The sequence below is a fragment of the Mesorhizobium norvegicum genome, assembly GCF_004919685.1.
Taxonomy (GTDB): Bacteria; Pseudomonadota; Alphaproteobacteria; order Rhizobiales; family Rhizobiaceae; genus Mesorhizobium; species Mesorhizobium norvegicum.
The window spans coordinates 1-56,546 of sequence record NZ_SMYZ01000025.1 but is presented as its reverse complement, the minus strand read 5'-3'; the positions used below and the strand labels follow the sequence as shown (position 1 = coordinate 56,546).

The window sequence follows — 56,546 nt, the reverse complement described above, 5'->3', positions numbered from 1 at the left end:
GCGGCAATGATCGCGCCGTCGATGAGGATATCTCCGGCAGATGGGACGGTCCCTTCAGGTCCGTCCATGGTCAGAAGCGTAGCGTTGCGGATCAGCGTTTGCATATGCGTGTCCTAGTAATCGCGCAGTTCAGCGAAGCCCGTCGCGGCCTTGCGCCCGCCGCGCAGCTTGCCGCTGAGCCAGACGCCGAACACCGTCGCGATGTAAGGCAGGGCCAAAAGCAGGTCATGCGGAACGGCATCGCCGAACAGCAACTGGGCGCGAATGCCGAGGGCGCCGACCACGGAGAAGAACAGCGCGGCAAATGCGGAACCGATCGGATGCGCTGCCCCGAAAATAACCGCAGCGAAAGCCATGAAGCCGCGTCCCGCCGTCATGTTCTGGGCGTAGATCTGCAAACTGCCAGCCGCCAGTTCGGCGCCACCAATGGCGCAAAGCACCCCGCCAATGATCAACGCTGCAAGTCGCATGCGCGAGGGATTGGCGCCGACGCTGCGGGCTGCAAAGGGGTGCTCGCCCGAAGCCGCCAGCCGCAAACCGAAGCGCGTGCGCCGCAACAGAACCCACATGGCGAAAACCGCGAAGGGCATCGCCAGCACGAAGATCGACAGCACCCCGAAAGGTCCAAAAGCCGGGCCAAGCTTGGGCACTCCGAAGGGGGCCGTGACGGCGGCCTGGCTGCCGAAGATGGCCTGGACGGCAAGCGACGTGCCGCCGAGGCCGAGGCCGGTCAATCCAAGGCCTGCGATGATCGGATTGGCCTTGAGCTTTTCAATGACGAACCACAGCAGCACCGAGGCCAGCACGCACAGGATGATGGCAATCAGCATCGCCAACGCGAACGAGCCGGTCAGCACGATGCCGACAATCGCCGCGCATGCGCCGATGATCATCAGTCCCTCGAGGCCGAGATTCCATATGCCGGCGCGCTGGGCCACGACGCCCGCCATGGTGACATAGATGAGCGGCGTGCCGGAACGCAGGATGGCGACTATGATGTCGTTCATGCCGATCTCCTCCCGAACGCCAGGAGGCGGTCGACGAAGCCGGATTTGGCAGTAATAAAAAGCGCAATCGCGGCGTTGATGATTTCGATGGCCGCCGAGGGCAGCCCTGCCATGATCGGCAGATAAAGCGCGGCCGAGGCAAGCCCGCCGAAGAACACCGAGACGAAGGCCGTGCCCACCACCGACAGATTGGCCACCAGCGCGATCAGGATAGCGGTGAAGCCATGGGTCGGCAGGAACCCGCCGGCCAGACGGCCGTTGGGGCCCATGAACTCGATGGTGCCGGCGAGGCCCGCCAGGGCACCGGAGATCAGAAAGCTCGAAAGCCCCAAACGCCAGACCGTTGCGCCCTGCCACTGCACCATGGTCGGGTTGCGCCCGGCAAGGCTGGCCAGAACGCCGAAGGCGGTGCGATTGACCAGCAGCCACATCGCCAGCGCGACCAGTGCGGCGATCACGATAATGGTCGGCGACAGGCCTAGCGAATCCGAAATGCGATAGGCAGCCGCGAGCGGCCGGCTGGAGGCCTGCTGACCCGAACCCGACGGGTCCTTGAGCGGGCCGGCGGTGACATAGACCAGCAACAGCCCAGCGAGGAAATTGCCCATCAGAGTGGTGATCACTTCGTCGGTGCCGGACTGCAGGCGCAGCAGTCCCGGCCACAGGGCCCAGAGCGCCCCACCTGTCATGCCGGCTGCAAAGCAGGCCGGAATGACGACGAAGGCGGGCGCGCCGTTGAGCCACTCGGCCATGAAGGCGGCACAGATGGCGCCGAGGTAGAACTGGCCCTGCGCGCCGATGTTGAAATAGCCGGCGCGGAAGGAAATGCCGACACCGGCGGCGGTGATGAACAGCGGCAGCGCCCAACGCAGGCTCTGCTGCCATGCGCCCGGGCGGAAGAACGCGCCTTCGGCGACACTGTGGAACATGCCGAGCGCCGAATAGCCGGCGAACTGGAAAATGACGCCGCACAGCGCCAGGGCGATAACGATGAAGATCAGCCCACGCAAGACCGAAACGAATTTGCCCGTCATTGGGAAACCCCTGTCATGGCCGCGCCGACGGCGCCGATCCGGTAGGGCGCCGAAAATGTGCCGGCAACCTCTCCCGACAGCATGACGACGACCCGGTCGCTGATGTCGAAGAGCTCGTCGAGGTCCGAGGAGATCAAGAGCACGCCGCAGCCGCGGTCGCGTGCCTCTCGCAGCGATTGCCAGACAAAGGCTGTCGCGCCGATGTCGAGACCTCTCGTCGGCTGCGCGGCGATGATCAGCTTGGCGTCGGCATCGACCTCGCGCGCCAGGATCACCTTCTGAGCGTTGCCGCCCGACAGTGAACCCGCTTGCTGGCCGGTGGTCGCATAGTGCACGCCCCATGCTTGAAGCGCCTCGTCACAGCGCTTTTTCAGCCGCGCCGGATTGATGGCGCTCAGCAAGCGCGATTGCAGCAATTCGCGCGCCGACCAGTTTTCCCACAGGCTGCTCGAGAGGCTCAAGCCCTCAGTGTTGCGCTCGAATGGAATGACGCGCAGGCCGGCGGCGCGGCGGCGCGCCAGCGGTGCGGCCGTGACATCGACCCCGCCCACGGCGAGCGTGCCGTGTGTCGCGTCGACAAGATCAGCGATGGCGCGCACCAGCGTTCGCTGGCCGTTGCCCTCGACCCCTGCAATGCCGACGATCTCGCCGGCCTTGATTGTGAGCGAAAGATCGCGCAGGGCAGGCCCTTCGGCGTCGCTCAGCGTGGAGACGCCGCGCATGTCGAGGACCAGCCCAGCATCGGCCGGAGTGTGGTGGTTCGCCGTGTGCGCGGCTGGTGCGCCTCGGCCGGTCGCCGCGTCGGCATCACCCGACGCCAGGGTCCTGGCGACGGCCGGGCCGACGATCATCTCGGCAAGACGCTTGGCGCCGATCTCGGCGCAGGCCACCGGCCCGTCGACAAGCCTGCCGCCGCGCAGCACGCTGACCGTATCGGCAATCGCCAGCACCTCGCGGATCTTGTGCAGGATGAGGATCACGGTGACGCCGCGATCCCTGAGCTTGCGCACCCGCTCGAACAGCATCTCGATTCCGGAAGGCGAAAGCACCGCCGTCGGCTCGTCGAGGATCAGAACCCTAGCGTCGGCGACCAACGCGCGGGCGATCTCGATGCCTTGCTGCGTCTCGACCGGCAGGTCGCGCACCCGGCGCTTCGGATCGACATTGACGTCGAGGCTTTTGAGATGCGGCGCCCAGCGCTTCTGCAATGCCGAGCGGGTGAAGATAGCGGCGCCTCTGTCCGACCCGAACTCCATGGCTTCGGCCACCGTGAAGGACGGCGGCAAGGCAAAGCTCTGATGCACGAGTTCGACGCCGGCGGCGCGCGCATCCTTGACCTTGCCTGTCTTGACCTGCTGGCCGTTGATCCTGAGTTCGCCCACGGCCGGCCGGACAAGTCCGGCCGCGACGCGAGCGAACGTGGTTTTGCCGGCGCCGTTCTGGCCGACCACGGCGTGGATCTTGCCCCGTTCGAATGCAATGCCCACACCCGAAAGGGCCATGACGCTGCCATAGGCCACGGTAACGTCACGGCATTCGAGTGCGGGATTGTCCATCGGGGTCATCGGTCCAGGTTCGCCCTGTCAGCCAACAGGCTCAAAGCGTGGTGTTGAAGGGCACGACGATGGAACCGTCGAGAATGCCGGCCTTGGTCTTCTCGATCTCAGCCCAGATTTCCTTGGATTTGGCAACCCGATCCGCCGGGCCCTGCTCGGCATAGAGCGGCGACAGCTCGAATTCGACCACGCCGGTGCCCAGACCGGTTGCGACATGCTTGCCGCCAGCCCATTCCGCGCCAAGCGCCTTGCCGACCTCGATGTAGAGCGACTGGCCGAAGTCGAGGCTGACGATGCCGACGATCGACTTCGGACCGAGTGGATACTGCGCCCGCGCAAGGGTGGAGAGCATGCGCCCCGCGCCCTCGTTGGCGGCGGCAATGATGCCGCCATCGGTGGCCGCCGAGTCGGTCTGGATGTAGTCGATGCCGTCGTTGAACATCTGGGTGGCGATTTCCTGGCCCTTGGCGGGGTCCTGGAACGAACCGGCAAAGGCGGCAGTCACGGTCAGGTCCGGATTGACCGAAAGAGCGCCGGCCTTCAGCGCATTGAAATCGGCGTTGAGCGGGGGAATGGAGATGCCGCCGATATAGCCGATCTTGCCGCTCTTGGTCATGCGCGCGGCGAACACACCCGATAGATAGCACCCGAGATAATAGTCATAGGATACGGTCACAACATTGGGCAGCGGCGGCTCGATAGCGTCGCCGAACAGCTGGATCCATTTGGTTTTGGGATAGGACGGCGCCAGCGCCTTGAACGGCTCGCCAACCTCGTTGAAGGTCGAGACGATGACCGATGCGCCGGCATCGGCCAGCGTGCGGAAGATGGTTTCGTAGGTCGCAGGGTCCTGGGCGTAGACGACGCGCGCCTGAAGGCCCTTTTCCTGCGCCAGCTGGTTGATCTTGGCGATCATGGAATCAACCGCGCTCTGGTCGCCCGCTGCCTGGGTGTGCACCAGCGCGATGAATCCGTCAGCCGCATACGCCACCTTGGACAGCGCACCGCTTACGGCGGCAAGCGCTGCCGCGCTGGCGCCGGCCTTGATGAAGCTGCGGCGGTTCAATCCCGCGGCGAGGATCGCACGGTCGTCAAAATTGCTCGTCATGATAGTCATCCCTTTTTTGGCGTCCGCGTTTCCGGCTCGCCGTTCCCTTGAAAGTTCTGGTGCCACCTTCTTGAGGCGGCATCCGATGCCTCATCCGTCCCCGGTCACGCTCGTGTTCGCCATCAGACACCGGGGGAAAACGGTGCCGGATTCATGATCATCACGTCCTGGGACTGGATGGCGTTCAGCGCCCAGACTTCGCCGATGAATTTCTGCCAGTCGGGGTCTGCATACATGGCGGCGCGACGCGCCTCGCGATCGGCGAGGCTGTCGTAGCCCCACATCAGAACCGTCGTATGAAGATGCCCGATCTCGGAAACGTAGAGCCCGAGGAAACGGTTGAGGTGCTTCTTTTGCACAGGGAGGCCCTCGGCCTCGTATTTCTGCATCCAGGAATCGACCGTGCCGGGCCGGAATGTGTAGGTGCGGTGTTCGACAATCATGACGTTCCTTGTCCTGTCAGGCAGCGTTCAGGATGAACTCGGCACATTTTTCACCGATCATGATCGCTGGCGCATTGGTGTTGCCGCTGGAAATGATCGGCATGATCGAAGCGTCGGCGACGCGCAGGCCGTCGATGCCATGGACCTTGAGACGCGCGTCGACGACGGCGCGCTCATCGTTGCCCATCTTACATGTGCCGACCGGATGGAATGTTGTCATGGCGGTCGCCTTCAACCATTCGACAAGATCGGCGTCGGTCTCGACCTGAGGACCGGGCGCGAGCTCGCGTCCGCGATAGGCGTCGAAGGCGGGCTGGTTGATGATCTCTCGCGTCAGCCGAATGCCGGCGATCATGGTCTGACGATCAAACTCGGTTTCGAGATAATTGGCCTGGATTCTGGGCGGCATCTTGGGATCGGCGGATGCCAGCGTGATGGCGCCCCGGCTATCCGGGTTGACAGGCCCTACCCGCAGCGTGAAGCCGTGATTGGCTTCGACAGCCGCGCGCTTGAACGGATTGGGAAAGTGCAGGTTGGCGGTCTTTTCCAGAGCTGGCATGAAATGCAGCTGGATGTCGGGCGCAACCAGATCCGACCGCGATTTGATGAACGCGCCTGCCTCATAGGGGAATGTCGTGGTGATGCCGCGGCCGAACAACATGCCTTCGACCAGCGACCAGGTCAGCCTGTCGACACGCAGGTCGCTGAACAGCGTGATTGGTTGGGTGCATTCGTAGGACAACACGCAATCGACATGATCCTGCAGGTTCTTGCCGACGCCGGGCAGATTGTGAATGGCCTTGATGCCATGCTCTGCGAGCTCGTCGGCAGGCCCGATACCCGACAGCAAAAGGATTTGCGGTGAGTTCACCGCGCCGGCGCTGACCACGACTTCGCGTTCGGCATGAGCGGTACGTAGCGTACCGTTATGGGAGAACTCGACACCGGCGGCTCTGCCGTTGGCGAGGACGATCCGCTGGGTCAGCGCTTTGGTCAGGACGGTCAGGTTCTTGCGTCCGGCGATCGGGCGCAGGAACGCATACGAGGTCGACCAGCGCTTGCCGTCCTTGATGGTGAAGTCGAATTTGCCGAAGCCTTCCTGTTCGTCGCCGTTGAAGTCGTCGTTCATCGGATAGCCGGCTTCCGCGCCCGCTGCCGAGAACACGTCGAGCAGCGGGTTCCAGCCGCGCGCCCGGCAGACGGTCAGCTCACCCCCGGTGCCATGCGGGGCATCCTTGCGCTGAATGTGTCCTTCCGACCTGCGGAAGGCCGGCAGCACATCTTCGTAGGACCAACCGGGCAGCCCCATTTGCGCCCAGCGGTCGTAGTCGTGGCGGTTGCCGCGCACATAGATCATGCCGTTGATGGTGGACGAGCCGCCCAATGCCTTGCCGCGCGGCCAATAGAGCGAGCGGTTGTTGAGAAAGGGTTCCGGCTCGGTGTGATAATGCCAGTTGTAGATGCCAGACTGGAATAGCTTGCCCATCAGCATGGGCAGTCGGAACAGTGGATTGGAATCCCGACCGCCCGCTTCCAGCAACAGCACCTTGTGATCGGGGTTGGCGGACAGCCGGTTGGCCAGAACGCAACCGGCCGAGCCGGCGCCGACGATGACGAAATCGTAGGTCTTGGTTGCAGACATATGTCACCACGCGACGGGCTTGGCGCCCATCGTCTCCAGATATCGGTTGCAAAGCAGGAATGGATTTTCGAGCGCCAGAATCGCGTCGGCGCGCGCCGGATGGTCGCGCAGAATGCAGCCGTTCAGCGCGCCCTGGCCTTCGATGATGCCCGCCAAAGCAAGCGTCTGCGCGGCAGCGTCGCCAAAACCGATGAAGACGACGGGAGCGCCACGGCCAGCGAGCTGGTGCAGCACCGCGAGTATCAGCGGACGCCACAAGGGCAGATGACCGCTCGACTGGTGCGGGTCGATCTCGACTTTGAAGCGAGACAGCGTCAGCGACGCGTTGAGAAGCAAAACGCCGTCGTCGACCCATCGCTGCACAAGCACGTCGGCGCTCTCGAGATCGACCTGGCCGTCTTCAATGGCGGCCAGCGTCGCCGGCCAATCGGCGAAGGACCGGGCATAGGTGAGATCGCCAGTGCGCGCCGCGACAATCTGCTGGGTGAAGGCGCGAATGCTCTTGGAGAACATCTTGTCGAGTTCGCGCCAGGCCGCGACATTGCCGGCCTCGAAGGCGCGGCCGGTGGAAAAGCCAGGCTCCGGATAAGGGTCCTGCCCGAGAATGACGCAACGCACATCCTCCGGCGCGATGCCGTCGAAGGCGCGCAGCATATGCGCACCCTTGGGCGCGCCGGGAAAAGTCTTGTCGCGCCGCGGCGGGAAGATCGGCTCCCAAGGCTCAAGCTCAAGCATCGGGTCGATGGCATCGAAATCCAGCGACACGGCACCAAGGGCGGCCCGCCAGGCCGGTGCGATGTCGCCGTGCCAATCCGCCAAGGTTTCGATCATCGCAGACCTGAGTTGAATCGGCATTGCGGCGACGCTCTCCCTTTAGCTTCCCAATGATCGGGACGTTACGAAGAACCTGACCAAAATGTCAACTTCCAAAATTACTAAACCTGACCATATCGTCAGTTTTTTTGAAAACCACGCCACTATGGCTTGGGCCGATTTTCGAAGGGTGCTATAGAGCCCGGACACGTATAGGCAGGGGGCGGAGCGGATATGGCGGGACAGAAGGCGGCACGCCCGAGCGGCAAAAATCCCGAAGACCGGGTTGGCGCCAGGAACCGGGAGAAGATTCTGCGCGCGGCGGTCGACGTGTTCGCGCGAAAGGGCCTCGACGGGACGCGCATCCAGGAAATAGCTGACCAGTGCGGGCTGCCCAAGGCCAATGTCTACTACTACTTTTCGACCAAGCAGGAAATCTACACCCACGTGATCGAGCATCTGCTGACTGGGTGGGACAAGGCCTTCGAGCACATCACGCCTGATCGCGACCCGCGCGAGGCGATTGCCGTCTATGTCCGCGCCAAGCTCGACTATTCACGCAAGCATGCAGCCGAGTCGCGTTTCTTCGCCAACGAAATGCTGCGAGGTGCCCACTTCCTGAGCAAGCAGCAAAAGCTGCACATGCAGCGGGTCACGCGCGAGCGGTCTGCCGTCGTCGAGGGCTGGGTGCGCGACGGCAAGATGGCGCCCGTCGATGCCCGGCATTTTTTCATCATGCTGTGGGCGGCGACGCAGTTCTACGGCGATTTCGAACCGTTGGCAGCCAATGCGCTCGAAAAGAGCAAACTGGCCAAGGCCGACTACGACGCAGCGGCCGCCGCCATCACGACTATCGTCCTCGACGGGTGCGGCGTCTCAGCTTGATGGCATCGAAAGTCCCGACGTGTTCGGAAGATCTACGACTTCCGCCGATCACTTCGAGGGCCCGAACGGGTAGATTCGCCATTCATTCGGGTGGCGCCCGCACTGCAAGACGGCTCGGGGGCGCGGCTCGCTCAAGGCACGATCCAGCACAAGATCGGCTGTTGACAACGCAAAGCTCTAGAACAAATTCTTGCCGCCAACCGGACCGAGATGTCTCTAACCCGTGACCATCGACGCGACTACCGTCTACTCTTCCCTGAAGGCCCGCTGGATCTGATCGGCCAGCGGCTTTACGAGATAGGAAAGCGCATGGTGCGGCTGCCGGTCGAGAAGAACGCTTCGACGGGCATGCCCGGCGCCAGGGTCAGGCCTTTCAGTTTTTTCAGCTCCGAGCGCGGCAGGCTGACGCGAACCGTGTAAAAAGCCGCGCCGCTGCGTTCGTCGACGCTGAGATCGGCGGAGATTTCGCTGACGCTGCCATTCAGTTCCGGTGTCACGCGCTGATTGAACGCCGAGAGCTTCAGCGCCACGTCCTGACCGAGCGAAAGCTGATCGATGTCCTGCGGCGCGATGCGGGCCTCGACGGTCAGATCGTCGGCCACCGGCACCACGAGCATGATCACCTCACCCGGCGAAATGACGCCGCCGACCGTATGAACGGCAAGCTGGTGAACCACGCCATCCTGCGGACTGCGAATATCGATGCGTTTGAGCTGGTCTTCGGCTGACACCTTGCGTTCGACGAATTCGGATATTTTCCCCTGGAAAGCGAGATTCCGTCCCGCCCATACCTGCCTAGATAGACGGTCTCGCGGCGTCCGTTGAGCCTGTAATCCAGCCGAAACGAGATCGTGCCGCTAGGCATGACGCGGACATACATGCCGTCACGGTCAGCGATTTTGTAAATTTCTCTTTTGGTTTCAGCGCCTTAAGGGCGGCATCCGTCAACATGCCTACTACCTCCTGAAAAGTACCGTCAGTACAATTTTGAGGTCTCTCGACAGGAAATCTCTTATACTTTCAATACTTTAAGGCAAAAAAGTACCGTCATCAGCCTCGTTGTTCACGGCGGTACTTTGAAAATTCGAAGCGGGCAATATGCCGGAGGCCCGTCAAGCGGTCCGCCACCGCCAATCTCTGCGTACCGATTGTCGCTGATTGTCCCTGAAAGGATTTATTTTTGTTTTCAGTACGTTACGTCGCAGATTGGCGTAATTTCGGCGGCGATCGGATGGACCAAAATCATTCCCACTCGATTGTTCAAACAGCATATAACCCATTGAAATCACAGTCAAATATTTATCGACGTTGCGCAAACTCCGACATCAAGGCCGTCAAAAAGTTACGCTTTTGATTTTAAAGGGAAAATCGCCGCAAAAAATATTTTGAGGTTTCACCAACTATCGGGACCAATCGGGCAATTTTTGCTTTGTGACGTTCGACGGCGTGGCTTAGCCAGTCTCGAAAAGTACCGTCACTGCTTCAAATAGGTGCAGTTTTTCGTTGCGAAATCAACGGTCATGGTGGACCCAGGGATGTGCCGCAACCATTGATTTCATCGGGCTTTCCGTGGGCCATATTCGGAAATCTTCCCGTATCGTTCCGTCCGGTTCAGCGACAAGCCATGATCTCAAATTCGATTGTCACCTGGCGTGGCGGTGTCCTCGATATGCCCTACCGATCCCATGCCTACAGCGACGCCGATGGTTCCTAAGGCATCGCCAGCTCTTACATCGAGGCTGCGGTCGAGACAAAGCACGGCATTCAACAAGGTTTGCGCTCCAGCCAGGCACTGCTCTTTGGTAGTCGACTCCGCTTCATTGTGGCTGAGCCCGCCCAGGCACGGCACGAAGATCATCGATGTGGGCGCGACGCGGGCGATGTATGCGGAGTCGTGGCCCGCCCCCGAATGGATCCGGACGCTGCTGTAGCCACAAGCAGCCGCGCCTTCGGCAACGGCGTCGACGCATAGCGAATCGAATTTGACGGCCGGGCTCCTCCAGTGTTCCGACAAGGTGATGGCGAACCCGTCCTTGAGCCGAGCACCGATCTCGTGCCGCAGTTCTGCCTCCATGACATCAAGCTGGTCATCCTCCGGGTGACGCAAATCGACGGACAGCGCGACACGGCCGGGAACAACATTGCGGGAATTGGGGTGCACCTCGACACAGCCAACGGTGCCGACGCCCGGAGCGTGTGAGTTCGCGATGCGCTCGACCAGAAGGATTAATTCGGCCGCAGCAAGGAGTGCATCCTTCCGCAAGGCCATAGGGGTTGGACCGGCATGCGCTTCAACGCCCTCGATGACAAGATCGTACCACCGCATGCTCTGGACGCCTTCGACGATGCCGATGTCCTTGCCTTGCGCTTCGAGGACAGGACCTTGCTCGATGTGCAATTCGAGCATGGCGGCCATTCCGGTCGAGCCGGCAGGAGTGTCTCCGCGGAAGCCGATCGCCTCCAGCGCGTCGCCAAATGTCTGTCCGTCGCGCGCGACACGGGTATCGGCATAGAGGCGATCGAAAACGCCGGCATGGACGCCGGAACCAAGCATGGCGGGGCTAAACCGCGCGCCCTCTTCATTCGTCCAATTGACCAGCATCAGCGGATGCCGAGTCTCGTAGCCGCTCTCGTTCAGCGTCCGTAGAATCTCGAGGCCGGCGAGCACGCCAAGGATGCCATCGAATTTTCCACCGGTCGGCTGAGTGTCCAGATGGCTGCCAATTGCGATCGGCGCTAGGGTGGGATCGGTGCCGGCTCGGGTGAAAAACATGTTGCCGACTTCATCGACGCTCATGCGGCAATCCAGAGCCAGGCATTGCTCGGTCAGCCAGTCACGAACCGCGCGATCCTCTTCAGTCAGCGTCAGTCTTTTGATGCCCCCTTTTGGCGTACCGCCGAAGACTGCCGTTTCCATCAGGCTCCGCCACAGACGGTCGCCATTCACTGTCAGATTTTGCATGATCGCCTCCGCCATGCGTCCATTGTGTCCATCAGCCCTACGCCCCGATACCGCCGAGGCACGCGTATTTGAGCTCGATGAATTCAAGGATGCCGTGATGCGAGCCTTCGCGGGAATTGCCGCTCTCCTTGACGCCGCCGAACGGCGCCAGTTCGGTGGAGATGAGGCCCGTGTTGACGCCGATCATGCCGCATTCGAGCTTCTCCATCACGCGAAAGACCCGCGCTACGTCGCGTGTGTAGAAATAGGCGGCAAGCCCGGTGTCGGTGGCGTTCGCCGCCGACACTGCTTCGCCCTCGGTCTCGAACCGGAACACCGGCGCAAGGGGCCCGAACGTTTCCTCCTTCGCCAGAAGCATGTCTGATGAGGCACCCGTCAGGACGGTTGGCTCGAAGAAGGTCCCGCCCAGCGCATGGCGCCGGCCGCCGGTCGTGATGCGAGCCCCCTTCGAAAGCGCATCCTCGAGATGCGCCTCGACCTTGGCGACTGCCCGCTCCGAAATCAGCGGCCCCTGCAGCACGCCCTCATCAAAGCCATTGCCGACACGCAGCCCGGCCACGCGTGTCGTCAGTTTCTCGACAAAGGCATCATGGACCGCGGACTGCACATAGATGCGATTGGTGCATACGCATGTCTGACCGGAATTCCTGAACTTCGAGCTGATTGCGCCGTCGACGGCGGCATCGATGTCGGTATCGTCGAAGACGATGAAGGGTGCGTTGCCGCCGAGTTCCAGGGCGACGCGCTTCACCGTGGTGGCCGCCTGCTGCATCAGGAGTTTTCCGACCGGCGTCGAACCGGTGAAGCCGACCAGCCGCACGGCCGGATGCGACGTCAGCACGCCGCCTATGGCCACGGCATTGCCGGTGACGACGTTGACAGCTCCATCGGAAAAGCCAGCGCGTCGCGCCAGTTCGGCAAGCGCCAGTGCGGTCAACGGCGTTTCGGGCGCGGGCTTGACGACGACGGTGCAGCCGGCGGCGAGTGCCGGCGCGATCTTGCGCGTGATCATGGCGGCCGGGAAGTTCCACGGCGTGATTGCGGCAACCACGCCGATCGGCTGACGCTGGACGAGAATGCGTGCGTCGGCGCGATGCGAGGGCAGGATTTCGCCTGCAATGCGCTTGGCTTCTTCCGCGTAGAATTCGACATAGGATGCGGCGTAGTCGATCTCGCCGAGCGCTTCCGAATAGGGCTTGCCCTGCTCGCTGGTAAGGATGGTCGCGAGATCCCGGCGCGCGGCTGTGATGAGGTCGAACCAGCGCCTGAGTATCGCCGACCGCTCCTTTGCCGGCTTCGCGGCCCACGGCCTGAAAGCACGTGCCGCCGCTTCGACCGCCGCGTTGGCTTCCGCTTCGCCAAGATCCGGCACACGGGCAATCAGCGCGCCGGTAGCAGGATCGTGAACGGGCGTTTCGCCAGTGCCGACAAATGCACCATCGATGAACGCCTGCGACTTGAGAAGCGTTTCGTCGTCAAGAGCGCGCGTGCCGGTCTTGTTCGAAGACACGAGCGGGCCTGGCTCTGAGTTCGCCAAAACGGTGTTTCGACGCGCTGGCAAGGTGTGATTGTCGATCATGGCATGCTCCTGAGAATTCGGCCGGAGGATAGCGACAATCTTTACAGGCAGTGCGCGATTGATTTATGCCCAGTGGTGCGTTCAGTGCACCACTCCAGCTTCGAAGGGACCAGCGCAAGCGATGGCTGCGAAAGGGAAGGCCGCACCGGCTGAGGCGAGTGGCAGGCGGCAGGTGATGCCGCCGCTGGCGATGATCCGCGCCTTCGAAGCTGCGGGCCGGATGGGCTCGATGCGCAAGGCCGCGGAGGATCTTGGAGTCAGTCACTCCGTCATAAGCCGTCATGTGAAGAATCTCGAGCTCTGGATGGCGGTGAAGCTCGTCACGTCGACCCCTCGCGGTCTTCGCCTGACGAGGGAGGGAGAATTGCTCCATGCCTCCGTGTCGAAGGCTTTCGAGCTGATCACGGCCACGGCGGCGGAACTTCGCCCTCCATCCCACCGGCGTACATTGCGATTGTGGTGCATGCCCGGGCTGGCGACACGCTGGCTGGGGCCAAGACTGCCCCTGTTGCAGGATATGCTGAAAGGCACGGAATTCATTCTGCGCGCCATAGATCGCCTTCCGGATTTCTCCATTGGCGAGGCGGATGTCATGATCGGATTCGCGAATTTGGACGACCTGCCGCTAGGGGCAAGCCCGCTCATCCATCCCAGGATGTTCCCGGTGGCAAACCGGGATTGGCTTTCAAGGTCCGCTTTACCGGACAGCGTGGCTGAGTTGACGCGTGCGCCGCTGATCCACGAAGAGAACCGCCAGCAATGGGCCGACTGGTTTCGCGCCGCCGGCGTCGATCACGACAACGCTTTGCGCGGCCCCCGTCTTTGGGACGCCAGCCTCGGCTTCGACGCTGCCCTGGGTGGACAAGGTGTCGCTCTTGCGACGCGGCTAACCGCCGCCGACGAGATGGCGCAAGGCCGCCTGGTCGAACTGTTCGCCACCGATATCCGCCTGGGCGCCTACTACTTCCTCGCTGCACCTTCGCGGCGAAAGGACCAGGCCATTCGCCGGCTGCGCGACTGGCTGGTTGCCGAATTGACCTTGACGGAGTCAGGCCAGCGCTAGGGTCTACTTGCCATACCCTCCACGCCATCCAGTACCCCTTAAAGGTGATTTGCGAACGCCGGAGTGTTCGACAGATTCCCATCGGAATTCGGCTCGGCCGAATTCATTGGGCAACTCGGGAAGAACGAAGGCGGGCGTGCCTTTTCCGTTCAGACAAGGCATCAAGATGACTGTTCTCAAAAGCGCCTGGGAGATGGACCGTGCGCATGTACTCCACCCCTATTCCGACTTCTCGACCTTCGCGAGGGAAGGCAGCCAGATCATCGAAAAGGCCAAGGGCATGTATGTCACGGATGGGCAAGGCCGCCGCATTCTCGATGGCATTGCCGGCCTCTGGTGCGTCAACATCGGCCATGGGCGCGAGGAGATGGCCGACGCGATCGCACGTCAGGTCATCGACATGGAATACTACAATCCGTTCGGCCACAGTTCGAACGTGCCGGCTGCCAGGCTGGCTCATTGGCTTGCGGAGAATTCACCGGGCACGTTGAACCACGTCTATTTCAGCTGCGGCGGCTCGACGGCGAACGACGCTGCCGTTCGTCTCGTTCACTACTATTTCGGCATGAAGGGACTGCACCGCAAGAAGAAGATCATCTCGCGGCTAAACGGCTATCACGGCGCAACCTATGTCGCCGCGAGCCTCACCGGCATCCACGGAACCAAGGTCGGTTTCGACCGGATCGGCGAGGATTTCATCCACCACGTTTCGGCCGCCGACCTCTATTCCAGGCCGCGCGACATGAGCGAGGAAGATTACTGCGACTTTCTCGTCAATGAGTTCGAGAACCGCATCCAGCAGCTTGGTCCCGACAACGTCGCGGCCTTCATCGCCGAGCCGATCATGGGAGCCGGCGGGGTGCTGGTCGCGCCCGAAGGCTACCATCGTCGCATGTACGAGGTCTGCAAGCGCTATGGCATGCTCTACATCGCCGACGAGGTCGTGACCGCCTTCGGCCGCCTTGGCGAGTGGTTCGCGTCGGAAAAGCTGTTCGGCTACACGCCCGACATCCTCGTTTGTGCCAAGGGCATCACCTCCGGCTATATCCCATTGGGAGCAACGCTTATCTCGTCCGAGATCCACGAGGTGATCAGCCGCCCGCAATGCGAAGGTGGCGTGTTCTCGATGGGGCTGACCTATTTCGGCCATCCTGTCGCCTGCGCCGCAGCCTTGAAGAACATCGAGATCATCGAACGCGAGGATTTGCTCGGCAATGCCCGCAGCGTCGGCGCGCATCTTCAGGCGACCGCCGCTGCCCTCATCAACCTGCCGATCGTCGGCGACGTTCGCGGTAGCCATTTGATGCTGGGGGTCGACCTTGTCGAGGACAAGCGCACCAAGGCACCGCTACCAGCAGCCGAAAAAGCCGCCGACAAGATTGCCCGGCTGTGCATCAAGCGGGGCGTCATGGTGCGACCGGTCGGCAGCCGCATCGTCGTTTCGCCGCCTGTCATCATCGACAAGGACGAGTGCGACACCATCGTTTCGGCCATCAACGACAGCATTCTCGAATTTGTCGCCAGCCGCTGAATCAGGAGCAGGCCATGAGGAAACTGACCGTATCCGCCACGCAAATGGCGTGCAGCTGGGACCTGGATGAAAACATCCAGAAGGCCGAGGAGCTGATCCAGCTCGCGGCCGAGGACGGCGCGCAGATCATTCTCCTACAGGAGCTGTTCCAGACGCCCTATTTCTGCCTGGAGCAGAAGAGCACGCACTACGCCCTGGCGCGCCCGTTGGAGAATGACCGCGCCGTCCAGCATTTTCGGGCGATGGCAGCCAAGCTCGAGGTCGTCCTGCCGATCTCCTATTTCGAGCAGGCGGGCGCTGCCCACTATAATTCATTGGCTATCATCGATGCCGATGGCAGCATCCTGACCAACTATCGCAAGACTCACATTCCGCAGGCGCCTGGATACGAGGAGAAGTTCTACTTCTCCCCCGGCGATACCGGCTTCAAGGTTGTACAGACGCGCTATGGCCGGCTCGGCTGCGGCATCTGCTGGGACCAATGGTTCCCGGAAACCGCGCGGGCGCTGTCACTGCTGGGTGCCGAGCTCCTGATGTTTCCGACGGCGATCGGTGCCGAGCAGGCAAACCCGGGTCTCGATTCCAGCGGCCACTGGCGACGCACAATGCAAGGTCATGCGGCGGCCAACATCGTCCCTGTCGTCGCCTCCAACAGGGTCGGCAACGAGACTGAAGGTACGACCAGTTCTACCTTCTATGGGACGTCGTTCATCGCGGATCACACCGGGGCAATCGTCGCCGAGGCCAACCGCATCGACGAGACCTATCTCCTGGCGTCCTTCGATCTCGACGAGATCGGGAGCTACCGGCACGCGTGGGGCGTCTATCGCGATCGTCGACCCGAAATGTATGGCGCTTTGCGGACACTGGACGGCCGCACCGTCATCGCAGGCTGAGCCTAAGAGCCCTCACCCTCCCAAGGGCGGCGTGACCACGCTGCGGTCACGCCCGATCTTTCTTTGAGGCCTGTCCCCCAGACCCATCCTGGTGAATCGTGCCCGGATCGGAGCCCTTCTCGCCCCACAAACCCCGCGCTAGATTCCAGCCTCGCTTGCGCCCAACGAAGGGTCGAGATAGTCGCGCAAACTGTCGCCGAGGAGGTTGAAGCCGATCGCCACCGTCGCGATTGCCGCTCCCGGGAAAACCCCCAGCCACCACGCGCGCGGCTGCTGCGCCAGCGAGTCGAAGATCATGGCGCCCCATTCCGGCGCCGGCGGTTGCGCGCCGAGGCCAAGGAAGGAAAGGCCCGACGACGCCAGCATGACAAAGCCCACATCGCTGGTCAGCTGCACCAGCACCAGCGGCCAAACCATCGGCAGCAGCGTGACGACCAGAAGATAGGAGCGGGAGGCGCCTAGCGCCCGCGCGGCGGAAACGAACTCCTGCTCCTTCAGCGACAGAACCCGGCTGCGGATCACCCGCGCATACCACGGCCAAAAAACCGCTGCCAAGGCAACTGTCGTCGGCCCCATGCCGCCGCCGAAGGTCGCGGCGATGGCGGCGGCGAGGATCAGGGCCGGAAATGCCAGGAAGAGATCCGTGACGCGCATCAATATCTCGTCGACCAGACCGCCAAAGAACCCCGCTACAATGCCGACCCCGGTGCCTATCACGGCGGCGACCGCTAGAACCGCGAACGAGACGGACATTGTGATCCAGGCGCCGCCAACCACGCGGGCCAGCGTGTCCCGGCCGATCTTGTCGGTGCCCATCCAATGATCGAAGGTCGGCGGCTTCAATGAGGCGGTGATGTTCATCTTGATCGGATCATATGTGGTGAGGCTGAAGCCAGACACATGCGCAACGAAGGACAGGATCGACACCAGCACCACGGCGCCGACGATGACGACCGCGACCATGCTTTGTGGCGAGGACCTTGTGAACGCGATGACGGAATTGAAGACTGCCCCGATGGAGCGGGACGTTCGAAACCCGTGCAGTGATCGGTGCTTGTCATGACGGTCATTTCAGTTCGACCCGGGGATCGAGGAGCACGTAGCTGAGGTCGACGACCAGGTTGATGACGATGTAAGCCGCGGACACGACCAGGGTGATCGCCATGATCGCATTGTAGTCGGATCCGGAGATGGCATCGGCGGTGTAGCGGCCGAGGCCAGGCAGGTTGAAGATCAGCTCGACGAGCACAGCCCCCGATATCAGCAGCCCCATATTGAGGCCGAAGACCGTGACGATCGGCAGGAGACTGTTGGCGAGCGCATGGCGAAGATAGACCTTGAACGGCGTGATGCCTTTTGCCCTGGCGGTGCGGATGTAGTCGGCGGACAGTACGTCCAGCATCGTCGTTCGCACGACGCGGATGATGACGGCCATCGATGGAATGGCGAGCACCGTGACCGGCAAGATCATGTGCCGCAGCGCGTCGGCAAACAGATCCAGACGGCCCGCCAGCAAGCTATCGACACTCAGGAAGCCGGTGACGTATGGCGGCATGGCAACTCCGGTCGCCAGGCGCCCGCCGAAGGGCAGAATGCCAAGAACGGAAAAGAAGATAAGCTGGGCGATCAACGCCATCCAGAAATCGGGCACCGACAGGCCAAACACGGAGATGACACGCACTGCCGCATCGGTCTTGCCCGAAGAATTGACGGCGGAGGCGGCGCCCAGCGCCACGCCGCCGACGAGACTGATGAGCGAGGCCAGGATCACCAACTCGCAGGTCGCCGGAAAGAACGTCAGGATATCCTGGGAGATCGGCCGTCGCGTGATGATCGAGCGGCCGAAATCGCCGTGAAATATCCCCGAGACGTAGTGAACAAACTGCTGGGCAAGCGGCAGGTCCAACCCGAGCTGCGCCCGAACGGCCGCCACGGCTCCAGGCCCGGCCCTTGCGCCGGCGATGAGCCGCGCCGGGTCCCCGGGCAGGATCCGGGCCAACGCAAAGGTCATCACCATGACGCCGGCGAGCAGGAACAGTGTGGAAACGAGACGCCGAAGAATGAAGCGCAGCACCGGTCCGGTTCCAGATCAGGCGGAGCGTGACAGATTGTAGATGTCGAGCGTGGCAACGTAGATCGGATTGTTGACCATACCCTTGATATCGCGGCGCGCCACGAACTGCATCCGTTCTTGTTGGATCGGCAGCCAGGCGGGATTCTCAACGGTCAGGATCTGGGCCAGCCTCTTGACCTTCTGTGCCTGCTCGGTGTCGATCAGCTTCTGCCGCAATTCGTCGATCAGCTTCGTCACCTCGTCGTTGGCGTATCGGCCTGCATTGCCGCTCGCCGCTGTCGCCGCGCCGCTGAACAGGCTCCAGGCATAGTTGTAGGGGTGGTCGACGTTCGGCCACCAGGAGAAGTAGAAAAGGTCGGCGCGCTGGTCCGCCGGAGCGTCGCCGAAAAACTCGTCGAGGAAAGCGCTGAAGGATTTCTCCTGAAGGTGCAAGGTGATGCCGAGCTCGCTCAGCCAGCCCTGCAGCAGTTGACATTCGGTGTCGCCAAAGCCGGAGTAATAGGTAACCGTCAACTCGCTGCCGGCCGGAAAATTGGCCTCTGCCAGCAGGGCCTTGGCCTTTTCGAGATCGAACGGCAAAACGTAGGACTCATCACCAACGCCTTGCATCTGGGAGGGGAATACGGAGCGGGGCTTGTCCGCGGTGCCCAGGACGACGTCACGCAAATAGGAATCATGGTCGAATGCGTGGCAAATCGCTTGCCGAACGCGCGGATCGGCCAGCTTGCCGTCGGTCGCGAACACCACATACTGAACGGTCGCCGTCGATGTATCCTGGATGACAAAACGTGGATCGTTCCTCAATTCCACCGTATCCTGTGGTTCCATCCTCAACGCTATGTCGACCTCGCCCGCTTCGAGCAGCTGACGCCGGGTCGCCGAAACGGGAATTGTCTTGGTGATCACCCGTTCGAAATGCGGGTGGTCCCAGCCACCGTGGAATTCGTCGAAGCGGACATAGGTGATGTCCTGGCCAGGATTGAAGGATTCCATCTTGTAGGGTCCACAGCCGACCGGATGCGACTGGAGGAATTCCGAGCCCATATCGTTCGCACCCTTGGAGTTCTTCTGCGCGGCGGTCGGGCTCGCGATCCAGAAGCCGTATTGCGACGAGACTTCGAGATCGAAGAACGGCCGCGCTTCGGTCAAATGGAATTCCAGCGTGGTGGCGTTCTTCACGACGATCTGCTTTTCCGGATCGTCGATTTGCCACGATGTGGCAAACGTACCGCCTGGGCGCGTTATCGTGCGCGTTATGGCAGCTTTCACCGCATTGGCATCGCAATCCGTGCCGTCATGGAACTTGACCCCTGCCGGCAACTCGAACGTCCAAATCATCTTGTCATCAGACGATGTGAAGGCCTTCGCCAATGAGGGCTTGACCTTGAGGGCTTCGGCGCCATCCAGCACGGTCAAGGTCTCGTAAATGGGGCTGAGGCCATAGGCCCATTCGACATTGGTTGCCGGATCGAGATTTTCCACCGTGGCATCGACGACGACGACGAGGGTCTTGGGATCGCGGTTGCCGATTGGGAGGTCCGGCGTCGCCGCATGGGACATCGGAACGCGTCCGATCGCGGCCGCACCGAATGCCGCCGTACCGGCCAGGAAGTGCCGCCTTGTCAGGTGCCAGGCTTGATTGAAGGCATGGCTCCGCTTGCTGTCGTCCCCGGTCATGGTCACGAGCTCCCATTGTTGTCTTTTGATGGGGCGCCGCATGTGGGGCGCCGTTTGTTCCCACCGCATCCTTTTTGGAATGCGGCTCGCTGTCGATACCCCGAAAGGGGCACTTACAGGGTCTACTCAACTGTACGAACATCGGGCCAACCTTGCCCAAGCGGTTCCGGATCGGCCCTGGAGCGGCGCGGGCCAGGGATCGGGAACCAGGACCGGGAGGAAGCCGTTCGTTGAATCTGCTCGATGTGCAAAACCTGTCGGTTGGCTTGCGCAATGCCACCGCGACAGCGCCGATTGTCGAAGGCTTGACGCTTTCGCTCAACCGTGGCCATTCGCTCGGCATCGTCGGCGAAAGCGGCTCGGGCAAGAGCACCGCCGCCCTGTCGATCATGGGTCTCCTGCGCCAAAATCGGCAGATCGAGACCACGGGCGACATAAGCTTCCAAGGCCGCAATCTTCTGGAGATGAGCAACCGCGACCTGCGTTCGGTGCAAGGCTCCAAGATCGCCATGATCTTCCAGGATCCGGCGAGCAGCCTCAATCCGGTCATGCGCGTCGGCGACCAGATCGCCGAATGCATCCGCACGCACAGCCGGCTTTCGGCCAAGGAGATCGACCAGCAGGTGATCGATGCGCTGCGCCGGGTCGGCATGCCCGATCCGCCGGTCACGATGCGGCGCTACCCGCATCAGCTGAGCGGCGGCCAGCGCCAGCGCATCCTCATTGCGATGGCGATCGCGCTGCGCCCGCAACTCATCATCGCCGACGAGCCGACCACCGCGCTTGACCTGACGATCCAGGCACAGATCCTGCGGCTGCTGAAGGAGCTGACGGCGGAGATGGGGATGTCCCTGCTGCTGATCACCCACGATTTCGGTGTTGTTTCGGAAATGACTGAAAGCCTGATCGTTCTCTACGCCGGCCGGATCGTTGAAAGCGGCGAGACGAGAACTGTCCTCGGGCGGCCGGCCCACCCCTACACGCGCGCTCTGCTGAAAGCGCATCCCTCGCTCGACGAAAAGGTGGCCGATCTCGAACCCATCCCCGGGTCGCCACCCAGCATCAGACAGCGGCCATCCGGTTGCGCGTTCAGGCTTCGCTGTACGCAGGCAAAAGAAATTTGCTCAACCGTCCAACCGGAACTGGCGATGGTGGACAGCGACACGCACCGCGCGGCCTGTCATGTCGTGAACTCAGACGGCCGGAGGGATCGGCTTTGAACAGCGCGGCTTTCACGCGTGGGGCGCATACGACCGCTGTCGCCGAGACCCCTCTTCTCAACATTGATGGACTGTGCGTCGATTTCAAAAGTTCCGCGCCGCGAAAGCTGTTCGCCAGGCCGCCGACGTTTCGCGCGCTCGACAACATTGACCTGACGTTGCGCCGGGGCGAAACGCTGGGGCTGATCGGCGAGTCCGGCAGCGGCAAGACGACGCTTGGCCGCGCCATCATGGGATTGACGCGCAGCGCCTCAGGCAAGATCAGCTTTCGCGGTGATGACATTGCATCACTGTCACCGGCGGCACGAAAGCCCTATCTGCGGCACCTGCAGATGGTGTTCCAGGACCCCTATTCATCTCTTCATCCGCGCCAGACAATCGGACGTTCGCTTGAAGAGCCGCTTCGCATCCAGGGAACCGTCGAAAGGTCCGAACGGCGGCAACGGGTGTTCGACCTGTTGCAAAGGGTCGGCCTCGATCGCTCCCACGCCGGTCTCTATCCATTGCATCTCAGCGGCGGGCAGCGCCAGCGCGTTGCGATTGCCCGCGCCATCGCCAATGAGCCCGACCTGATCATCGCCGATGAGCCGGTCAGCGCCCTCGATGTCTCGATCCAGGCGCAGATCCTCAACCTGCTGCGTGACCTGCAACGCGAAACCGGGATGGCGATGCTGTTCATCTCACACGATTTGTCGGTCGTGCGGCATCTCTGCGACCGGATCGCGGTGATGTATCTTGGCCGGGTCGTCGAGATCGGACCGACCGAAGACATCATCGCCCGGCCACGCCATCCCTATACGGCCGCCTTGCTGTCCGCCGCACCGCGCATTCATCGCCTTGAGGACAGTTCGCCGGCAACAACGCCGATCCAGCTCGAAGGCGACATTCCAAGCCACGCCCATGTCCCGTCGGGCTGCGCCTTCCACACGCGCTGCTGGCTCTACAACCAGCTTGGCCGCCCCGAAGCCTGCCGTGAAACGATGCCGGCGCTGCATGGCGCAGCACACGAACACCAAGTGCGCTGCCTCTACCCGGACATGGTCGCGGAGAGACTGGCCGGAGCCTGATCGCCTGGCTTCGGGGTATCGCGATCGGCCTCGGCCACCAGCCAGTCCCAGAGCGCGATCACCACGGCCTGCCGCAGATTACGTGGATGGGCGACCAGCATGAAGGGTTTCGCAGACGCCATGCCCCGGTCACCGACCAGCACCAATTCGCCGCGCGCCAGCCGCTCCGAAGCGAGGTTGATGCTGCCGAGGCAAACGCCGAACCCCCTCGCGGCGGCGTCGAGCATGACGCCTGAATCCGAAAAATTCAGGCCCCTGACGAGTTCGCCGCCATCAAGCCCTCCGGCCAGGAACCATTTCTGCCAGTCATCCTCTGTCTCGTCATGCAGCATGGGAAAGTCGAGGAACGTCCGCCCACCTGGAGCAGCGGGCATCATGGACCGGATGGCAGGCGAGCACATTGGCCACACCGTGTCGGTGAACAGGGTGACCGACACCATGCCGTCCCAGTTGCCGCGTCCGTGCGTCACCATGATGTCGACTTCGGATTCGGCCAGGTTCACTTCTTCCCCGGTCGTCACCAGCCATGGCTCCATGTCCGGATGGTCGGCCTTGAGCCTTGCCAGCCGCGGCATGTACCAGCCCGAGGCGAAGGATGGCGGCATCGCCAGCACGACCGAGCCGGGCTTGGTGTAGAAACCCAGCCTGCGAACGCCCAGCCGGAGCGTTTCCAATGTGGCGGCCACGGTGTTGTGGAAATCCCGCCCGGCATCGGTCAGCTCGACGCGCCGGTTGAGGCGCATGAAGAGCGGTTGCCCGAGATGTTCCTCCAGCGCCCGGACCTGATGGCTGACCGCCGATTGCGTCATGTTCAACTCTTGCGCCGCCAGCGAGAAGCTGGATAGCCGCGCGGCTGCCTCAAACCCCACCATTGCCGCCATCGGCGGTAGATTTCGATAGGGATTCACATGAGGCTTTTTCATCAAATGCCTGAAAGATTCGCGTTTGCGGCCGGATATTGCAGTCTCTAACATCATATTTGGCTCAAGATGGTCGCTGCGGTGACATCTATTGATGAGCAATTTTAATCCTGGGGTCAATAATGCGAAATGCCAACATGGTTACACCGAAACAGTCCGGATTCCGGATGCCTGCGGAATGGGAGCATCACGAGCGCAGCTGGATGATGTGGCCGGCAAGAGTTGGATATTGGGACGACATCGCCGCCACCAAGCGCGATTATGTCGGGGTCGCCCATGCCATCCGTGAGTTCGAGCCGGTGACCATGGCTGTGCGCCCGGAAGACGCCGACGAGGCCCGTTCGATGCTCGGCGACGATGTCCAGCTGGCGATCACGCCAATTGATGATTCCTGGGCCCGCGACGCCGGTCCCTGCTTTGTTGTGAACGATCTCGGCATGCGTGCCGGCGTGAATTTCAGGTTCAATGCCTGGGGTGGCAAGTATCACCCGCACGACAAGGACAACGCGTTCGCCAGCTATGTGCTGGGCCAAGCAAACGCCAGGACGTTCGACTCGCGCCTGATCGCGGAAGGCGGCGGCGTCTCCGTGGACGGCGAAGGCACGATCCTCACCACTGAAAGCTGCTTTCCGAACATCAATCGCAATCCGGACTGGTCACGAGACGAGATCGAACGTGAACTCAAGGAAATGCTCGGCGGCGACAAGGTGATCTGGCTGCCGGGCAATCCCGAAGAGACGGAGACGGACGGCCATGTCGACGGCATTGCCACCTTCGTCGCTCCCGGTGTTGTGCTGATCGAGGGTGCCAACGACATGGAATCCCCGTGGCGTGACATCAATCTGGCCAACATCCGCGCGCTCGAAGGCCAGACGGATGCCAAGGGCCGACGCATCAAGCTCGTCACCATTCCGGAGGCGCTCGAAGCTGAGGCGGTCGGCGACCGGTTCTGCCGATCCTATGTCAATTCGTATCTGGTGAATGGCGGCGTGATCATGCCGCACTACGGCATCCGCAGCGACGATCTGGTGCGCGAAACGTTCGAGGCGCTTTTTCCTGACCGCACGGTGCGCCAGGTTCCCATCGCAAATATCGCCGTCGGCGGCGGCGGCATCCATTGCATCACGCAGCAGGAACCGGCCGTATGACCGCAAGAGCAAACGTCGGGACCCTGTCGGACCTCGACGCCCTGTTCGCCAAGGGCAAGACGCCGGGTGAACTCGGCTTCGTCATGCCGATCGAGACGGCCTCGCACGCCTGCTGCTGGATGGCCTGGCCGCACAGCGATCACCCCGAGGCGTGGGGAAGCTCCCTGCGAGCGGCGCAGCAGGCCTTCGTCCGCGTCGCCACTGCAATCAGCCAATTCGAGCCGGTCAGGGTCGTTGCCCACCCGGAAGTGGTATCGGATGCCCGCAAGGCTCTGCCCCGGACAATCGACGTCGTCGCGCTTGCGCAAGGCGATATCTGGTTTCGCGACACCGGCCCGCTTTTCCTAGAGAACCCGGACAACCAGATCGTCGCGTCCAGGCTCATTTTCAACAATTGGGGCGGCAAGTTCGCCGACTATGACGACGATGCAGGCGTCGGCGAAGCTCTGGTTCGCCGGCTGTCAATGCCAGTCTATGTCTCACCGCTCTGCGGTGAGGGCGGCGGCATTCTTGTCGACGGCATGGGCACGGCGATCACAACCGAGACCTGCCTTCTCAATGCCAATCGCAACGCGGGCATGTCGCGACAGGATGTCGAAAGAGAACTCTTTCATTGCCTGGGTGCTCGCAAAATCATCTGGTTGCCCGGCGACGACGACGAGTGGATCACGGACGGCCATGTCGACGGCATGCTGACCTATTGCGCGCCGGGCAAAGTCATCTTCGAGAACAATCCCGATCCGGCAAATCCACGCCACAAGGTCTGCCAGGAAAATCTGCGGGCGCTACGCGCCCAGACCGATGTCAACGGCAACGAAATCGAGGTCGGGCTGATCGACGAGGCCCATATGGTCGAAGCCGCCAACGATCACACAGCACTTTCCTACGTCAACGCCTACATTGCCAATGGCGGCGTCGTCATGCCAAGCTTCAACACACCGACGGATGAAGCCGCGCGGCGCGTGTTCGAAAAGGGCTTTCCGGGCCGCCGAATAACCCAGGTCGATATCCTCGATATTTGTCCTGCCGGCGGCGGCATTCACTGCATCACGCAGCAACAGCCCGCGTGACGGACCGATGACCGTCTACCGGCCGCTGGAAGGAGAAAGATCCAAGGTCGAACGACCCTCGGACGTCTCCATCGACGGTCTCTTCGGCACTGCGTGTGTCGATAAAGACGTTTTGGGCCTGATCGCCGGCGCGATTGCGGTGGTCGGGTCCAACGCATTCCCGTCGGCACTCGCCAGACTGTGTCTGCATGTGACGCATTTCGACAGCGCTTTCATGTGCGCGTTTTTCACCGGCCACAAGCCGCTGCCGATCTACAGCGACCTGTGCGAGGAACAAAACCGACGAACCGTCGTGCCCTATCTCGGCTTCGCCTATCTGCTCGATCCCTTCTACGATTTGAGCAGTCGGTTGGCGGGCGACCGTGTGCTCGGTCTCAACGATTGCGCGCCCGACGATTTCCGCTCGTCCGACTATTACCGGATGTTCTATGCCGATACCGGCTTGAGTGACGAGCTGGTCGTGCTTGTCAGTTTCGGGCCTGATGCCAGCGTCATGATTTCGCTTGGCTGCCGCGACGAGCGTATCCATTTGTCGTCGCGTGGGAGGGCAACATTGGAAGCGCTGACCAGCGTCATTGCCAATCTGTGCCGACAGCACTGGCCACGCCTGGCGCCAGGATCGCAGAATGGCGTGGCGCGTCGCGACAATCATCTGGAAAAGGCTTTTGAAATGTTCGGGACGTCGGTGCTCAGCAATCGCGAGAGCGAGATCGTGCGCCTGATCCTGAAAGGCCATTCCAGCAAATCGACAGCCCGGATCCTCGGCAACAGCCCGGAGACCGTCAAGGTTCATAGAAAGCGCATCTACGCCAAGATGCGGATCGCCTCGCAAGGTGAGCTGTTTTCGATCTTCCTTCGGGCGCTGTCATGCATGCCGCCCGACGGCCAGGACGATCCCCTGGTCTACCTCGACGATTTTTCCGCCCCACCTAAATGACTTTCGTGCTGCTCGCGAAGAAACTGCTATCCTGAAGGCGAGAGACGGTGCCTTGCCAGCGCGCGCGTGATGATCACCACGGTTGTGAGGACCACCATCACGACCGAGATAGCGGCGATGACCGGATCGACATTCAGGCGAAGATTGTCCCAGATCCGCTTCGGCAGCGTTATGACTTCGACGCCGCTGGTAAACAGGGTCACCGTGGTTTCTTCCCATGACAGCATGAACGTCAGGAACCAGGCTGACAGGGTGCCGGTTTTCAAATTGGGCAACACGACAAGAAATATGCTCTGTCCCGTCGAGGCGCCAAGGTTTCGCGCCGCCATGTCCAGACCTCGATCGAGCTTGGCGAAAGCGCTGAGCATGGCCACGACCGCAAATGGCATTGTCATGATGGCATGGCCGATGACAAGCCCTGGAATCGTATCCAGCAAGCCGAGCCTGGCCAGCAGGAAATAGAGGATGATGGCCGACGTTACCGGCGGCACTACCATCGGCAGCAATGCAAACCCGACCAGAAACGCGCCCACGCGCGGCCGACCCAGCCAGAGGCCGAGGCCGAACATGATTGCAAGTGCCGTTGCCAGCACGCTCGACATCAGCGCGATGGAAACGCTGGTGCCGATGCTCGACAGCCATGCGCCGTCTTCAAAAAGCGAGCGGTAGTGACGTAACGACCATTCGCCATTAGGCATCGACAGGAAGCGCTTGGCGGTGAAGGAAACCGGGATCACCGCGGCGAGCGGTAAAAGCAGGAAGGCGGCGGCGAGATAGGCTAAAACGCCGCCAAGCCTGGAACGTCCGAACATCATGCTTTCTCCTTCAGCCGACAAAGCTTCTCAATCCGAGGAGCCTGTAGGCCAGGCCGACAATGGCTCCGATCAGAACCAGCAGGACAACGCTCATCGCCGCGCCCAAACCCCAATTGGTTGTCTGGAACATCTGCACGAAGACGGCCTCGGCGACCATGACGACGCGCCCGCCGCCGAGGATGGCGGGGGTGACGAAGAAACCGACAGAGAACACCAGCACCATGACAAAGGCGGCAAAAACGCCGGGCATCGACAGAGGCAGGAATATCTTTCGGAACACCGTCGCCGGATCGGCGCCCAACCCATGCGCCGCAAGCAGGATCCGTCGGTCGATCTTGCGCATCACCGTCGCCATCGGGAACACCGAGAACGGCACCATGAAATGCACCATCCCGACGATCACGGCGAACTCGTTGCGTCCGGTGCCAAGCGGCTCCGAGATCAGGCGCGTGGCCATCAGAAAGCCATTGGCCAGGCCGTTGTCGCGCAGGATGATCAGCCAGCCAAAGGCGCGCACCAGCACCGAAATCCAGAACGGAATGAAGATGCAGACTTCCAGGATGGTCTGCCGCAGCCGCGAGCCCATCACCCAGTAGTAGCTCAGGCAGAAGCCGACCAGGATCGTGATCGCCGTCGAGACGACGGCGATACGTAAGGTGCGCAGGAACACGTTCGTCATGTCGCCGCCGGACAGGATCCTCCAGTATTGGCCGAACCCAACCTCTGGCTGCGTCACGCTCCAACTGATGACGCCGGCAAACGGCACGACATAGAGCGTGAGCAACAGCACCGGGAGCGTCCACAACAAGGCCCGCGTGCCAAGGCCGCCATTTCCGTTACGCGACGCCCCCGCCATTTTCAGCCCGCCACCATGGCGAGGTATCGCTCAAGCGCCTTGTTCGAATTGGCGGCATACCAATCCATGTCCATGGCGACCTGAAGGGCGCGGTTTTCCGGCGAGCTACAATCGAGCCGCTTAGACTTGGCGGGAACCAATGCGTGCGCGGCGGGGTTGGCCGGCCCGCTGCCGAGCGTTTCGAGCAAGACGACCTGCCGCGCCGGATCCTGGCAGTAAGCAATGAACTTCATCGCTGCATCCTTGCCCGCCGGATTGCCCTTGATCACCGTCCAGCCGGATGGCGCCATGATGCCTTGTGCATAGGTCCATGAAACAGCGCCATTGGTGTCGGTTTCGACCAGATTGGCACGCGTGTGCCAAACAAGGCCCATCGAGACTTCACCGTCGCGCAGCAATTGCTGGCTCTCGGCACCCGAGTCCCAGTAGCTGACGATGTGAGGCTTGAGTTCCTCCAGCTTGGCGAAAGCGCGATCCATGTCGAGCGGATAGAGCTTGTCCATCGGCACGCCATCCGCCATCAGCGCGGCTTCCAGACTACCGGCCATCCATTTGTACATCGTTCGCTTGCCGGGATACTTTTTCACATCCCAGAAGTCGGCCCAGGATTTCGGCGGATCGCCGGCGAACTTGCTGGCGTCATAGGCGATCACATAGCTGAAGAAGTAATTGGCGATGCTGTATTCGTAAGCAAAGCCTTCTTCGACCTTGCCCTTGTCGACGATGGCATAATCGACCTTCTCGATCATGCCGGCGTCCCCAAGCGACTTGGTCGAACCCGGGTCGGCATCGCAGACATCCCAGCGCACCGTGCCGCTGTCGAACTGCGCCTTCATGGCGCCCTTGGTCGATCCCGAGCCATCGATCTTGACGTTCAATCCCGAGCTTGCCCCGAAGCCGTCCGTGAATGCTGACTTGAATGCGGGGACCGCGTCGCCTCCCCAATTGGTCACGACGAGGTCGCCGCCTGCAGCCTTTGCCGGCCCGCCATTGATGGCCGAAAGAGCCCCCAGGGCCACCAGTCCGGTCAGGAATGTTCGACGATCGATCGAACCCTGCGTCAGTCTGTCTTTGAGAAGAATCAGGCAGTCCTGTTTGAAGTGATTTTCCATGTTCCACCCATTGTTGTTGTTAGAGGTTCAGTGACTTCTCGGCTCAGTGAATTCTCAGGGATGAGGCGCCCGCGCAGGCGCGGCCAGGTTACCCAGACAGGCTTGTCGATCTCGACGCACGGCGCCTGTCCGGCAGCGCGCATGGCGATCAACTCGGATCCATCAGCCGTGGCCAGTTTCAGGATCGTGCTGCCGCCCTGGTAGACTTGCGCGCGCAGCACGGCCCGAACGCCGTCCTCGTCCGAAGCGGGGCCGGCCTCGCGCACGTCGAGAAACTCCGGCCGTACTGACAGCAGCGAGCTGATTGCACCTTCAAGGGCCGGCGCGCTGAGCACCTGGCCGCCGAACTCGCCGATGATGCTGCCATTCTGACGGCGCGGATTTTTCAATTTGAAGATGTTGATCGAGCCCAGGAACTCGGCGGTGAACCGGTCGCAGGGCGCCGAATAGAGCCGCTCTGGCGTATCGATCTGAACGATGTCGCCATGGTTGAAGATGGCGATGCGATCGGACAGCGCCAGCGCCTCATTCTGGTCATGGGTGACAAAGACGAAGGTTGTGCCGGTCTTGCGATGGATTTCCTTCAGTTCGAACTGCAGCTGTTCGCGCAGGTTCTTGTCCAGCGCCGACAGCGGCTCGTCCAGCAACAGCAATTCGGGCCCGAAGACCAGGGCACGCGCAAGCGCGACGCGCTGCTGCTGGCCACCAGACAAGTCCTGCGGCCGCTTCGATTGATGACCGGCGAGCCCGACCAGGTCGACCATGTCGGCAACGCGTGCTTGCCTCTCGCGCTTGTCAACGCCACGGACGCGCAAGGGAAAACCGATGTTGTCGGCCACCGACATGTGTGGAAACAGCGCATAACCCTGGAACACCATGCCGAAGTTGCGGCGATCCGCCGAAACGCCGGTGATGTCGGCTCCGTCCTTTGTGACCATGCCGCCGCTCGGCTTCTCGAACCCCGCCAGGATCATCAGCAGCGTCGTCTTGCCCGAGCCGGACGGACCGAGGAAGGTCAGGAACTCGCCGCGCCGAATGTCCAGATCGATGCGGTTCAAGGCGTTGAACGCGCCGAACGCCTTGCTGACACCGACCATCTTGATGTGACTGGTCACGGCGTCGCTCAATCGACTCGGTCGCGGATCAGCGGACATGTCGAGCAGTGGATGCCGCCGCCGTTGAGCTGCACCTTGTCGTAGTCGATTTCGATGATCTCGACGCCGTGGCTTTCCAGAGCGCGACGTGTTCCAGCCGACAATCCTCTCGGCATGATCACCCGACCAGGTCGCACCGCCAGCCCGTTGACCACCCAGCTGTTGTCGCTCTCGGTTATCTCGACGGTTTTGATGCCGAGCGCCTTCAGGCGCTCCAGAAAGACGAATGGAAGGCCGCGCGGCGAAACCAGCGCCAGATGCGTGTCGACCATCAGGAAGTGGCCATCGATATGAATGTCATAGCCTGAGAGGTCGACGACGATCATCTCCACGCCTTGATGGCGAAGCACGTCCGCGATCTGCGCGATGCCCTGATCGTTGACGCGGATGCCGCGGCCGATGACGGCGGTTGCACTGTTCAGCCAGGCGAAGCTGCCGCCTTCGGCCATGGCCGTGCCATGCAATGTGCGCAGGATCGGCATGCCGGCCTGAGCAAGCGTTCGCGTGACCGGCAGTTCCTCGCCATGGCGCATGCGCGGCGCAAGACGCGTGACGATGGCGCCGCCCTTGATGGCAAAGGCGGAATCGCGGGTATAGACCGACTTGAAACGCCCCTGCCCAACGCCCTCGAGATAGATCACCTCGGCGCCTTCGGCGCGCAGCAAATCCGCCAGAACGTCATGCTGGGCCTGCAATTCCGACAGCTCCGGTATGCGGTCGCTCTGCCAGTACCAGCCCTTTTCCAGATCGCCGAAAGTACCCGTCGCATCGATGCGCTTGCTGCGGTCGATCACGCCAAACTCGTCGCCGGGCCGGTGCATCAGCACGGCCCTGATCTGGCCGACGTCGTTGTCGCAACCCCAGTTTCGCGACCACAAGGCCGTCAGCCGGTCGACGGATTCGAACGCCGGCTCGGGCTCGGATCCGAACAGCTTGATCGTGTCCGAATAGTGCGATTTGTTTTTCTGTTCCAACGCTTCTCATCCTCTCCGTTGGCTCCAGACACGCGTCGGCCGAGCGCGGGCCCATGCCCGGCAAGGCGTTCACGTGCATCGATCTGAAGCTGTAGTCGGATCGTAGATGTTGACTTTTTTTCCTGCAAACGAAAAGAATTACGACCTAAATGGAATAAATCTCACATTCTCGTCGCCGTGCCCGGAGCTCCCAATGAGTGATCTGCCCCCGTTGAACGCTTTGCGCGCCTTTGAGGCCGCAGGCAGGAATCGAAGCGTCAGCCGGGCGGCCGATGAGCTCTTCGTCACCCACGGAGCGATCAGCAAGCAGCTGAAGCTGCTGGAGCAGCATCTCGGCATTGAGCTCATCGATGGTGTACGCGGCGGTCTCTCGCTGACGTCGGAAGGTCAGGCGCTGCTCGACCAGTTGTCGAAAGCGTTCGATAATCTCTCGCTTGCGGTCCGCAACGTGCGTCGCGGCGAGATCGTCGGACGCGTCAAGGTGATTTGCATGCCCGCCTTCGCCACTTACTGGCTGATTCCGAAGCTGTCGCGGTTCGTGGCCCGCTACGCCGACGTCACCCTCTCGGTCATTCCGCCCACGGACGACGATCCGTTCCGCGACCCGAGCGTCGATGTCGCCATCATGTTCGGTCGGCCGCGGTGGCCGCATCTCAATGTGCGGCTGCTCAAGCAGATGGAACTCTTCCCCGTCTGCAGCCCGGTTCTGCTCAGCGGTGAAAACAAGATCCGTCGTTCATCGGATCTGCTTCGCCATGTTCTGCTGGACGATCCGGAGAACACGCATTGGATCGAGTGGTTCTCGCTGATCGGCAACACCAGCGCGAAGAATGCACGCCGGCTCTGTTTCACCGACTTCAATCACAATCTGGCAGCCGCGCGCGCCGGCCTGGGGATCACGCTCGGCGACAACGTCACCACCGCCGAGGACCTGGCGAACGGCGCGCTGGTCAGACCCCTCAAGGAGGCACTGCGCCCGCAAAACAATGCCTACTACATTCTCAGCCCAGCCGGCGGTGTGATGTCCAAGCCGGCGCAGGCCTTCCTGGAATGGCTGACCACCGAAACGACGAAAACCGAGATGCCGCCTTCCTCAGTATGATCCAGACGCTGGTCCTATCTGCCAGCGCGAGCTCTCACTGGTCGTGAATCAGCGGCAGGTATACGGTTTGCTGCATACCGGCGCTCAAGTCACTCCGAGGGGTTATTGCGACGTTTGGAGGAATCCGGTTCTTACGAGGGCGGAAGAGCCAACTCAGCTCTTTTCGGCCTGCAGCCTTCGTTCAGGCCATCAGCTGTGGCCAGACCCGTGCGACATGCGTTCCGCAAGCGCGAATGCCAGGAAGACGAGGAGCAAAACCAACTGGACGCCGCACAGCAACACGATCTCGCTTACATGCAGATTGGGGTCATGCCGTTAGGCGCCGCCAATTCGCACAAAGGAGTTCTTCATGACCACACGGCGAAACCTTTTGAAGCAGGGGCTGCTTGTTTCCGGGGCAGCCTTTGCAACAGGTGCGCTTGCGAACGGCTTCACTGCGGCCGCGCAGGCGCAAGCCGTCACCTGGCGCATGCCCGATGAAGGAGCCGCGCACGCGGCCACATGGATGGCGTTTGGCCCGAGCGAAGAAATATGGGGCAAAAAACTGCTTCCCGTGGCCAGGCAGAACCTGGCCAGCATAGCCAAGGCGATTGCGGCGCACGAGCCCGTGAAGATGCTGGTGCGCGAAGAGGATTACGACATCGCCGTAAGCCTGTGCGGTCCTGCCGTCACCCTGGTCACCCAGCCGATCGACGATCTGTGGATGCGCGACACCGGGCCGGTGTTCGTCAAAGATCAAGCTGGGCAGGCTGGCGCGGTTGGCTTCAATTTCAATGGCTGGGGCAACAAGCAGGAGCATGGGGACGACGCAAGAGTCGCTGGCTTTGTTGCCGGCGAAGTCGCGGCAAAATTTATCGAGACGAATTTGGTGCTCGAAGGCGGCGGGATCGAGGTCGATGGCGAAGGCACGGCCATCATCACCGAAAGCTGCGTGCTCAACGCCAACCGCAATCCCGGCCTCAGCAAAGCCCAATGCGAAGCGGAACTATCTCGCCTGCTCGGCGTGCAGAAGATCATCTGGCTGCCGGGCATTGCCGGCAAGGATATCACCGACGGTCATACCGACTTCTATGCACGATTTGCCAGCCCAGGCGTGGTCGTTGCCGGACTGGATCCGGATCCATCATCCTACGACCACGCCGTGACCAAACGGCACCTGGAAATCCTGCGGCAATCAACCGACGCCAGCGGACGCAAATTGAAGGTGGTTGTGCTGCAGGGCCCGTCCAGCGTGCGCAGCAAGTACGAGAACAAGGAGTTCGCGGCCGGGTACATCAATTTCTACGTCTGCAACGGCGCCGTCATTACCCCGGAATTTGGTGACCGCGCGGCGGATAGCAACACCCATGACACGCTGCGGGATTTGTTTCCAGAACGGGAGGTGATCCAGCTGAACATTGACGGCATAGCGGCTGGCGGCGGCGGAATCCATTGTACGACACAACAGCAACCTGGCTGAAAGCAACCTGAACCTAGCTGACGAAGGCCATCAAGACCTTGGTGGGACATGGCTCGTGGTGGACCTAAGATCTTAACTTTTTAATCAGCAAACGAACGGCGGCGCCTTCGTGCCGTGTACCGCACCCAAATTTCCGCCAGCCGACCCCTGCCGAATTGCACGCCATTCTACGCCGCAGCCCTATGCAACGTGTATAGCGCTTTACATCCCCACCAACCGCTGTTCAGATCAACCTGCCTAGGAAGGAGTACGAAAGCCGAGAGCCGACCGCGGTGTGTATCTGGGATGGAGAGGACAGCGCGCCGAGCGTTAGCTGTTGACAGCACTCCCCTCTACTCCCACTCCATTGTTAAAACAGCATATAACCCATTGAAATCACTGTCCAATATTTTTCAGAGTCGCGCAAACTCCGACATCAAGACCGTCAAAAAGTTACGCTTTTGATTTTAAAGGGAAAATCGCCGCAAAAAATATTTTGAGGTTCCACCAGCTATCGGGACCAATCGGGCGATTTTTGCACTTTGCGGCGTTCGACGGCGTGCCCAAGCGGTCTCAAAAAGTACCGTCACCGCTCCAACTAGCGCATTTTTTCGTTGCAAAATCAATGGTCATGGGTGGGCCCGGAGGATGTACAACAGGCATTGATTTCATTGGCTTTTTCGTGGGCCTGAATCAGAAATCTTCCCGTATTGTTCCGTACGGCCTCGCCGCAATGGACTTGTGCGAATGCAAGCAAAGGCTGGCGCGACGTTCACGCCGATCGGATTGAACGATGAAGGTGCGCCGCTGCCGCGCGATGAGCGCCCACCCTGCCTGGCAAAACCGTTTGATGTCAGCGCCTCTTCCAAGCCTAGTGTTTGTCGGGCAACAGCACCCTGAGCGACACCCAACTCTTCCGAGGCAACCCGGAAATTGAGCTGGCGCGCTTCTCTCTCGAATATGAGTAGTGAGTTTAGCGCAGCACCAACCCACGATAAGCTTGTGAAAAATCCGATACTCGGGCACAATTTGTGAACGGAAGTGGACAGCTATCTCAAGTCCGGCCCTGTCGCGTCGCGTGACAGTTCGCGTCGGAGGAGCGGCGTCGATGGATCAGGGGTTCTTTCTTCTGTTCGCTGCGGCGTCCGTAGTCGCAGCTCTGACCTTGGTCCTGGCGCGCAATCCGGTTCACAGCGCATTGGCGCTGATGGCGTGTTTTCTGCAGATATCGGCGATCTTCGTCTTGCTCGAGGCGCCGTTGCTCGCAGTCATCCAAATTTTCGTCTATGTCGGCGCGATCATGGTCCTGTTCCTATTCGTGATCATGATGATCGATGTGCGCGAGGCGGTGTTGCAGCGGTTCTTGCCGGGCAGCAACCTGCCTGTTCTGGTGCTGCTCGTCCTGCTTGGGGTCGAGATGCTTGTACTGGTGCTCAGGAGCGACCGTTTTTCGGTCGCCGAGCCCGTCGCAATGCGCACCGGCGGTGAGGTCAGGCAACTCAGCACGACGCTTTTCGCTGACTATCTCCTGCCGTTTGAAGTCGCCTCCATCATCCTGCTGGCGGCCCTGGTAGGTGCCATCGTGCTGGCGCGTAAGGAGCCGCGGTGATGGTGCCGCTCTGGTGGTATATCGTGCTCGGAGTGGCCCTGTTCGTGATCGGAGCGGCGGGCGTACTGCTCAGACGCAATATCTTGGTCGTGCTGATGTCGCTGGAACTGCTGCTCAACTCGGTCAACGTCAATTTCATCGCTTTCGGACATTACTACGACGACTACCGCGGGCAGATTTTCGCAATTTTCGTCATCGCGATCACTGCGGCGGAGGTTGCCGTTGCCCTCGGCATCTTGGTCGCCCTCGCGAGGAACAAGTCCACTCTCAAGGTCGACGAAGTGAGCATGATGAAAGGATAGCCGGTGATATCGATCCGGCCGCTGCTTGCCGTTGCCGTCGCACTTCTGGCGGCCCTTGCAGTTCTCCTTCTAAACAAGCGCGTGAAGCTCCGCGACGCCGTCTCGCCGTTGGCCGCGATGGCCATGTTCGCAATTGTCGCCTCGATGGCGCCCACGGTGCTGGCGGGCGGGACAGTCGATTTGCGCCTGTTCGAGATTCTGCCGGGGATCGACTTCGCTTTCCGTGTCGATGCGCTCGGCATGGTGTTTGCCACCGTCTCGTCGCTGCTGTGGATCGTGGCGTCGATCTATTCCATCGGCTACATGCGGCACTTGAATGAGCATGCGCAGACCCGATTCTTCGCCTGCTTCGCCGCCAGCCTCGCGGCCGCCGCCGGGGGCGCCTTTGCCGCCAATCTGTTCACGTTGATGATCTTCTACGAGGTGCTGAGCCTCGTTACCTATCCGCTTGTCTACCACCACGAGGACGAGGAGGGATGGACGGGCAGCCGCAAATACCTCGTCTATTTGATGGGCGCGTCGAAAAGCGTGCTTCTGGCCGCGCTGGCGTTAACTTACAGCATTGCGGGGTCACTCGACTTTGTACCGGGGGGGCTGTTGGCGGGGGTCGACGCCTCGGCGCCGCTGCTGACCGTCGTCTATTTCTGCTATCTCTTCGGCTTCGCCAAGGCCGCGGTGATGCCGATGCACGCCTGGCTGCCTGCCGCGATGGTGGCGCCGACACCGGTTAGCGCCCTCTTGCATGCGGTGGCCGTAGTCAAGATGGGTGTGTTCTGCGTGCTGCGCGTCGTGTTCCACGTCTTCGGCGCAGGGCTGGTGGGCGGGCTGGGGCTCGGCATCGCCACGGCCTATGTGGTCTCGTTCACGATCCTGATGGCGTCTATCTACGCCCTGACGCGGGACGACCTGAAGGCACGGCTCGCCTATTCGACGGTCAGCCAACTCTCCTACATCGTGCTGGGCGCGGTTCTGCTGTCGCCCGCCGCGATGGTCGGCGGGATCATCCACATCGCGGCGCATGCATTCTCGAAGATCACGCTCTTTTTCTGTGCCGGGTCGATCTACTGCGCATCTGGCAAGCGGAACATTAGCGATATGGCCGGCATCGGCCGCAGGCTGCCCTGGACGATGGGGGCGTTCTTCGTCGGCTCGCTCAGCATGATCGGGGTGCCGCCGACTGCGGGCTTCATCAGCAAGTGGTATCTGGCGCTCGGCTCGGTGGAGGCCGGCGAGACCCCGTTCCTTATCGTGCTCCTGGTAAGTTCGGTCTTGAACGCCGCCTATTTCCTCCCGATCAGCTATGTCGCCTTCTTCGGGACGGAGGCGCAGGAGAGCCCGGCGACCGTTCGTGAAATTCCGATGTTGACGATCCCGCTGGTCGCGACCGCCATCCTGTCGGTGGCGATGGGCATCTTCCCGGACTATTTCCTCGCCCTAGCGGAAAGAGTCGTTAGATGATCAAGCGCGTCGTCGATTTCTTTGGCGATGAGAGACATGCGAAAAAGCGTCGCCGGCTATTTTATCTGGTGCTCGTCCTGATCGTCATCGCCGACTTTCTGGTCTTCCGCGAACACGCCGAATACCTGTGGGAGCGGCTGCCTGGCTGGTCTGCCCTCTACGGCTTCGGCTCCTGCGTGCTTCTGATCTTCGTGTCCAAGTTTCTTGGCCATCAGTGCGGGCTGATGCGGCGCGAGGACTACTATGACTGACTTCGTCCACCCCGGCCTGCTGTTCATTCTCGGCGCGTTGCCGATCCCCATCCTGAAAGGGTCTGTCCGCAAGGCCTATGTGCTGCTGATCCCAGCGCTGGCGATCCTGGCCGTGCTGACGATGCATCCTGGCGGCTACGGCGCCGCGCAGTTCATCGGGCAGCAAATCATGATCGCGAAGGTCGACAAGCTGAGTGTCCTCTTCGCCACCGTTTTCAGCATCATGGCATTGATCGGCACGGTCTATGCGTTGCATCTGACGCACGCAGCCCAGCATGTGGCGGCGTTCGTCTACGTCGGCAGCGCGCTCGGGGTAGTGTTCGCTGGCGACTACCTGACCCTGTTCCTGTTCTGGGAGGGTATGACGTTTGCCTCTGCCTACCTGGTCTTTGCCCAGCGCAGCGAGCAGGCGCTCCGCGCAGGGTTCCGCTACCTCATGGTCCATATCACGGGCAGCGTTGCCCTGCTCGGCGGCATCATTCTCCATGGGTTCGCCACCGGTTCGGTGCTCTTTGGCCCGATCGAGGACGGGCTTGGCTTCGCCACCTGCCTGATCCTTGCCGGGTTCCTACTCAACGCCGCGGTGCCGCCACTCAACGCCTGGCTGACCGACGCCTACCCGGAAGCGACAGTCACCGGGGCCGTATTCATGAGCGCCTTCACCACGAAGACCGCCGTCTATGTGCTGGCGCGGGCGTTTCCGGGGACCGATCTTCTTGTCTGGCTCGGCACGGTGATGGCGCTTTACGGCGTTGTCTACGCGGTGCTGGAGAACGATTGCCGGCGGCTCTTGGCCTATCACATCGTCAGCCAGGTGGGCTACATGGTGGTGGGCATCGGCATCGGGACCGAGATGGCGGTGAACGGCGCCGTCAGCCATGCCTTCGCGCATATCCTTTACAAGGCGCTCCTCTTCATGGGCGCGGGGGCGGTGATCCACGTCACCGGGCGGCGCAAGCTCACCGAACTCGGAGGGCTCTACAAAACCATGCCTGTAACCCTTGCGCTCTACATGGTTGGCGCCTTGGCGATCTCGGCATTCCCGTTCTTCTCAGGCTTCGTCACCAAGTCGATGGTGGTGGCCGCCGCCGGACAGGATCATCGCGCGCTGGTGGTGCTGGCACTGACAATGGCGTCGTCAGGGACGTTCCTGCACACCGGGCTCAAGCTCCCGTACTACATGTTTTTCGGCACGGACCAAGGGCTGCAAGCGCGAGAACCGCCGCGCAACATGCTGGTTGCGATGGGTATGGCAGCGGTGCTCTGCATTGCGATCGGGGTGTTCCCCCAGACGCTCTACGCGCTTCTGCCCCATCCGGTCGACTTCGATCCCTACACCGGCGTCCATATCACCGAGAGCCTCGGCGTGCTGATGTTCACCGCCTTGGGCTTCGTCATCTTCCTCAGAGCGCTCGACCCCGAGAATACGATCAGCATCGATACCGACTGGTTCTACCGCATGGGCGCGCGGCGCTTCATGTGGCTCGCCGAAAAACCGCTGGCGCGCTACGAGAAGGCGGTGAGTGACGTGTCCGAGACCGCGGCGCTGCCCTTTCTGCACGGGATGGCACGGGCAGGACTGCGGATCGATCTGCGCGGCGTGGACGCCTTCGTGAACGCCGTCGCTCGCGCGATCCTGCGCGGCGGTGGGGCGCTGCGGCGGCTCCAGAGCGGCGTCGTGACCCATTACGCGCTGGCGATGATCGCTGGTGTGATCGCGGCTATCGCCGTATTCGCTGTGGCGTGGCGGTAGGGGGCGCGATGACGATCCCTTTGCTTAGCCTCATCGTGTTCACGCCAGCCGTCGGGGCAGCGGCGCTGATGTTTGTCCGCAACGACGATGTGGTGCGGTGGATGGCACTGGGTGTCACTGTCCTCGACTTCATGCTTTGCATCGCCATGCTCGGCGGCTTTGACACCTCTACCCACGAAATGCAGTTCACCGAGACGCGCCCGTGGGTACCGGCGCTAGGGATCACCTACACACTTGGCATCGACGGGATCAGCGCACCCTTCGTGTTCCTGACCGCGCTGTTGGGCTGGATCAGCGTGCTTGCCTCGTGGGTTGCGATCGACCGCAAGGTGAAAGAGTTCATGGTCAGCCTGCTGGCCATGCAGGCGCTGATGCTGGGCGTGTTCTGCGCACTGGACCTGTTCCTGTTCTACGTCTTCTGGGAGGCGATGCTGATCCCGATGTATCTGATCATCGGCGTCTGGGGTGGCGACGGCCGGGTCTATGCAGCTTTCAAGTTCTTCCTCTACACGCTGGCAGGCAGCCTCATGTTCCTGATCGGTGTCATCGTGCTCTATTTCCACGGTGGCGAGACCTTCGACATCCGCACCCTGATGGCGCAGGATTTGCCGCTCCGGGTCCAGTCATGGCTGTTCTTCGCCTTCCTGATCGCCTTCGCGGTCAAGGTTCCGATGGTCCCGGTCCATACTTGGCTGCCGGACGCCCATGTGCAGGCACCGACGGCCGGCAGCATCATCCTCGCCGCCGTGCTCCTGAAGATGGGCGCCTACGGGTTCCTGCGGTTCTCGCTGCCAATGCTGCCCGAGGCGACGGTGCATTATTCGACGCTGATGCTGGTCCTTTCGGCGGTCGCTATCGTCTATGGCGGGTTGCTCGCCTTGGCGCAGGACGATCTGAAGAAGCTGGTGGCCTATTCCAGCATCAGCCACATGGGCTTGGTGACGCTGGGGATTTTCACGCTGAACCTTCGTGGGCTCGAGGGCGGCATCCTGCAGATGTTCAATCATGGCGTAACGACGGGCGCGTTGTTCCTGTCTGTGGGCCTTATCTACGAGCGGACCCATACCCGCAGTATCGCGGATTATGGCGGGCTGATGAAGGCGGCGCCGGTCTATACAGCGTTTCTTGCACTATTCACCCTGTCGTCGATGGCTCTGCCGGGAACGAATTCGTTCGTTGGCGAGTTGCTGGTGCTGTCAGGCGCGTTCGCAGCCAACCTCGCTGTCGGCGCTGCCGCCGTTCTAGGGGCCTTGCTGGGAGCAGCCTATCTGCTTGGCATGTATAGGAAAGTCGCGCTTGGTCCGGCGAGCATCGGCGTGCGGTTCAAGATCCGCGACGTGAACGCCCGCGAGATGGCGGCGATCCTGCCGCTAGCCGTCTTCGTTCTTTGGATCGGACTCTATCCGAAGCCCTTTCTCGAAATCATCGACGCCTCGGTGAAGCATCTACTAGCGCAGGTGCACGGTAAGGGGGGCGCCCAATGACCGCCGCCGCGCTTTTCCAGTCGATTCTGGCGAGCCTGCCCGAGATCGTCGTGGTTACCGGGGCCTGCATCCTGCTGATCCTGGGGCAGTTGGTGCGGAAGGGGCAGCAACAATTCCTTGTCTGGGCTTCAATCGCGGTCGTGCTGATTGCCGCCCTGGGGACACTCATGCTGGCGGGCGAGGTGCGGCCGGCCTACTCGGGCATGTTCGTCGCCGACCGCTTCGCGGTCTTCTTCAAGGTCGTGTTCTACCTGGTCACAGTTCTGACATTCCTTCTTTCGCGAAAATATGCCGAGATCGAAGGGATCGGGAGCAGTGAATACTATGTACTGCTGCTCTTGGCGCTTTCGGGTATGATGATCATGGCCTCGGCGACCGACCTCCTGTCGATCTATGTAGGCCTCGAATTGATGGTGCTCTGCACTTATGTGCTGACCGGCTTCCTGCGGCAGCAGCGGCGGTCGAACGAAGCGGCGTTGAAATACGTGATCCTTGGCGGGGTCTCGACCGGGATTTTCCTTTACGGCGTTTCGCTGATCTACGGGCTCACCGGCACGACGCAGTTGGACGGGATGGCTGCGGCGGTGACCGGTGATCCGCTCGATCCCGGATTGCTCCTTGCTGTGGTTTTTATCGTCGCGGGGCTGGTATTCAAGGTCGGCGCGGTGCCGTTCCATATGTGGGTGCCGGACGTCTATGAAGGCGCGCCGACGACGATCACCGCCTTCATGTCGGTGGGACCCAAGGCAGCGGGGTTCGCTGTGATCCTGCGGGTGTTCCTCAACCCACTGGTCGCCGCCTCGAACGTCTGGATCATCGTCGCCGTCATTGCAGCAGTGACGATGGCGCTCGGCAGTTTCGTGGCGCTGGTGCAGGACAATTTCAAGCGCCTCTTGGCCTATTCCAGCATCGCCCATGCCGGGTTCGCCATGTTCGGCGTGGCGGCCGGCGGTGCGGACGGGGCCGCCAGCGTGATGCTCTATTTGCTGATCTATGCGTTCATGAACCTCGGCATCTTCGGCATCGTCATCATGATGCGGAACGGCGATTTCTCGGGCGAGGTCATCGAGGACTACGCTGGTCTCGCCAAGTCGCATCGCGGGCTGGCGCTTCTGATGCTGCTTTATCTGTTCTCGTTGGCCGGCATTCCGCCGACAGCCGGGTTCTTCGCCAAGTTCTACGTGCTGGTCGCGCTCGTCGAGCGGGGTTTCGTCATGCTGGCGGTGATCGCAGTGCTGCTGAGCGCCGTTGCCGCCTACTTCTATATCCGCATCGTGATGGTGATCTACATGCGCGAGCCGGAGGGCGTGTTCGACCCGGCGCTGACGCCCGCGGTCGCCGCCACACTCGCCTTCACCGCTGCCGGCACCATCGGCATCGGCCTATTTCCGGCGTGGTTTCTGGGGCTTGCGCAACATGCCGCAATTGGCGGCTGATCGATTGGATTTGCAATGATCCGGCCGACGGAATACTCTGGCCGCGCAAGAAAGGAATGCCCAAGTCGCTTTCCAGGGCGCCCGCATCACCGGTCCCAAAGGGGTCGGTAGCGGCCAGAGCAGAGCCCTCGGTGGGTGACCGGGGCTACGCGACGTGACCGGAATGGAGTTCCTGCCGGTTCTTTTCATGGTTGCCGGAATTGTTCTGGTGGCGATGGTTACGCTTTTTGTCTCCTCGCTACTGCGCCGATCCAATCCCTATCCCGCGAAGAACATGCCCTATGAATGCGGCATGGACCCGGCGGGCGAAGCCGCCGGAGGCCGCTTCAGGGTGCAGTTCTTCATCATCGCGATCCTGTTTGTCGTCTTCGATGTCGAGACGATGTTCCTCTTTCCCTGGGCCGTTGTCCTGAAAGAGATCGGGCTGGTCGGCTATGTCGAGATGTTCGTCTTCATATTGCTGCTTCTCGTGGGCTTCGCCTACGCCTGGCTGAAGGGGGCGCTGGAATGGGAGGCGTAAACAACGCGATCCGCGACAGCGTGCTGTTCACCACGACCGACAGCCTGATCAGTTGGAGCCGAAGGTCGGCGCTGTGGCCCGAAACCTTCGGCATTGCCTGCTGTGCTATCGAGATGATCTCGGCGGGCTGTGCCCGCTACGATCTCGACCGCTTCGGCGTGGTGTTCCGGCCTTCGCCGCGCCAGTCCGACGTAATGATCATCGCCGGCACCATAACGCGGAAATTCGCGCCCGTAGTGCGCCGCCTCTATGACCAGATGCCGGAACCGCGCTGGGTCATCGCCATGGGCACCTGCGCCATCTCGGGCGGGGTCTACAACACCTATGCGGTGGTGCAGGGGGCGGAGACCTTCGTGCCGGTGGACGTGCATGTGCCCGGCTGCCCGCCGCGGCCCGAGGCGCTGATGCACGGCTTCCTTCTGCTTCAGGAGAAGATCAAGAAATCCAGGGCGCTGGCCGGGACGCCTCTGGACCGGGTCACGGTGCCATGAGCGTGGAGACGTCCCTCATCCGCACCCTGATCGCGGAGCGTTTCGGGGAGGCAATCAAGGAGCTTGGCTTCTCGCATGGGGTTCACGCTTTCGCCGCTCCGCCTGACATGATCGTCGAGCTTTGCCGGTTCCTCAAGGAACACCCGGCGCTGCGGTTCGATTTCCTGTCCGACATCTGCGGGGTCGATCACTACCCCGAGGCACCGCGCTACGAGGCGGTGTACCATCTCTTTTCGCTGCCGAACAAATGGCGCGTGCGGATCAAGTGCCGCCTCGGCGATCCTCCGCGGATCCCGTCGGTGACGGGGGTCTGGCGCACCGCCAACTGGCACGAGCGCGAGGCCTGGGACATGTATGGGATCAGGTTCGAGGGCCACCCCGACCTGCGCCGGATCTATATGTGGGAAGGGTTCGAGGGCTTCCCGCAGCGCAAGGACTTTCCGCTGCGGGGCTACAAGGACAAGCTGAACCCGTTTGGCGCCGAAGGCACGCCGCCGACGCAGCCCGACCTTGCCACCAAGGACATTCCATAGGGAGGTCGTTCCACACCGAGGACTTGAGATGACCGAAGTCACGGAACTGAGCTGGCCGGAAGCCGATGCGCCCCACACCAAGGAGGTGCTTCTCAACCTCGGCCCGCAGCATCCCAGCACTCATGGGGTGCTGCGGCTCGTCCTCGAGTTGGACGGCGAATATGTCGCACGCGTGGACCCGCATATCGGCTACCTCCACCGCGGCACCGAGAAACTGGCCGAGAGCTTCACGTACACCCAGATCTTCCCGCTGACCGACCGGCTCGACTATCTCTGCCCGCCCTCGAACAACCTGGCGTTCGCGATTGCAGTGGAGAAGCTCCTGGGCATCCAAGCGCCGATCCGCGCGCAATATATCCGCGTGCTGATGGCCGAACTGGCGCGGATCTCCGGTCATCTCATGATCACCGGCGCGCTACCGATGGACCTGGGCGCCATGACCGCGTTGCTCTACGCCATGCGCGAACGCGAAATGGTCATGGACCTGATGGAGATGATCAGCGGCGCGCGGATGCACACCTCCTTCTGCCGGGTCGGCGGTGTGCGCGAGGATCTGCCCGACGGGTTCTTCCCCAAGATCCGGGAGTTCTGCGACATCTTCCCGAATCGAATTCGCGACTATGAACGGCTGGTCGAGAACAACCGCGTGTTCCTGAAACGCACGCAGGGGATCGGCGTGATCTCAGCCGAGGACGGCATCGATCTCGGCCTGAGCGGCCCGAACCTGCGCGCCTCGGGCGTCGACTGGGACATCCGCCGCGACGAGCCCTATGAGATCTACGACCGGCTCGCGTTCAACGTTATTACCCGCGATGAAGGCGATTGCTACGCGCGCTGGCGATGCCGCGTCGAGGAAATGCGCGAGAGCGTCCGGATCATCGAGCAATGCCTCGACCAGATGCCCGACGGGTCGTTCCAGATCGACATGCCGACAATCGCCTTCCCGGTGGACAAGGATCGGGTGCACTGCTCGATGGAGGCGCTGATCCAGCATTTCGACCTGTCAGCCTATGGCTTCAAGGTGCCGAAGGGCGAGGTCTATTCGGCGATCGAGGCGCCAAAGGGCGAGCTCGGCTTCTACATCATCAGCGACGGGTCGCCAAAACCGTTCCGTATGAAGGTCCGGGCACCCTCGTTCGTCAACCTTCAGGCACTTTTCGGGGTCACCAACGCGCGCTACCTGGCGGACATGATCGCCGTGCTCGGCAGCCTCGACCCCGTGATGGCGGAGGTGGACAAGTAGCAGGGGATTTGGACGCGATGACCATGCACGAAAAGATCGAAGAGGCGGCGGCGCGATATCCCGACCAGCGCTCGGCGATCATGCCCGCGCTTCTGATCGCGCAGAGGGAACATGGCCATCTGCCCGGCCCGGTGCTGGAAGAGGTCGCCGACATCCTCGGCGTCGAGCGTATCTGGGTCTACGAACTGGCGACCTTCTACACACTTTTCCATACCGAGCCGGTCGGCATTTTCCACCTGCAGCTCTGCGACAACGTCTCCTGCATGCTGTGCCGATCCGAGGATCTGCTGAGACACCTGGAGGAGGTGCTCCGCATCAAGAAGGGCGGCACGACGCCGGACGGGCTGTTCACGCTTTCGACCGTCGAATGCCTCGGCGCTTGTGAGATGGCCCCGGTGATGCAGGTCGGCGACGACTATCACGGCGACCTCGACATCGCTCGGATCGACGCGCTCCTGGACAGGCTGCGCGCGACGGTGCGGCAGGCGACTGGCGCCGATCTCGTCGCCCCAGGACCGCCGGGAGAATAGCGCCATGTTCGAACCCGTCCTTCTCAAGAACTTGGACGTGCCGGATGGCCATCTGCTCGCGACCTATGAGGCCGGCGGCGGCTACCGGGCGCTGGCCAAGGCGCTGCGGGAGCACACACCCGACGAGATCATCGACCTCGTCAAGAAATCCAACCTGCGCGGGCGCGGCGGAGCCGGATTCCCCACGGGCATGAAATGGAGCTTCGTGCCCAAGCGTGCCGGAAAGCCGAAATACCTGTGCTGCAACGCCGATGAAGGCGAGCCGGGCACCTTCAAGGACCGGATCATCATGGAGCGTGACCCACACCAACTGATCGAGGGCATGGCGATCAGCGCCTACGCGATAGGGGCGGAAACCGCCTATGTCTACATCCGCGGGGAATACACGCTGGCGATCGCGCGGCTGGAGCAAGCGATCGCCGAGGCTCATGCGAAGGGTTATCTGGGAACACGGATTCTGGGCTCGGATTTCAGCTTCGTCGTGCACATCCATTGCGGCGCCGGCGCCTATATTTGCGGCGAGGAGACCGCGATGCTCGACTCGCTCGAAGGCAAGCGGGCGCAGCCGCGTCTGAAACCGCCGTTCCCGGCGGTCGAAGGGCTTTACGCCAGCCCGACCGTGATCAACAACGTCGAGACGCTGGCCTGCGTCCCGCACATCGTGGCGCGGGGGCCGGACTGGTTCCGCGGCATCGGCCCGGACAAGAGCCCCGGCCCGAAGCTCTATTGCCTCAGCGGACAGGTGCGGAAACCGGGCCTTTACGAGCTGCCGATGGGGATACCGCTGCGCGAACTGGTCGAGGACTGCGCCGGCGGGCCGCTACCTGGGCGCAAGCTCAAGGCGGTGATCCCAGGCGGGGTCTCGGCGCCGCTGATCCCGGAGCGCGGGCTGGACGTCGGGATGGACTTCGACTCGCTGGCCGCCGCTGGCTCGATGCTCGGCTCGGCCGGGGTGATCGTGATCGACGACTCGACCTGCATGGTCAAGGTCGCCACCCGGATCATTGAGTTCTTCCACCACGAGTCCTGCGGCAAGTGCACCCCCTGCCGCGAAGGGCTGAACTGGGTCGTGAAAGTGATGCGCCGGGTCGAGGCGGGCCAGGGCGCGCCGGGCGATCTGGAACAGCTGGAGGCGCTCTGCAAAGGCATTTTCGGCAACACGTTCTGCGCTCTGGGCGACGGCGCAGCAATGGGCCTGCGGGCAGCATTGGCGCATTTCGAGCATGAATTCGTCGCGCATATCGAAGAGCGGAGGTGCCCGTTTCACTGAGGGGACGCAGCGAGAGGACGGCGAGGAAAGCCATGGTTAGCGTCACAATCGATGAACGAACGCTGGAAGTGGAGGCGGGCTCTACGGTGCTCCAAGCCGCCGAGCGTTTGGGCATCGACATCCCGACCTTCTGCTATCTGAAGCGGCTGCCGGCGCTGGCCTCCTGCCGCATGTGCTTGGTGGAGATTGAGGGACAGCGGCGGCTACAGCCTTCTTGCGCCACCGCGGTCACCGACGGCATGGTGGTGCGGACGAACACGCAGTTGATCGACGAAACGCGCTCTTCCATGCTCGACATGCTGCTCGCCAACCACCCTCTCGACTGCCCGATCTGCGACAAGGGTGGCGAGTGCGAGCTGCAAGACATGGTGATGGCATACGGGCCCCGCACAAGCCGGTTCCGCGATGCCAAGCGCGTGTTCCACTCCGAGGACATCCGTCTCAGCCCAGTCATCATCATGAACGTCAACCGCTGCATCCAGTGCCAGCGCTGCGTCCGGATGTGCGAAGAAGTCGTCGGCGCGGTCGCCTTGGGCACCGTTGAAAAAGGCATGGATACCGCCGTCACCGGCTTCGAGGGCAGTCTCGCGAGTTGCGATCAGTGCGGCAATTGCGTCGAGGTCTGCCCGGTCGGCGCGCTGATGAGCTTCCCCTATCGCTACAAGGCGCGGCCCTGGGATCTGGTCGAGACCGACACGGTCTGCCCGCATTGCGGCACCGGCTGCCAACTGACCGTCGGCGCGCGCAATGGCGAATTCATGCGGGTCCGCTCGAAGGCGGAGCACGGCATAAACCGCGAAACGCTCTGCGTGCGCGGGCGCTTCGGCCTCGACTTCGTCGGCAGTCAGGACCGGATCAAGCGGCCGATGATCCGTCGTGACGGGGTCCTGTTTCCGGTTTCCTGGGACGAAGCGGGGGACTACCTCCGCCGGCGGCTGTCGGCCGTCGCCAGCAAGGCTGCGGGCGGGCTGGCTTCACCGCGCCTGCCCAACGAGGTGCTTTATCAGTTCCAGAAGCTGATGCGGACGGCATTCCGGACCAACAATATCGACTGCTCCTCGCGCTGGTCCACGCCCTTTGATGCGCTCGGCCCGTTGGTGGCCGCCTTCTACACCCGCGCGCCGCTGGAGGAGGTGATCGGCAACGACTGTGTGCTTGTCGTCGGTGGCAACGTGACGGACGAAAACCCAGTCACCGAATATCTGCTGCGAGACTGTGCACGGCGGCGACAGACCGGCTTACTCATGCTCTCGGCGCGGCCATCCCGCCTGGACGCCGATGCGCGGGCGGTCGTTCGCGTGCCGCCGGGCGGTGAGGCTCAGGGCCTTGCCGCGGTGGTGAGCGGACTGGGGGCGGCAGGTCAAGCATTGCCGGGCGATGTTTTTGCGGACATGGGCGCGAAAACCGGCCGGCCGGCAGCGGCCACCGACAGTGACGGTCCGGACCGTCTGGCCGCGGCGTTGCTGGAAGGCCGCAGCGTCACCGTGCTTGTCAGCGCCGACCTCTTGAGATCGCCCCTAGCGCGCGCGACGTTGTACCAACTCAACAACCTTTTGCAGGTTCTGCGCGCACTCGGCAAAGGCCTGGCGATGCAGTTCCTGTTCGACCGTGCCAACCAACTGGGTGCCTGGGACATGGGCGTTCTGCCGATGGCGCTGCCGGGGCTGTGGGCACTCGCCAATGATGCGGCGCGCGCAACTCTCGAACGAGCCTGGGGCGCCGAAATCCCGCCTGAACCGGGTGTGGATTTCGACGCCATGCTGGAGCTCTGTGACAGGAAGCGAATGGGTGCGCTCTATATCGTCGGAAGCGACCCCCTGATGTCCTATCCCGACCGGGGATTCGTGCAGCGGGCGCTTCGTGCCGCCGATCTCTTGATCGTGCAGGACGCGTTCCTCACGGATACGGCGGGCCTGGCGGATGTCGTGCTGCCCGCGGCGAGTTATGGCGAGGAATCCGGCACGTTCACCAACAACGAAGGCCGCACCCAGAAGGTCTGCAAGTTCCGCGAACCCGCCCTCGAGGCGCGGGACAATCTGGCGATATTCGACTTCGTAGCGGCGCTTCGCGGCCAGGCGTTGCGGCCGTCGATCCAAGGCGAAATCTTCGGCGAGATCGCCCAGCTGGTTCCGGCCTACGAAGGATTGACGCAGGGCGGGCTTGGCGCCGACGGAGCTTTCACGAAGGCGGCCCTTGCGCCACCGGTTGGCGAGTTCTTCGCCCTCCCGCCTGCCCCCATTGTAGCCGACCGGCTCATACTGGTTACCGGCAACTGCCTGTTCCACAACGGATATCTTTCCGAGCGCTCGGAGATCCTGAATACGGTCGCGGATGATCCGTATGTCGAGATGAGCGCGCCGGATGCAACGCAGCTTGGCCTTGCGGATGGCGATCAGGTGGTCGTGCGGTCCGCCCAGGGCGAACTGACGGCGAAGCTCAAGGTCAACAAGCGTTTTCCCAGGGGCCTCGTGTTCGTTCCCGAGAACTACAGATCCCTGCGTCTCAACAGCCTGATGCGGCGGGGCGAATACCCATGTCCGGTGGAAGTTGAAATGGCGCACGCCGCTTTCGAGATCGCCACTGTCGCCGTGGCCGAGGCGCGGCCTGACAATCCGATCTGAGGCATCACGGGTTCCCTGTGCAGCCTGCCCTGATCCTGCGCCTTGAGCCGGTGTCGTCAGTGATAGCCGGTCCCGGCAATGTAATCGTGCAGCACTTGCTCGTTGCTCATCAGTTCGTCGAGCCGGTGCTTGACCACGTCGCCGATGCTCACCACGCCTACAGTAGCGTTGCCATCCATGACCAGCACATGGCGCGTACGCCGTTTGGTCATGGTCGCCATCACCGACGGCAGAAAATCCTGTGTCGAACAGGTCGCCACACTGCGGTTCATGATGTCGGCGACCCGCATCAAGGGCGCCTCGGTTCCGTATTCAGCCACCGCATTGCAGCAGTCCCGCTCCGAAAGCGTGCCCAGGCATTGCCCGGGGAAACGGCTGACGACCACGAAGCCGATGTTGTTCTCCCGAAACAGCCGTAGCACTTCCACCATCGTCTGACTTGGAGTGACCGAGATGACCTCGGGAGCCTTGGTCTTCAAGATATGGCAGACCAGCATTTGAGCCTCCTGTCTGCGCGCTCCGGCTTGCCAGCTGGCGCGCCTTCACGTTCGTCGGATATTCCGCCACCAGTTGTACCCCTGCGGCTCGCTCGTCTCGACCAGCACGTCCTGCTCGGTGTTCAGACGTGCAGCGACCACGCCGCCGCCGGTCATCGCCTTGCCCGGTTTGCCGAGCAGATCGTCGCGCCCGATCACTAGGTCACGCGATGAAAAACTCGAGAACTCGTACTGTTGGCCAAGCGCGATCGCGTCCGCCGGACAGGCGTCTTCACACAGCCCGCAGAATAGGCACCGGGCCATGTCGATCTCGAATTTTGCCGGGCGTCGGTTGCCCTTCTCGTCCTCGTAGGGGATGACTTCGATGCAGTAGCAGGGACAAATCCGCGCGCAGAGTTCGCAGGCCACGCATTTGATCTCGCCCTCTTCGTCACGCTTCAGGAAGTGATGCCCGCGATAACGCGAATAGGGCAACCATTTTTCCTTGTCAGGATACTGCATGGTCACGGATTTGGAGAACATGTACCCGAAGGTCAGCGCCAAGCCGTTCGCCAGATCGGCGAAGAACGCCCAGCCGATCCATGTTCCAATTCTGTCCAGTGCGCGCGACATCGTCGCCCCGCTGCGGAGCCGCTACGGCCCCTAAAGGAAAGCAACACCGGTTATGATTATGTTCGCCATTGACAGAGGAAGCAAGACTTTCCAACCGATCGCCATCAGTTGGTCGTAGCGATAGCGCGGGAAAGTGAAGCGGAACCAGATAAACACATAGACGAAGAACGCGACCTTGAGCACGAACCAGACGAGCGGTGGCAACGGGACCAGCACGCCGTTCCAGCCGCCGAAGAACAGGATCACCGCCAGGACCGACGTCAAAAGCATGATGGCGTATTCACTGACCATGAAGAACGCAAAGCGGATACCGCTGTATTCGGTATGGAACCCGGCCCCCAGGTCGCCTTCCGCTTCCGCCAGGTCGAAGGGAATGCGCTGGGATTCGGCCAGCCCAGCGACGAAGAACACGAAGAACCCGACCGGTTGGTAGACGATGTTCCAGACATTGGCTTGCGCCCGCACGATGTCGAGCAGGCTCATGGATTGCGCCAGCATGACCACGCCGATGACCGCGAACCCCATCGGGATCTCGTAGCTGATCATCTGCGCGCAGGTCCTGAGACTGCCCAGAACAGCGTATTTGCTGTTCGCTGCCCAGCCTCCGAAGATGACGCCATAGACCTCGATCCCGATCACCGCGAAGACGAAAAGCAGCGCGACGTTCATGTTGGAGACGTAGAGAGTGATCTCGGTGCCGAGGACCGATACGGATTCGCCAAAGGGGACCGCGACGAACACCACGAAGGGCGGGGCGAGCGCCAGGATTGGCGCCAGTTTGAACAGGAAGCGGTCGGCCTCGGCAGGGATGTGGTCCTCTTTGGTCAAGAGCTTGACCCCGTCCGCCACCGGCTGCAGCAGCCCATGCCATCCCACACGCATCGGCCCCATCCTCTGCTGCATGTGCCCCGCGATCTTGCGTTCCAGCCAGGTCAGCGGCAAGGGCAGCAGCAGCAGGATCGCAATCAGCAACGCGACCTTGAAGACGATCAGCCCAACAGCAACGACGAGTTCCATGATCCGAGGCCACTCGTTCAACGGGACGAGACCCGCAACCCGATTAGCACTGCGCAATGGTCAGGCTGCGCGGGCGTGGCAATTGCCAACGGTGGCGCAACCTGTGCAATGATATCACAGCCTTGCCATCGCTGGCTACGATCCGTGCGGCGCGGCGCTTAGCCGGGACGGCAAGGCGAAGCGAACTGCCATTCAATATTGTCTCGTACATTTTCGATAGAGCGCTTATCCTCGCGCCCGATCAACCGTGAAGCTCGTGTCGGAACGCAGCCTCACGGCGACGCCCGCGCTTCCTACCAGTTTTGCCTGGCACCTGGCGTTTTGGGACTGAGTGTTGCGCGGCGCGGCAACAGGGTAAGGGGCGACCCATGCAGCTCAGTTCAAGCAGCTTTGCGAACGGTACGACGATCCCGCGGCGCTTCACTTGCGACGGTGAGGATCGTTCCCCTCCCCTCGGCTGGACTGGCGCTCCAGCCGGAACCGGCAGCTTTGTCCTTCTCTGCGATGATCCAGACGCTCCGGCAAAGATCTGGCATCACTGGGCGGCCTATGACATTGCGGCCGATTGTGTAGGGTTGGCCGAAGGCGCCGCCCAACACGCCGGCAAGCAAGGTTTCAAGCAGGCAACCAACGATTTCCGGCGACCAGGTTACGGTGGTCCCTGCCCACCGCATCGCCACGGCCGACACCGCTATCACTTCCGGTTGCTTGCGCTGTCGATCGAGCACCTGCCGCCCGGCAACGACCCATCGTGTCAGGCGGTCGAACGAGAAGCGCGCAAGCATCTCCTCGCCGAGGCGGTTCTCGTCGGAGTATATGAGCGATGATGGTCTTCACTCGTGTGAACTCTGGCAATTGAGGAAGGCCTGTGGGTCATGAGCGGCATGACTGATCGTGATGGGCCCGGCTGGTACGCGTCATGCGGATCTTTCTCTGTGGCGATGTGATGACGGGGCGAGGCATAGACCAAGCGCTTCCACATCCGTGTGACCCTCGTCTTCACGAGCGCTATGTGCAATCGGCCATAGACTACGTCCGGATGGCGGAGGCTGCGAAGCAACCGATACCGACGCCGGTCGACTTCCCCTACATCTGGGGCGCTGCGCTGCAAGAATTGGAGCGGGCTCGGCCGAACGCGAGCATCATAAATCTCGAGACCAGCATTACGCGCTGCGACGCCTATGTCGCCAAAGGCATCAACTACAGGATGAGCCCCGAGAACGCCGACTGCCTCGTCGCCGCGGGGGTCGACTGCTGCGTGCTCGGCAACAATCACGTTCTTGATTGGGGGCGCGCTGGGCTGCTGGAGACCCTGGCGACGCTCGAGCGTTTGCAAATCAAGACCGCAGGCGCGGGGCGCAATGCCGCCCAGGCAAGCGCCCCGGCGATTTTGGCAGACACCGACGCAGGGCGCGTACTTGTTTTTTCGTTCGCCTCGAAGACGAGCGGCGTCCCTCGACATTGGGCGGCGACGCATGACCGGGCCGGAGTGAACTTTCTACCTGCGCTTTCCAATGCGACTGTCGCAGCGATCGCCGATCTGGTGGCCGCTGTCCGACGAGAAAATGATGTGGTTGTGGTCTCCCTTCATTGGGGACCAAACTGGGGCTATGACATCCCGGAGGAGCAAAGGTGGTTCGCCCACGAACTGATCGACAGGGCGGACATATCCATCGTTCACGGCCATTCATCGCATCATGCCAAATCCATCGAAGTGTACAAGAACCGCCTTATTCTCTATGGCTGCGGCGACTTCCTGAATGACTATGAAGGCATCAAAGGCCACGGGGAATTTCGGCCCGACCTTGCCCTGATGTACATCGCTGACCTTGGTCCTGGAAGCGATCTGGTCGCGCTCGAACTGGTGCCCCTCCAGATCCGCCGTTTCCAGCTTATCCAGGCGGCGAGCAGCGACATTGGCTGGTTGCAGCAGACCCTGGACCGCGAAAGCCGGCAGTTTGCTACGTGCGTAGGCACTGCGCCAGGGGGGAGGCTTGCGCTGTCCTGGCCGACAATGTGAACTGGCGGTGGGCGCTGTCTGCCAATTGAGCTATAGTAAGTGATCGAGCACCGTAGAAAGTGGCCGTAGTTTCGCCAAGTGCGTCCAGCGGCCCAACTTCGCTGTTCGGAAGCACGCGTTTCTTGTGAATGGCGCTCGTTGCCATGACCACGCCGATCGTCCTGCCTTGGCCGTTGCAAAGCCTCCTGGAGGCGGTAGCGCGGGCGGTGCTGCAACCTGGCGACCGGCCTCACATTGATTTCTCGCGACCGATCGGCGAGGCCGCACTGGTATCGCCGGACTCCGTGTCGTGGCGCGTGTTCAAGAACCCGCTTTCACTGTTCATCGGCGGCGTCACCGCCGTGATCATGGAGCTTGCAGAACCGCGGGTGCGCACCGGCGTATGGGAGCATACGTCTTTCCGCCTGAATCCAATTCGGCGACTGCACAGCACGGGGCTCGCTGCCATGGTGACGATCTACGGTTCCCGCACCACGGCCGAGGCCATGATCGCCCGCGTTCGGCGGATACACGACCGGGTCGCAGGCGTAACATCGTCAGGCGAGGCGTATTGCGCCAATGACCCCGACCTTCTGAACTGGGTTCACGGCACGGCGGCGTACGGCTTTGTCCGAGCTTATCACACCTATGTGCGGCAGCTCTCCGCATCGGAGCGCGACCGCTGTTATGCCGAGGGCGTTCCCGCCGCGCGCCTTTTCGGCGCCACAGGCGCACCGGAATCGGAAGCCGAGCTTGAAACGCTGTTCCATGCGACAGCCGGACGGCTGGATCGCTCGGCCATCGTGCTCGAATTTCTCGAGATCATGCGTTCGGCGCCGATCCTGCCGTTGCCGCTGAGGCCGGCACAGCACCTGCTGGTAGCGGCTGCCGTTGATCTGGTGCCTGGTTGGATGCAGGCGCTGTTGGGGCTCACCGGGCATGGCTTGCACCCGTGGGAAGCCGAGGCAGTCCGGCAGGCAGCGGCTTTGGCGGATCGCCTCGTCATGGAAACCAACCCGGCCGTTCAGGCCTGCCGGCGGATGCGCCTTCCGGCCGACTATCTGTATGTCCATTGCAGCGCAGTCGGCGCCCGTCCATGATTGTCTTGTTCACGGATTTCGGCTTGCACGGCCCCTACACGGGCCAGATGAAGGCTATGTTGCACCAGATGGCGCCAGGCATCCCCGCGATCGACCTCTTCTCCGATGCGCCGGTCGGCAATCCCAAGGCGTCGGCTTACCTGCTGGTGGCCTACGCGGAATGGTTCCCTGCGGGAACCGTCTTTCACTGTGTCGTCGATCCAGGCGTCGGAGGGATGCGGCCGTCCGTCATCGTCGAGGCCGACGGTCGCTGGTATGTCGGCCCCGGCAACGGCCTGTTCGAGCTGATCCAGCGCCGCGCGGCCAAGACGTTGAGCTGGGATATCGACTGGAGGCCAGAGCGCCTGTCCGCCAGCTTCCACGGGCGTGACCTGTTTGCCCCGGTCGCGGCGATGCTGGCACGCGGTGAGCCGCCGCCCGGCAGGCCGCGCCTGGATGAAGCAGATCGTCGTAGAGACTGGCCGGAGGACCTCGCCGAGATCGTCTATATCGACCATTTCGGCAATGCCATGACCGGCCTGAGGGCGGCCAAGCTGCCGGCAGGCGCAAGGCTCGCCGCAGCAGATCGCCTGCTGGAGGCCGCGACGACCTTCAGCGATCGGCCGCCAGGCACGGCCTTTTGGTACGAGAACTCGAACGGGCTTGCCGAGATCGCTGTCAATCAAGGGCGGGCGGACGGTGAGCTCGGTCTCGTGATCAGCAGTCCTGTGGAAATCGTCCTTTGAACGAAACCGGTTGTCCGTCACGGCGTTGATCTATTGCGATGCGCAAATCAACGAAACAAGGCCTGGGCGCCGATCTGCCGAAGCTGCAAAAAGGCGATGACAAGGCGCGGGCGAAGACCGGCAACAAGCGCCTTGCCGAGCAGATTCGCAAGGTTCTTGCCAAGCACTATGCGAGCAAATACCGGGCGAGGTGAAAAACGCGATCGCTACACCCGGAATGAGCACGAAGGGAGGTTGTCATGACCGATGGTATTGCTCAGAAAACCTGTACGCCCTGCCGCGGTGGCGTCGCGCCGCTAACGCAGGAGGCAGCCGAGGGCTATCTGTCCCAGACCCCTGGCTGGGAACTGGAGGAGGGGCGCCTGCTGCGCCGCAAATTCAAATTCGCGGACTTCCGTCAATCGCTCAGCTTCGTCGACAAAGTTGCCCGATTGGCGGAAGAAGAACGGCATCATCCCGACATCTGTTTCGGCTGGGGTTATGCGGCAGTCTCGCTGCAGACACACAAGATCAAGGGATTGCACGAGAACGACTTCATCATGGCCGCGAAGATCAACCTCATCGCCGGTTCGTAGAGAGGGCACCCGGCACCCAACGGCCGGAACGGGGTCCAAAAGCTCGCATTCACGATTGGCCGGTTAGCGCGATTTCGGACACTCAATCGTGGCGCCTGAGTACGGAAGAAGGTCGTTGATCAGGGATTACGCAACATCTCCTGGAGTATTTCCTCGACCGGGTGCGGCGAAATGCCAAGTTCTTCAAATCCGGGCATCTGCGGCGATGACACATTGTCGACCTGCATCAGTTCCACCTGATTACGAGTGACGGGCGGACTCGCAAGCATTTCCGCGGCCCATGCCAGTGCGTGCCAAGCGGCAAATGGCACTGGGACCAGTATGGGTCTAAGATCGGCTTGGTGTGCAACGGCTCTGAGAAATTCCTTGTAGGAGTAAATGCGGGGACCGCCGAACTCATACGTGATCGCATGCGGTTCCGTCCCCTGCAGCGCTCT

The 56,546-nt window shown here is 61.9% G+C and carries 53 protein-coding genes and 3 pseudogenes (1 of these 56 running past the window's edge); 31 read left to right on the top strand and 25 right to left on the bottom strand.

Annotated features, from left to right (window positions below; all coding sequences use genetic code 11):
* The 8 genes from FCU66_RS10785 to FCU66_RS10750 all read right to left on the bottom strand — a co-directional run.
* A protein-coding gene (locus FCU66_RS10785) for an amidohydrolase family protein (protein WP_136619194.1) crosses the window boundary here: on the bottom strand, positions 1-104 show its 5' portion. 1,426 nt of this gene lie to the left of the window's left edge; only the first 104 of its 1,530 coding nucleotides appear in the window; it begins with the start codon at positions 102-104; its stop codon lies off the left edge, out of view.
* A 9-nt stretch (positions 105-113) separates the two neighbouring features.
* Positions 114-1,007, bottom strand: coding sequence for an ABC transporter permease (locus tag FCU66_RS10780; protein ID WP_136619193.1), 894 nt, complete (start codon positions 1,005-1,007; stop codon positions 114-116).
* Positions 1,004-2,041, bottom strand: coding sequence for an ABC transporter permease (locus FCU66_RS10775; RefSeq protein ID WP_136619192.1), 1,038 nt, complete (start codon positions 2,039-2,041; stop codon positions 1,004-1,006). Before FCU66_RS10775 ends, FCU66_RS10780 begins: the two co-directional genes overlap by 4 nt.
* Entirely contained in the window at positions 2,038-3,606 is a 1,569-nt protein-coding gene (locus FCU66_RS10770; protein ID WP_136619191.1) for an ABC transporter ATP-binding protein, read from the bottom strand. The genes FCU66_RS10775 and FCU66_RS10770 overlap by 4 nt, the downstream gene beginning before the upstream one ends.
* A gap of 31 nt (positions 3,607-3,637) precedes the next feature.
* The gene (locus FCU66_RS10765) at positions 3,638-4,705 is read right to left on the bottom strand and encodes a BMP family ABC transporter substrate-binding protein (RefSeq protein WP_246093854.1); all 1,068 of its coding nucleotides are present in this window, start codon (positions 4,703-4,705) and stop codon (positions 3,638-3,640) included.
* Between the two features lie 122 nt (positions 4,706-4,827).
* Complete coding sequence (locus tag FCU66_RS10760; RefSeq protein WP_095771318.1) at positions 4,828-5,148, bottom strand: NIPSNAP family protein; 321 nt, start codon at positions 5,146-5,148, stop codon at positions 4,828-4,830.
* Positions 5,149-5,164: 16 nt separating this feature from the next.
* The gene (locus FCU66_RS10755) at positions 5,165-6,790 is read right to left on the bottom strand and encodes a GMC family oxidoreductase (protein ID WP_136619190.1); all 1,626 of its coding nucleotides are present in this window, start codon (positions 6,788-6,790) and stop codon (positions 5,165-5,167) included.
* 3 nt (positions 6,791-6,793) lie between these two features.
* Positions 6,794-7,645: a uracil-DNA glycosylase family protein gene (locus FCU66_RS10750; RefSeq protein ID WP_246093853.1), complete on the bottom strand. Its 852-nt coding sequence runs from the start codon at positions 7,643-7,645 to the stop codon at positions 6,794-6,796.
* Positions 7,646-7,837: 192 nt separating this feature from the next.
* On the opposite strand from FCU66_RS10750, the gene FCU66_RS10745 reads away from it, so the two are divergent.
* The gene (locus tag FCU66_RS10745; protein ID WP_136619189.1) at positions 7,838-8,488 is read left to right on the top strand and encodes a TetR family transcriptional regulator C-terminal domain-containing protein; all 651 of its coding nucleotides are present in this window, start codon (positions 7,838-7,840) and stop codon (positions 8,486-8,488) included.
* Positions 8,489-8,734: 246 nt separating this feature from the next.
* On the opposite strand, the pseudogene FCU66_RS10740 reads toward FCU66_RS10745, so the two are convergent.
* The 4 genes and pseudogenes from FCU66_RS10740 to FCU66_RS10725 form a co-directional block, all read right to left on the bottom strand.
* Positions 8,735-9,270 (bottom strand): annotated as a pseudogene (locus FCU66_RS10740) (HlyD family type I secretion periplasmic adaptor subunit); the annotation flags it as partial.
* A pseudogene (locus FCU66_RS41875) lies at positions 9,258-9,439 on the bottom strand (Arm DNA-binding domain-containing protein); the annotation flags it as partial. The pseudogenes FCU66_RS10740 and FCU66_RS41875, both read right to left, overlap by 13 nt.
* Positions 9,440-10,118: 679 nt before the next feature.
* Positions 10,119-11,465 (bottom strand): Zn-dependent hydrolase, encoded by a 1,347-nt coding sequence (locus tag FCU66_RS10730; RefSeq protein ID WP_246093852.1) that lies wholly within the window; start codon positions 11,463-11,465, stop codon positions 10,119-10,121.
* Between the two features lie 22 nt (positions 11,466-11,487).
* Complete coding sequence (locus FCU66_RS10725) at positions 11,488-13,029, bottom strand: NAD-dependent succinate-semialdehyde dehydrogenase (RefSeq protein WP_136619188.1); 1,542 nt, start codon at positions 13,027-13,029, stop codon at positions 11,488-11,490.
* Positions 13,030-13,150: 121 nt separating this feature from the next.
* Here FCU66_RS10725 and FCU66_RS10720 point away from each other — a divergent pair, with 121 nt between their 5' ends.
* From FCU66_RS10720 to aguB, 3 genes are all read left to right on the top strand, one after another.
* Positions 13,151-14,092: a LysR substrate-binding domain-containing protein gene (locus FCU66_RS10720; protein ID WP_136619187.1), complete on the top strand. Its 942-nt coding sequence runs from the start codon at positions 13,151-13,153 to the stop codon at positions 14,090-14,092.
* 166 nt (positions 14,093-14,258) lie between these two features.
* The gene (locus tag FCU66_RS10715; protein ID WP_136619186.1) at positions 14,259-15,623 is read left to right on the top strand and encodes an aminotransferase; all 1,365 of its coding nucleotides are present in this window, start codon (positions 14,259-14,261) and stop codon (positions 15,621-15,623) included.
* 14 nt (positions 15,624-15,637) lie between these two features.
* Entirely contained in the window at positions 15,638-16,519 is an 882-nt protein-coding gene (aguB, locus tag FCU66_RS10710; protein ID WP_136619185.1) for an N-carbamoylputrescine amidase, read from the top strand.
* 138 nt (positions 16,520-16,657) lie between these two features.
* Here aguB and FCU66_RS10705 read toward each other — a convergent pair whose 3' ends face one another.
* From FCU66_RS10705 to FCU66_RS10695, 3 genes are all read right to left on the bottom strand, one after another.
* Complete coding sequence (locus tag FCU66_RS10705) at positions 16,658-17,482, bottom strand: ABC transporter permease (protein WP_136619184.1); 825 nt, start codon at positions 17,480-17,482, stop codon at positions 16,658-16,660.
* Between the two features lie 103 nt (positions 17,483-17,585).
* On the bottom strand, positions 17,586-18,593 hold the full coding sequence (locus FCU66_RS10700; RefSeq protein ID WP_206077140.1) for an ABC transporter permease: 1,008 nt from the start codon (positions 18,591-18,593) through the stop codon (positions 17,586-17,588).
* Between the two features lie 15 nt (positions 18,594-18,608).
* Positions 18,609-20,270: an ABC transporter substrate-binding protein gene (locus FCU66_RS10695; protein ID WP_168991949.1), complete on the bottom strand. Its 1,662-nt coding sequence runs from the start codon at positions 20,268-20,270 to the stop codon at positions 18,609-18,611.
* A gap of 230 nt (positions 20,271-20,500) precedes the next feature.
* On the opposite strand from FCU66_RS10695, the gene FCU66_RS10690 reads away from it, so the two are divergent.
* Together FCU66_RS10690 and FCU66_RS10685 are read left to right on the top strand one after the other, a co-directional pair.
* Positions 20,501-21,490: an ABC transporter ATP-binding protein gene (locus FCU66_RS10690; protein WP_168991948.1), complete on the top strand. Its 990-nt coding sequence runs from the start codon at positions 20,501-20,503 to the stop codon at positions 21,488-21,490.
* Positions 21,487-22,557, top strand: coding sequence for an ABC transporter ATP-binding protein (locus FCU66_RS10685; RefSeq protein WP_136619181.1), 1,071 nt, complete (start codon positions 21,487-21,489; stop codon positions 22,555-22,557). Before FCU66_RS10690 ends, FCU66_RS10685 begins: the two co-directional genes overlap by 4 nt.
* Here the strand turns inward: FCU66_RS10685 and FCU66_RS10680 are convergent.
* On the bottom strand, positions 22,518-23,429 hold the full coding sequence (locus FCU66_RS10680; RefSeq protein WP_168991947.1) for a LysR substrate-binding domain-containing protein: 912 nt from the start codon (positions 23,427-23,429) through the stop codon (positions 22,518-22,520). The two genes, FCU66_RS10685 and FCU66_RS10680, sit on opposite strands and share 40 nt — an antisense overlap.
* A gap of 215 nt (positions 23,430-23,644) precedes the next feature.
* Here FCU66_RS10680 and FCU66_RS10675 point away from each other — a divergent pair, with 215 nt between their 5' ends.
* Genes FCU66_RS10675 through FCU66_RS10665 form a run of 3 tightly spaced genes read left to right on the top strand, consistent with a single transcriptional unit; the run spans position 23,645 to position 26,632 of the window.
* A complete protein-coding gene (locus FCU66_RS10675) occupies positions 23,645-24,625 on the top strand; it encodes an agmatine deiminase family protein (RefSeq protein WP_136619179.1) in 981 nt (326 codons plus the stop codon).
* Entirely contained in the window at positions 24,622-25,695 is a 1,074-nt protein-coding gene (locus FCU66_RS10670; RefSeq protein WP_136619178.1) for an agmatine deiminase family protein, read from the top strand. The genes FCU66_RS10675 and FCU66_RS10670 overlap by 4 nt, the downstream gene beginning before the upstream one ends.
* A 7-nt stretch (positions 25,696-25,702) precedes the next feature.
* The gene (locus tag FCU66_RS10665; RefSeq protein ID WP_136619177.1) at positions 25,703-26,632 is read left to right on the top strand and encodes a helix-turn-helix transcriptional regulator; all 930 of its coding nucleotides are present in this window, start codon (positions 25,703-25,705) and stop codon (positions 26,630-26,632) included.
* Between the two features lie 26 nt (positions 26,633-26,658).
* Here FCU66_RS10665 and FCU66_RS10660 read toward each other — a convergent pair whose 3' ends face one another.
* Genes FCU66_RS10660 through FCU66_RS10640 form a run of 5 tightly spaced genes read right to left on the bottom strand, consistent with a single transcriptional unit; the run spans position 26,659 to position 31,543 of the window.
* Positions 26,659-27,444, bottom strand: a complete 786-nt coding sequence (locus tag FCU66_RS10660; RefSeq protein ID WP_246093851.1) for an ABC transporter permease — start codon at positions 27,442-27,444, stop codon at positions 26,659-26,661.
* Positions 27,445-27,457: 13 nt separating this feature from the next.
* A complete protein-coding gene (locus FCU66_RS10655) occupies positions 27,458-28,303 on the bottom strand; it encodes an ABC transporter permease (RefSeq protein ID WP_136619175.1) in 846 nt (281 codons plus the stop codon).
* Between the two features lie 2 nt (positions 28,304-28,305).
* Positions 28,306-29,415, bottom strand: a complete 1,110-nt coding sequence (locus FCU66_RS10650; RefSeq protein WP_136619174.1) for an ABC transporter substrate-binding protein — start codon at positions 29,413-29,415, stop codon at positions 28,306-28,308.
* Positions 29,385-30,530 (bottom strand): ABC transporter ATP-binding protein, encoded by a 1,146-nt coding sequence (locus tag FCU66_RS10645; RefSeq protein WP_425462849.1) that lies wholly within the window; start codon positions 30,528-30,530, stop codon positions 29,385-29,387. The genes FCU66_RS10650 and FCU66_RS10645 overlap by 31 nt, the downstream gene beginning before the upstream one ends.
* A gap of 8 nt (positions 30,531-30,538) precedes the next feature.
* Entirely contained in the window at positions 30,539-31,543 is a 1,005-nt protein-coding gene (locus FCU66_RS10640; protein ID WP_136619172.1) for a dimethylarginine dimethylaminohydrolase family protein, read from the bottom strand.
* 193 nt (positions 31,544-31,736) lie between these two features.
* Between FCU66_RS10640 and FCU66_RS10635 the strand changes: the two genes are divergently transcribed.
* From FCU66_RS10635 to nuoG, 16 genes are all read left to right on the top strand, one after another.
* Positions 31,737-32,645, top strand: coding sequence for a LysR substrate-binding domain-containing protein (locus FCU66_RS10635; RefSeq protein ID WP_168991946.1), 909 nt, complete (start codon positions 31,737-31,739; stop codon positions 32,643-32,645).
* A gap of 349 nt (positions 32,646-32,994) precedes the next feature.
* Positions 32,995-34,104: an agmatine deiminase family protein gene (locus FCU66_RS10630; protein ID WP_136619170.1), complete on the top strand. Its 1,110-nt coding sequence runs from the start codon at positions 32,995-32,997 to the stop codon at positions 34,102-34,104.
* Positions 34,105-35,191: 1,087 nt separating this feature from the next.
* Positions 35,192-35,692 carry an NADH-quinone oxidoreductase subunit J gene (locus tag FCU66_RS10625; protein ID WP_111547974.1) on the top strand — a complete coding sequence of 167 codons (501 nt, stop codon included), beginning with the start codon at positions 35,192-35,194 and terminating at the stop codon, positions 35,690-35,692.
* Complete coding sequence (nuoK, locus tag FCU66_RS10620; protein ID WP_111547973.1) at positions 35,692-35,994, top strand: NADH-quinone oxidoreductase subunit NuoK; 303 nt, start codon at positions 35,692-35,694, stop codon at positions 35,992-35,994. The genes FCU66_RS10625 and nuoK overlap by 1 nt, the downstream gene beginning before the upstream one ends.
* Positions 35,995-35,997: 3 nt before the next feature.
* The gene (locus FCU66_RS10615; protein WP_136619169.1) at positions 35,998-37,452 is read left to right on the top strand and encodes a monovalent cation/H+ antiporter subunit D family protein; all 1,455 of its coding nucleotides are present in this window, start codon (positions 35,998-36,000) and stop codon (positions 37,450-37,452) included.
* Positions 37,449-37,703 carry a hypothetical protein gene (locus tag FCU66_RS10610; RefSeq protein WP_111547971.1) on the top strand — a complete coding sequence of 85 codons (255 nt, stop codon included), beginning with the start codon at positions 37,449-37,451 and terminating at the stop codon, positions 37,701-37,703. Before FCU66_RS10615 ends, FCU66_RS10610 begins: the two co-directional genes overlap by 4 nt.
* Positions 37,696-39,456 (top strand): Na(+)/H(+) antiporter subunit D, encoded by a 1,761-nt coding sequence (locus tag FCU66_RS10605; protein WP_136619168.1) that lies wholly within the window; start codon positions 37,696-37,698, stop codon positions 39,454-39,456. Before FCU66_RS10610 ends, FCU66_RS10605 begins: the two co-directional genes overlap by 8 nt.
* A gap of 8 nt (positions 39,457-39,464) precedes the next feature.
* A complete protein-coding gene (locus FCU66_RS10600; protein ID WP_136619167.1) occupies positions 39,465-40,940 on the top strand; it encodes an NADH-quinone oxidoreductase subunit M in 1,476 nt (491 codons plus the stop codon).
* Positions 40,937-42,376, top strand: a complete 1,440-nt coding sequence (locus tag FCU66_RS10595) for an NADH-quinone oxidoreductase subunit N (protein WP_136619166.1) — start codon at positions 40,937-40,939, stop codon at positions 42,374-42,376. The genes FCU66_RS10600 and FCU66_RS10595 overlap by 4 nt, the downstream gene beginning before the upstream one ends.
* Before the next feature lie 154 nt (positions 42,377-42,530).
* Positions 42,531-42,896: an NADH-quinone oxidoreductase subunit A gene (locus tag FCU66_RS10590; protein WP_136619165.1), complete on the top strand. Its 366-nt coding sequence runs from the start codon at positions 42,531-42,533 to the stop codon at positions 42,894-42,896.
* Positions 42,884-43,387 carry a NuoB/complex I 20 kDa subunit family protein gene (locus FCU66_RS10585; protein ID WP_136619164.1) on the top strand — a complete coding sequence of 168 codons (504 nt, stop codon included), beginning with the start codon at positions 42,884-42,886 and terminating at the stop codon, positions 43,385-43,387. The genes FCU66_RS10590 and FCU66_RS10585 overlap by 13 nt, the downstream gene beginning before the upstream one ends.
* Positions 43,384-43,920 (top strand): NADH-quinone oxidoreductase subunit C, encoded by a 537-nt coding sequence (locus FCU66_RS10580; RefSeq protein WP_136619163.1) that lies wholly within the window; start codon positions 43,384-43,386, stop codon positions 43,918-43,920. The genes FCU66_RS10585 and FCU66_RS10580 overlap by 4 nt, the downstream gene beginning before the upstream one ends.
* A 28-nt stretch (positions 43,921-43,948) precedes the next feature.
* Positions 43,949-45,163, top strand: a complete 1,215-nt coding sequence (gene nuoD / locus FCU66_RS10575; RefSeq protein ID WP_136619162.1) for an NADH dehydrogenase (quinone) subunit D — start codon at positions 43,949-43,951, stop codon at positions 45,161-45,163.
* 17 nt (positions 45,164-45,180) lie between these two features.
* The gene (locus FCU66_RS10570; RefSeq protein ID WP_136619161.1) at positions 45,181-45,693 is read left to right on the top strand and encodes an NADH-quinone oxidoreductase subunit NuoE; all 513 of its coding nucleotides are present in this window, start codon (positions 45,181-45,183) and stop codon (positions 45,691-45,693) included.
* A gap of 4 nt (positions 45,694-45,697) precedes the next feature.
* Entirely contained in the window at positions 45,698-46,963 is a 1,266-nt protein-coding gene (gene nuoF, locus FCU66_RS10565; RefSeq protein ID WP_136619160.1) for an NADH-quinone oxidoreductase subunit NuoF, read from the top strand.
* Between the two features lie 32 nt (positions 46,964-46,995).
* Positions 46,996-49,584 (top strand): NADH-quinone oxidoreductase subunit NuoG, encoded by a 2,589-nt coding sequence (nuoG, locus tag FCU66_RS10560; protein WP_136619159.1) that lies wholly within the window; start codon positions 46,996-46,998, stop codon positions 49,582-49,584.
* Between the two features lie 56 nt (positions 49,585-49,640).
* Here nuoG and FCU66_RS10555 read toward each other — a convergent pair whose 3' ends face one another.
* Genes FCU66_RS10555 through nuoH form a run of 3 tightly spaced genes read right to left on the bottom strand, consistent with a single transcriptional unit; the run spans position 49,641 to position 51,710 of the window.
* On the bottom strand, positions 49,641-50,081 hold the full coding sequence (locus tag FCU66_RS10555) for a CBS domain-containing protein (RefSeq protein WP_136619158.1): 441 nt from the start codon (positions 50,079-50,081) through the stop codon (positions 49,641-49,643).
* 45 nt (positions 50,082-50,126) lie between these two features.
* Positions 50,127-50,693 (bottom strand): NADH-quinone oxidoreductase subunit I, encoded by a 567-nt coding sequence (locus FCU66_RS10550; protein ID WP_111547959.1) that lies wholly within the window; start codon positions 50,691-50,693, stop codon positions 50,127-50,129.
* A 30-nt stretch (positions 50,694-50,723) separates the two neighbouring features.
* The gene (nuoH, locus tag FCU66_RS10545) at positions 50,724-51,710 is read right to left on the bottom strand and encodes an NADH-quinone oxidoreductase subunit NuoH (RefSeq protein ID WP_136619157.1); all 987 of its coding nucleotides are present in this window, start codon (positions 51,708-51,710) and stop codon (positions 50,724-50,726) included.
* Between the two features lie 368 nt (positions 51,711-52,078).
* Between nuoH and FCU66_RS10540 the strand changes: the two genes are divergently transcribed.
* The 6 genes from FCU66_RS10540 to FCU66_RS10515 all read left to right on the top strand — a co-directional run bounded on the left by FCU66_RS10540 (position 52,079) and on the right by FCU66_RS10515 (position 56,109).
* Positions 52,079-52,537 carry a YbhB/YbcL family Raf kinase inhibitor-like protein gene (locus tag FCU66_RS10540; protein WP_136619156.1) on the top strand — a complete coding sequence of 153 codons (459 nt, stop codon included), beginning with the start codon at positions 52,079-52,081 and terminating at the stop codon, positions 52,535-52,537.
* Positions 52,538-52,629: 92 nt separating this feature from the next.
* The gene (locus FCU66_RS10535; RefSeq protein ID WP_136619155.1) at positions 52,630-53,730 is read left to right on the top strand and encodes a CapA family protein; all 1,101 of its coding nucleotides are present in this window, start codon (positions 52,630-52,632) and stop codon (positions 53,728-53,730) included.
* Between the two features lie 143 nt (positions 53,731-53,873).
* A complete protein-coding gene (locus tag FCU66_RS10530) occupies positions 53,874-54,809 on the top strand; it encodes an oxygenase MpaB family protein (RefSeq protein WP_246093850.1) in 936 nt (311 codons plus the stop codon).
* On the top strand, positions 54,806-55,534 hold the full coding sequence (locus FCU66_RS10525; RefSeq protein ID WP_136619153.1) for an SAM hydrolase/SAM-dependent halogenase family protein: 729 nt from the start codon (positions 54,806-54,808) through the stop codon (positions 55,532-55,534). Before FCU66_RS10530 ends, FCU66_RS10525 begins: the two co-directional genes overlap by 4 nt.
* A 38-nt stretch (positions 55,535-55,572) precedes the next feature.
* Positions 55,573-55,728 (top strand): PTD012 family protein, encoded by a 156-nt coding sequence (locus tag FCU66_RS10520; protein ID WP_136619152.1) that lies wholly within the window; start codon positions 55,573-55,575, stop codon positions 55,726-55,728.
* Positions 55,729-55,773: 45 nt separating this feature from the next.
* Positions 55,774-56,109, top strand: coding sequence for a 4a-hydroxytetrahydrobiopterin dehydratase (locus FCU66_RS10515; RefSeq protein ID WP_136619151.1), 336 nt, complete (start codon positions 55,774-55,776; stop codon positions 56,107-56,109).
* A 119-nt stretch (positions 56,110-56,228) separates the two neighbouring features.
* On the opposite strand, the pseudogene FCU66_RS41645 reads toward FCU66_RS10515, so the two are convergent.
* Positions 56,229-56,546: pseudogene (locus FCU66_RS41645) on the bottom strand (complex I NDUFA9 subunit family protein); the annotation flags it as partial.

Excerpts from the sequence above, each read along its gene's own strand:
- nuoK (WP_111547973.1), top strand. The coding sequence starts at position 35,692 with ATGGTGCCGCTCTGGTGGTATATCGTGCTCGGAGTGGCCCTGTTCGTG.
- FCU66_RS10530 (WP_246093850.1), top strand. The coding sequence starts at position 53,874 with ATGACCACGCCGATCGTCCTGCCTTGGCCGTTGCAAAGCCTCCTGGAG.
- FCU66_RS10585 (WP_136619164.1), top strand. The coding sequence starts at position 42,884 with ATGGGAGGCGTAAACAACGCGATCCGCGACAGCGTGCTGTTCACCACG.
- FCU66_RS10630 (WP_136619170.1), top strand. The coding sequence starts at position 32,995 with ATGACCACACGGCGAAACCTTTTGAAGCAGGGGCTGCTTGTTTCCGGG.
- nuoF (WP_136619160.1), top strand. The coding sequence starts at position 45,698 with ATGTTCGAACCCGTCCTTCTCAAGAACTTGGACGTGCCGGATGGCCAT.
- FCU66_RS10715 (WP_136619186.1), top strand. The coding sequence starts at position 14,259 with ATGACTGTTCTCAAAAGCGCCTGGGAGATGGACCGTGCGCATGTACTC.
- FCU66_RS10610 (WP_111547971.1), top strand. The coding sequence starts at position 37,449 with ATGATCAAGCGCGTCGTCGATTTCTTTGGCGATGAGAGACATGCGAAA.
- FCU66_RS10780 (WP_136619193.1), bottom strand. The coding sequence starts at position 1,007 with ATGAACGACATCATAGTCGCCATCCTGCGTTCCGGCACGCCGCTCATC.
- nuoD (WP_136619162.1), top strand. The coding sequence starts at position 43,949 with ATGACCGAAGTCACGGAACTGAGCTGGCCGGAAGCCGATGCGCCCCAC.
- FCU66_RS10555 (WP_136619158.1), bottom strand. The coding sequence starts at position 50,081 with ATGCTGGTCTGCCATATCTTGAAGACCAAGGCTCCCGAGGTCATCTCG.
- FCU66_RS10605 (WP_136619168.1), top strand. The coding sequence starts at position 37,696 with ATGACTGACTTCGTCCACCCCGGCCTGCTGTTCATTCTCGGCGCGTTG.
- FCU66_RS10520 (WP_136619152.1), top strand. The coding sequence starts at position 55,573 with ATGCGCAAATCAACGAAACAAGGCCTGGGCGCCGATCTGCCGAAGCTG.
- FCU66_RS10720 (WP_136619187.1), top strand. The coding sequence starts at position 13,151 with ATGGCTGCGAAAGGGAAGGCCGCACCGGCTGAGGCGAGTGGCAGGCGG.
- FCU66_RS10570 (WP_136619161.1), top strand. The coding sequence starts at position 45,181 with ATGACCATGCACGAAAAGATCGAAGAGGCGGCGGCGCGATATCCCGAC.
- aguB (WP_136619185.1), top strand. The coding sequence starts at position 15,638 with ATGAGGAAACTGACCGTATCCGCCACGCAAATGGCGTGCAGCTGGGAC.
- FCU66_RS10725 (WP_136619188.1), bottom strand. The coding sequence starts at position 13,029 with ATGATCGACAATCACACCTTGCCAGCGCGTCGAAACACCGTTTTGGCG.
- nuoH (WP_136619157.1), bottom strand. The coding sequence starts at position 51,710 with ATGGAACTCGTCGTTGCTGTTGGGCTGATCGTCTTCAAGGTCGCGTTG.
- FCU66_RS10730 (WP_246093852.1), bottom strand. The coding sequence starts at position 11,465 with ATGGCGGAGGCGATCATGCAAAATCTGACAGTGAATGGCGACCGTCTG.
- FCU66_RS10705 (WP_136619184.1), bottom strand. The coding sequence starts at position 17,482 with ATGGTCGCGGTCGTCATCGTCGGCGCCGTGGTGCTGGTGTCGATCCTG.
- FCU66_RS10595 (WP_136619166.1), top strand. The coding sequence starts at position 40,937 with ATGACCGCCGCCGCGCTTTTCCAGTCGATTCTGGCGAGCCTGCCCGAG.
- FCU66_RS10665 (WP_136619177.1), top strand. The coding sequence starts at position 25,703 with ATGACCGTCTACCGGCCGCTGGAAGGAGAAAGATCCAAGGTCGAACGA.
- FCU66_RS10540 (WP_136619156.1), top strand. The coding sequence starts at position 52,079 with ATGCAGCTCAGTTCAAGCAGCTTTGCGAACGGTACGACGATCCCGCGG.
- FCU66_RS10775 (WP_136619192.1), bottom strand. The coding sequence starts at position 2,041 with ATGACGGGCAAATTCGTTTCGGTCTTGCGTGGGCTGATCTTCATCGTT.
- FCU66_RS10635 (WP_168991946.1), top strand. The coding sequence starts at position 31,737 with ATGAGTGATCTGCCCCCGTTGAACGCTTTGCGCGCCTTTGAGGCCGCA.
- FCU66_RS10625 (WP_111547974.1), top strand. The coding sequence starts at position 35,192 with ATGGATCAGGGGTTCTTTCTTCTGTTCGCTGCGGCGTCCGTAGTCGCA.
- FCU66_RS10755 (WP_136619190.1), bottom strand. The coding sequence starts at position 6,790 with ATGTCTGCAACCAAGACCTACGATTTCGTCATCGTCGGCGCCGGCTCG.
- FCU66_RS10660 (WP_246093851.1), bottom strand. The coding sequence starts at position 27,444 with ATGTTCGGACGTTCCAGGCTTGGCGGCGTTTTAGCCTATCTCGCCGCC.
- FCU66_RS10580 (WP_136619163.1), top strand. The coding sequence starts at position 43,384 with ATGAGCGTGGAGACGTCCCTCATCCGCACCCTGATCGCGGAGCGTTTC.
- FCU66_RS10650 (WP_136619174.1), bottom strand. The coding sequence starts at position 29,415 with ATGGAAAATCACTTCAAACAGGACTGCCTGATTCTTCTCAAAGACAGA.
- FCU66_RS10770 (WP_136619191.1), bottom strand. The coding sequence starts at position 3,606 with ATGACCCCGATGGACAATCCCGCACTCGAATGCCGTGACGTTACCGTG.
- FCU66_RS10525 (WP_136619153.1), top strand. The coding sequence starts at position 54,806 with ATGATTGTCTTGTTCACGGATTTCGGCTTGCACGGCCCCTACACGGGC.
- FCU66_RS10670 (WP_136619178.1), top strand. The coding sequence starts at position 24,622 with ATGACCGCAAGAGCAAACGTCGGGACCCTGTCGGACCTCGACGCCCTG.
- FCU66_RS10550 (WP_111547959.1), bottom strand. The coding sequence starts at position 50,693 with ATGTCGCGCGCACTGGACAGAATTGGAACATGGATCGGCTGGGCGTTC.
- FCU66_RS10675 (WP_136619179.1), top strand. The coding sequence starts at position 23,645 with ATGCCTGCGGAATGGGAGCATCACGAGCGCAGCTGGATGATGTGGCCG.
- nuoG (WP_136619159.1), top strand. The coding sequence starts at position 46,996 with ATGGTTAGCGTCACAATCGATGAACGAACGCTGGAAGTGGAGGCGGGC.
- FCU66_RS10765 (WP_246093854.1), bottom strand. The coding sequence starts at position 4,705 with ATGACGAGCAATTTTGACGACCGTGCGATCCTCGCCGCGGGATTGAAC.
- FCU66_RS10535 (WP_136619155.1), top strand. The coding sequence starts at position 52,630 with ATGCGGATCTTTCTCTGTGGCGATGTGATGACGGGGCGAGGCATAGAC.
- FCU66_RS10695 (WP_168991949.1), bottom strand. The coding sequence starts at position 20,270 with ATGACCGGGGACGACAGCAAGCGGAGCCATGCCTTCAATCAAGCCTGG.
- FCU66_RS10745 (WP_136619189.1), top strand. The coding sequence starts at position 7,838 with ATGGCGGGACAGAAGGCGGCACGCCCGAGCGGCAAAAATCCCGAAGAC.
- FCU66_RS10600 (WP_136619167.1), top strand. The coding sequence starts at position 39,465 with ATGACGATCCCTTTGCTTAGCCTCATCGTGTTCACGCCAGCCGTCGGG.
- FCU66_RS10680 (WP_168991947.1), bottom strand. The coding sequence starts at position 23,429 with ATGGTGGGGTTTGAGGCAGCCGCGCGGCTATCCAGCTTCTCGCTGGCG.
- FCU66_RS10760 (WP_095771318.1), bottom strand. The coding sequence starts at position 5,148 with ATGATTGTCGAACACCGCACCTACACATTCCGGCCCGGCACGGTCGAT.
- FCU66_RS10515 (WP_136619151.1), top strand. The coding sequence starts at position 55,774 with ATGACCGATGGTATTGCTCAGAAAACCTGTACGCCCTGCCGCGGTGGC.
- FCU66_RS10655 (WP_136619175.1), bottom strand. The coding sequence starts at position 28,303 with ATGGCGGGGGCGTCGCGTAACGGAAATGGCGGCCTTGGCACGCGGGCC.
- FCU66_RS10750 (WP_246093853.1), bottom strand. The coding sequence starts at position 7,645 with ATGCCGATTCAACTCAGGTCTGCGATGATCGAAACCTTGGCGGATTGG.